Origin of the sequence: Listeria tempestatis (assembly GCF_963575625.1) — a bacterium.
Taxonomy (GTDB): Bacteria; Bacillota; Bacilli; order Lactobacillales; family Listeriaceae; genus Listeria; species Listeria tempestatis.
The window spans coordinates 1-57,671 of sequence record NZ_CAUYTK010000011.1 but is presented as its reverse complement, the minus strand read 5'-3'; the positions used below and the strand labels follow the sequence as shown (position 1 = coordinate 57,671).

The 57,671-nt window shown below is 37.7% G+C and carries 51 protein-coding genes, 1 tRNA gene, 1 pseudogene and 1 riboswitch (1 of these 54 running past the window's edge); of the genes and pseudogenes, 29 read left to right on the top strand and 24 right to left on the bottom strand.

All coding sequences use genetic code 11. The features are described 5' to 3' along the window. Together R8923_RS11975 and R8923_RS11970 are read left to right on the top strand one after the other, a co-directional pair. Window positions 1-1,395, top strand: the 3' portion of a protein-coding gene (locus R8923_RS11975; protein WP_485872988.1) for a glycosyl hydrolase family 28-related protein. 942 nt of this gene lie to the left of the window's left edge; the window shows 1,395 of its 2,337 coding nt (coding positions 943-2,337); its start codon lies off the left edge, out of view; the stop codon is at window positions 1,393-1,395. Between the two features lie 8 nt (window positions 1,396-1,403). Beyond that, complete coding sequence (locus R8923_RS11970) at window positions 1,404-2,780, top strand: lipopolysaccharide biosynthesis protein (protein ID WP_485872987.1); 1,377 nt, start codon at window positions 1,404-1,406, stop codon at window positions 2,778-2,780. Window positions 2,781-3,437: 657 nt separating this feature from the next. On the opposite strand, the gene R8923_RS11965 is transcribed toward R8923_RS11970, so the two are convergent. Beyond that, complete coding sequence (locus tag R8923_RS11965; protein WP_485872986.1) at window positions 3,438-3,857, bottom strand: effector binding domain-containing protein; 420 nt, start codon at window positions 3,855-3,857, stop codon at window positions 3,438-3,440. 100 nt (window positions 3,858-3,957) lie between these two features. Here R8923_RS11965 and R8923_RS11960 point away from each other — a divergent pair, with 100 nt between their 5' ends. Then, window positions 3,958-4,878, top strand: coding sequence for a helix-turn-helix transcriptional regulator (locus R8923_RS11960; RefSeq protein ID WP_485872985.1), 921 nt, complete (start codon window positions 3,958-3,960; stop codon window positions 4,876-4,878). Between the two features lie 254 nt (window positions 4,879-5,132). Here R8923_RS11960 and R8923_RS11955 read toward each other — a convergent pair whose 3' ends face one another. The 4 genes from R8923_RS11955 to R8923_RS11940 are packed head-to-tail and all read right to left on the bottom strand — an operon-like array spanning window position 5,133 to window position 8,439. Next, window positions 5,133-5,915: a carbon-nitrogen family hydrolase gene (locus tag R8923_RS11955; RefSeq protein ID WP_485872984.1), complete on the bottom strand. Its 783-nt coding sequence runs from the start codon at window positions 5,913-5,915 to the stop codon at window positions 5,133-5,135. An 18-nt stretch (window positions 5,916-5,933) separates the two neighbouring features. Next, complete coding sequence (locus R8923_RS11950) at window positions 5,934-6,596, bottom strand: methionine ABC transporter permease (protein WP_485872983.1); 663 nt, start codon at window positions 6,594-6,596, stop codon at window positions 5,934-5,936. After that, window positions 6,589-7,608, bottom strand: a complete 1,020-nt coding sequence (locus R8923_RS11945; protein WP_485872982.1) for a methionine ABC transporter ATP-binding protein — start codon at window positions 7,606-7,608, stop codon at window positions 6,589-6,591. The genes R8923_RS11950 and R8923_RS11945 overlap by 8 nt, the downstream gene beginning before the upstream one ends. 12 nt (window positions 7,609-7,620) lie before the next feature. Next, entirely contained in the window at window positions 7,621-8,439 is an 819-nt protein-coding gene (locus tag R8923_RS11940) for a MetQ/NlpA family ABC transporter substrate-binding protein (RefSeq protein WP_485872981.1), read from the bottom strand. Window positions 8,440-8,582: 143 nt separating this feature from the next. Continuing rightward, window positions 8,583-8,694, bottom strand: a riboswitch (SAM riboswitch). 152 nt (window positions 8,695-8,846) lie between these two features. On the opposite strand from R8923_RS11940, the gene R8923_RS11935 reads away from it, so the two are divergent. The 14 genes from R8923_RS11935 to R8923_RS11870 all read left to right on the top strand — a co-directional run bounded on the left by R8923_RS11935 (window position 8,847) and on the right by R8923_RS11870 (window position 22,755). Next, window positions 8,847-10,028: an aminotransferase class I/II-fold pyridoxal phosphate-dependent enzyme gene (locus tag R8923_RS11935; RefSeq protein ID WP_485872980.1), complete on the top strand. Its 1,182-nt coding sequence runs from the start codon at window positions 8,847-8,849 to the stop codon at window positions 10,026-10,028. A 64-nt stretch (window positions 10,029-10,092) separates the two neighbouring features. After that, window positions 10,093-10,165: transfer RNA gene (locus R8923_RS11930), tRNA-Asp, on the top strand. Between the two features lie 110 nt (window positions 10,166-10,275). Further along, window positions 10,276-10,710: a GyrI-like domain-containing protein gene (locus tag R8923_RS11925; RefSeq protein ID WP_485872979.1), complete on the top strand. Its 435-nt coding sequence runs from the start codon at window positions 10,276-10,278 to the stop codon at window positions 10,708-10,710. A 34-nt stretch (window positions 10,711-10,744) separates the two neighbouring features. Beyond that, window positions 10,745-11,683: a helix-turn-helix transcriptional regulator gene (locus R8923_RS11920; RefSeq protein WP_485872978.1), complete on the top strand. Its 939-nt coding sequence runs from the start codon at window positions 10,745-10,747 to the stop codon at window positions 11,681-11,683. Next, window positions 11,664-12,200 (top strand): ClbS/DfsB family four-helix bundle protein, encoded by a 537-nt coding sequence (locus R8923_RS11915; protein WP_485872977.1) that lies wholly within the window; start codon window positions 11,664-11,666, stop codon window positions 12,198-12,200. The genes R8923_RS11920 and R8923_RS11915 overlap by 20 nt, the downstream gene beginning before the upstream one ends. Window positions 12,201-12,524: 324 nt before the next feature. Then, the gene (gene yycF / locus R8923_RS11910) at window positions 12,525-13,238 is read left to right on the top strand and encodes a response regulator YycF (protein ID WP_485872976.1); all 714 of its coding nucleotides are present in this window, start codon (window positions 12,525-12,527) and stop codon (window positions 13,236-13,238) included. A 339-nt stretch (window positions 13,239-13,577) separates the two neighbouring features. After that, window positions 13,578-14,069, top strand: coding sequence for a DUF5626 family protein (locus R8923_RS11905; protein ID WP_485872975.1), 492 nt, complete (start codon window positions 13,578-13,580; stop codon window positions 14,067-14,069). 390 nt (window positions 14,070-14,459) lie between these two features. After that, a complete protein-coding gene (walK, locus tag R8923_RS11900; RefSeq protein WP_485872974.1) occupies window positions 14,460-16,286 on the top strand; it encodes a cell wall metabolism sensor histidine kinase WalK in 1,827 nt (608 codons plus the stop codon). Beyond that, window positions 16,283-17,593 (top strand): YycH family regulatory protein, encoded by a 1,311-nt coding sequence (locus R8923_RS11895; protein WP_485872973.1) that lies wholly within the window; start codon window positions 16,283-16,285, stop codon window positions 17,591-17,593. The genes walK and R8923_RS11895 overlap by 4 nt, the downstream gene beginning before the upstream one ends. A gap of 2 nt (window positions 17,594-17,595) precedes the next feature. Next, a complete protein-coding gene (locus R8923_RS11890; protein ID WP_485872972.1) occupies window positions 17,596-18,456 on the top strand; it encodes a two-component system regulatory protein YycI in 861 nt (286 codons plus the stop codon). Between the two features lie 100 nt (window positions 18,457-18,556). Continuing rightward, window positions 18,557-19,387, top strand: a complete 831-nt coding sequence (locus tag R8923_RS11885; protein WP_485872971.1) for an MBL fold metallo-hydrolase — start codon at window positions 18,557-18,559, stop codon at window positions 19,385-19,387. 138 nt (window positions 19,388-19,525) lie between these two features. Continuing rightward, entirely contained in the window at window positions 19,526-21,022 is a 1,497-nt protein-coding gene (locus R8923_RS11880; protein ID WP_485872970.1) for a S1C family serine protease, read from the top strand. 618 nt (window positions 21,023-21,640) lie between these two features. Next, complete coding sequence (rlmH, locus tag R8923_RS11875) at window positions 21,641-22,120, top strand: 23S rRNA (pseudouridine(1915)-N(3))-methyltransferase RlmH (protein WP_485872969.1); 480 nt, start codon at window positions 21,641-21,643, stop codon at window positions 22,118-22,120. Window positions 22,121-22,137: 17 nt separating this feature from the next. After that, window positions 22,138-22,755 carry a hypothetical protein gene (locus tag R8923_RS11870; RefSeq protein ID WP_485872968.1) on the top strand — a complete coding sequence of 206 codons (618 nt, stop codon included), beginning with the start codon at window positions 22,138-22,140 and terminating at the stop codon, window positions 22,753-22,755. 32 nt (window positions 22,756-22,787) lie between these two features. Here R8923_RS11870 and R8923_RS11865 read toward each other — a convergent pair whose 3' ends face one another. From R8923_RS11865 to R8923_RS11855, 3 genes are read right to left on the bottom strand one after another with little or no spacing between them, the layout of a single operon-like run. Continuing rightward, entirely contained in the window at window positions 22,788-24,311 is a 1,524-nt protein-coding gene (locus R8923_RS11865; RefSeq protein ID WP_485872967.1) for a glycine betaine uptake BCCT transporter, read from the bottom strand. Window positions 24,312-24,368: 57 nt separating this feature from the next. Continuing rightward, on the bottom strand, window positions 24,369-25,313 hold the full coding sequence (locus R8923_RS11860) for a WYL domain-containing protein (RefSeq protein ID WP_485872966.1): 945 nt from the start codon (window positions 25,311-25,313) through the stop codon (window positions 24,369-24,371). 2 nt (window positions 25,314-25,315) lie between these two features. After that, the gene (locus R8923_RS11855; RefSeq protein ID WP_485872965.1) at window positions 25,316-26,524 is read right to left on the bottom strand and encodes a WYL domain-containing transcriptional factor; all 1,209 of its coding nucleotides are present in this window, start codon (window positions 26,522-26,524) and stop codon (window positions 25,316-25,318) included. Between the two features lie 112 nt (window positions 26,525-26,636). On the opposite strand from R8923_RS11855, the gene R8923_RS11850 reads away from it, so the two are divergent. The 4 genes from R8923_RS11850 to R8923_RS11835 all read left to right on the top strand — a co-directional run bounded on the left by R8923_RS11850 (window position 26,637) and on the right by R8923_RS11835 (window position 33,942). Beyond that, on the top strand, window positions 26,637-27,848 hold the full coding sequence (locus tag R8923_RS11850; RefSeq protein WP_485872964.1) for an RtcB family protein: 1,212 nt from the start codon (window positions 26,637-26,639) through the stop codon (window positions 27,846-27,848). A 151-nt stretch (window positions 27,849-27,999) separates the two neighbouring features. Beyond that, window positions 28,000-30,048: a TerD family protein gene (locus tag R8923_RS11845; RefSeq protein ID WP_485872963.1), complete on the top strand. Its 2,049-nt coding sequence runs from the start codon at window positions 28,000-28,002 to the stop codon at window positions 30,046-30,048. 66 nt (window positions 30,049-30,114) lie between these two features. Continuing rightward, entirely contained in the window at window positions 30,115-31,395 is a 1,281-nt protein-coding gene (locus R8923_RS11840; RefSeq protein WP_485872962.1) for a methyltransferase domain-containing protein, read from the top strand. Next, complete coding sequence (locus R8923_RS11835; protein WP_485872961.1) at window positions 31,396-33,942, top strand: metallophosphoesterase; 2,547 nt, start codon at window positions 31,396-31,398, stop codon at window positions 33,940-33,942. A 152-nt stretch (window positions 33,943-34,094) separates the two neighbouring features. On the opposite strand, the gene R8923_RS11830 is transcribed toward R8923_RS11835, so the two are convergent. After that, on the bottom strand, window positions 34,095-34,970 hold the full coding sequence (locus R8923_RS11830) for an NgoPII family restriction endonuclease (protein ID WP_485872960.1): 876 nt from the start codon (window positions 34,968-34,970) through the stop codon (window positions 34,095-34,097). Between the two features lie 115 nt (window positions 34,971-35,085). Between R8923_RS11830 and R8923_RS11825 the strand changes: the two genes are divergently transcribed. Next, window positions 35,086-36,327, top strand: coding sequence for a DNA cytosine methyltransferase (locus R8923_RS11825; protein WP_485872959.1), 1,242 nt, complete (start codon window positions 35,086-35,088; stop codon window positions 36,325-36,327). A 53-nt stretch (window positions 36,328-36,380) separates the two neighbouring features. On the opposite strand, the gene R8923_RS11820 is transcribed toward R8923_RS11825, so the two are convergent. Further along, window positions 36,381-36,728, bottom strand: a complete 348-nt coding sequence (locus R8923_RS11820; protein WP_485872958.1) for a nuclear transport factor 2 family protein — start codon at window positions 36,726-36,728, stop codon at window positions 36,381-36,383. 138 nt (window positions 36,729-36,866) lie between these two features. On the opposite strand from R8923_RS11820, the gene R8923_RS11815 reads away from it, so the two are divergent. Further along, window positions 36,867-37,880, top strand: coding sequence for an ABC transporter ATP-binding protein (locus tag R8923_RS11815; RefSeq protein ID WP_485872957.1), 1,014 nt, complete (start codon window positions 36,867-36,869; stop codon window positions 37,878-37,880). Window positions 37,881-38,069: 189 nt separating this feature from the next. Here the strand turns inward: R8923_RS11815 and R8923_RS11810 are convergent, their stop codons facing one another. The 7 genes from R8923_RS11810 to R8923_RS11780 form a co-directional block, all read right to left on the bottom strand. Next, window positions 38,070-39,593, bottom strand: a complete 1,524-nt coding sequence (locus tag R8923_RS11810; RefSeq protein WP_485872956.1) for an AMP-binding protein — start codon at window positions 39,591-39,593, stop codon at window positions 38,070-38,072. A gap of 47 nt (window positions 39,594-39,640) precedes the next feature. Beyond that, window positions 39,641-40,987 (bottom strand): PTS sugar transporter subunit IIA, encoded by a 1,347-nt coding sequence (locus tag R8923_RS11805; RefSeq protein ID WP_485872955.1) that lies wholly within the window; start codon window positions 40,985-40,987, stop codon window positions 39,641-39,643. Next, window positions 40,980-41,387: an HTH domain-containing protein gene (locus tag R8923_RS11800; RefSeq protein ID WP_485872954.1), complete on the bottom strand. Its 408-nt coding sequence runs from the start codon at window positions 41,385-41,387 to the stop codon at window positions 40,980-40,982. The genes R8923_RS11805 and R8923_RS11800 overlap by 8 nt, the downstream gene beginning before the upstream one ends. A 13-nt stretch (window positions 41,388-41,400) precedes the next feature. Next, window positions 41,401-42,555: a MalY/PatB family protein gene (locus R8923_RS11795; protein WP_485872953.1), complete on the bottom strand. Its 1,155-nt coding sequence runs from the start codon at window positions 42,553-42,555 to the stop codon at window positions 41,401-41,403. 218 nt (window positions 42,556-42,773) lie between these two features. Beyond that, a complete protein-coding gene (locus tag R8923_RS11790; RefSeq protein ID WP_485872952.1) occupies window positions 42,774-43,832 on the bottom strand; it encodes a zinc-binding metallopeptidase family protein in 1,059 nt (352 codons plus the stop codon). Continuing rightward, window positions 43,792-45,249, bottom strand: coding sequence for a PTS fructose-like transporter subunit IIBC (locus R8923_RS11785; RefSeq protein WP_485872951.1), 1,458 nt, complete (start codon window positions 45,247-45,249; stop codon window positions 43,792-43,794). Before R8923_RS11785 ends, R8923_RS11790 begins: the two co-directional genes overlap by 41 nt. 18 nt (window positions 45,250-45,267) lie before the next feature. Beyond that, window positions 45,268-45,711, bottom strand: coding sequence for a PTS fructose transporter subunit IIA (locus tag R8923_RS11780; protein WP_485872950.1), 444 nt, complete (start codon window positions 45,709-45,711; stop codon window positions 45,268-45,270). Between the two features lie 152 nt (window positions 45,712-45,863). Here R8923_RS11780 and R8923_RS11775 point away from each other — a divergent pair, with 152 nt between their 5' ends. Together R8923_RS11775 and R8923_RS11770 are read left to right on the top strand one after the other, a co-directional pair. After that, window positions 45,864-46,736, top strand: coding sequence for an alpha/beta hydrolase (locus R8923_RS11775; RefSeq protein ID WP_485872949.1), 873 nt, complete (start codon window positions 45,864-45,866; stop codon window positions 46,734-46,736). Window positions 46,737-46,885: 149 nt separating this feature from the next. After that, window positions 46,886-47,524 carry a Vat family streptogramin A O-acetyltransferase gene (locus R8923_RS11770; RefSeq protein ID WP_485872948.1) on the top strand — a complete coding sequence of 213 codons (639 nt, stop codon included), beginning with the start codon at window positions 46,886-46,888 and terminating at the stop codon, window positions 47,522-47,524. 60 nt (window positions 47,525-47,584) lie between these two features. Here R8923_RS11770 and R8923_RS11765 read toward each other — a convergent pair whose 3' ends face one another. After that, the gene (locus R8923_RS11765) at window positions 47,585-48,109 is read right to left on the bottom strand and encodes a hypothetical protein (protein WP_485872947.1); all 525 of its coding nucleotides are present in this window, start codon (window positions 48,107-48,109) and stop codon (window positions 47,585-47,587) included. 19 nt (window positions 48,110-48,128) lie between these two features. Continuing rightward, complete coding sequence (locus tag R8923_RS11760; RefSeq protein ID WP_485872946.1) at window positions 48,129-49,118, bottom strand: hypothetical protein; 990 nt, start codon at window positions 49,116-49,118, stop codon at window positions 48,129-48,131. A gap of 152 nt (window positions 49,119-49,270) precedes the next feature. On the opposite strand from R8923_RS11760, the gene R8923_RS11755 reads away from it, so the two are divergent. Together R8923_RS11755 and R8923_RS11750 are read left to right on the top strand one after the other, a co-directional pair. Beyond that, window positions 49,271-50,239, top strand: coding sequence for a S8 family serine peptidase (locus R8923_RS11755; protein WP_485872945.1), 969 nt, complete (start codon window positions 49,271-49,273; stop codon window positions 50,237-50,239). A 144-nt stretch (window positions 50,240-50,383) separates the two neighbouring features. Beyond that, on the top strand, window positions 50,384-50,929 hold the full coding sequence (locus R8923_RS11750; RefSeq protein WP_485872944.1) for a class I SAM-dependent methyltransferase: 546 nt from the start codon (window positions 50,384-50,386) through the stop codon (window positions 50,927-50,929). Between the two features lie 48 nt (window positions 50,930-50,977). Here the strand turns inward: R8923_RS11750 and R8923_RS11745 are convergent, their stop codons facing one another. Beyond that, window positions 50,978-51,694: a YebC/PmpR family DNA-binding transcriptional regulator gene (locus R8923_RS11745; protein ID WP_485872943.1), complete on the bottom strand. Its 717-nt coding sequence runs from the start codon at window positions 51,692-51,694 to the stop codon at window positions 50,978-50,980. Window positions 51,695-51,844: 150 nt separating this feature from the next. Between R8923_RS11745 and R8923_RS11740 the strand changes: the two genes are divergently transcribed. Then, window positions 51,845-52,183 (top strand): zinc ribbon domain-containing protein YjdM, encoded by a 339-nt coding sequence (locus R8923_RS11740; RefSeq protein ID WP_485872942.1) that lies wholly within the window; start codon window positions 51,845-51,847, stop codon window positions 52,181-52,183. Between the two features lie 44 nt (window positions 52,184-52,227). On the opposite strand, the gene R8923_RS11735 is transcribed toward R8923_RS11740, so the two are convergent. After that, window positions 52,228-52,824, bottom strand: a complete 597-nt coding sequence (locus R8923_RS11735) for a class I SAM-dependent methyltransferase (RefSeq protein WP_485872941.1) — start codon at window positions 52,822-52,824, stop codon at window positions 52,228-52,230. 172 nt (window positions 52,825-52,996) lie between these two features. Here R8923_RS11735 and ppsA point away from each other — a divergent pair, with 172 nt between their 5' ends. Then, window positions 52,997-55,600: a phosphoenolpyruvate synthase gene (ppsA, locus tag R8923_RS11730; RefSeq protein WP_485872940.1), complete on the top strand. Its 2,604-nt coding sequence runs from the start codon at window positions 52,997-52,999 to the stop codon at window positions 55,598-55,600. A gap of 446 nt (window positions 55,601-56,046) precedes the next feature. Here the strand turns inward: ppsA and R8923_RS11725 are convergent, their stop codons facing one another. The 3 genes and pseudogenes from R8923_RS11725 to R8923_RS11715 all read right to left on the bottom strand — a co-directional run. Further along, a complete protein-coding gene (locus R8923_RS11725; RefSeq protein WP_485872939.1) occupies window positions 56,047-56,463 on the bottom strand; it encodes an immunity 70 family protein in 417 nt (138 codons plus the stop codon). A gap of 174 nt (window positions 56,464-56,637) precedes the next feature. Continuing rightward, window positions 56,638-57,012, bottom strand: coding sequence for a hypothetical protein (locus R8923_RS11720; protein ID WP_485872938.1), 375 nt, complete (start codon window positions 57,010-57,012; stop codon window positions 56,638-56,640). 23 nt (window positions 57,013-57,035) lie between these two features. Further along, a pseudogene (locus R8923_RS11715) lies at window positions 57,036-57,671 on the bottom strand (LXG domain-containing protein); the annotation flags it as partial.

The following is a 57,671-nucleotide window of genomic DNA, read 5'->3' as shown; positions in this document are numbered from 1 at the left end:
CAAAGTAATACTTTTGAAGAAGTTATAGATACTGGTGTTAAAATTGATGGTGGTGCAGGAGGAGTTGCAGAAGATGGAAGAGCTGGGGTGAGTCAAATTACAATCTCTGAAAATCGATTTCTTGGTATTAATCCACCACAATATGGATATTGGATAGATAACTGTAATTTGGTTGTTATCAAGGATCGTGCTAAAGTATACGTTGGCTATAATGCAACTAATTCAACTATCCAAGCTGTTGATTTAAATAACTCTAGTACTGAGAGACAAATAATTGATTACGGGATACGTACAACTATTATGGGTAAGGAGTATGAGTATGAAGGGGAAAATCTTATGAACTATGATGCCTACACATTTCATACGCGATTAAAAGCGGACCGCTTAACAATACCCATCATTCATAAAGAGGACTTATATCAAAGTAACCGGAAAATAATGGAAGGGGATATTGCACTAGTTAAAGTGGAGGAGAGTTTGGAGAAGAAAGTAGCAGTACTTAGAAGTACCCCTAATGGAACGTTAAAATGGACGTATATAGATGGTGGAGATATTTTTTCTGGGGGAATTAGAAATATAAATGAATATTGGCCGGGAGACGGGAAAATAACTGGCAGCATTGAGGGAGATGTGGATTTATTCAGAGTTATTGCAAGTTTTTCAGATAAACCAGATTTAATTGAAACGGGGGGACGAGTTCTTGAGAATAATGCGTATGAAATTAATTTCACCGCTCCTGATTTTTCAAAATGTACTAAAATTGTGATTCAAGGATTAGATATTGGAAAAAATATACTCAATGAACTTGAAGTGCCTATTGTTTCTAGGAAACCAGGACAAATTACAGAAGTCAGTAATCACTATTTACGGAATAACTTTATCTACGGTGCTTTACTTGGAGAAATCAAGAAATTTCGCTTACTGGCAGAGAGTGCAACAGGGAATATTACTGAAATATCTCTTGGTGGAACTATTGATGTCGGAAAAGGAACTTTCCAGTTCTACTTAAATCAACCAGTTTCTTTTTATGAAGCTCATACTTCGATTTTTATAGAGCCATTAGATGAATATGGTGTGTTATCAGGAGAACGCGTCAGAGTGCCAGTTGTTTCTGAAGGGGTACTTTCAGTTTCACTGTTTAAAAAAGGAGATACTAGCCTAACTGGTACATTTGAAAATATTCATGCTTTAGAGTTATTTGTTGCAAGTACAGGAAAAATCACACGTGGAGGTACATTAGTTGTCGATGAGAAGTTACCTAATAAAGGTACATTTAGTTTTTATGCTATCAGTGCAATTCCATATATTGATAAAGGTAATGAATATTTCTTAAGAGGTTATGATTCTAAAAATAATAAAATTGCGGAAGTAGATTTATTCCTTAGAAAGGGATAGAAAGAAGAATGGCTAAAGTTAAAAACTACATGGTCCAAAATATCGGGATTGGAATCGGGATGCAAATATTATATCTTATTGTATCATTTGGGATTCGAACTATTTTCATCCAAATTTTGGGGAAAGAAATTTTAGGGTTGGATCGATTTTTCACAAATATTATTACACTAATTTCCTTTGCGGAGCTTGGTATAGGAGAAGCAATTATTTTTCAAATATATTCTCCTCTGGTAAAAAAGCAAAATCAAAAAGTGAGAGACTTTCTTCTTTTTTATCGCAAAATATATCGATATATTGGAAGTATAATTATTTTATTAGGTGTACTTCTCCTACCAATGATATGGAATTTATCATTGGTAGGAGTAGAAAATAATGTGAAAGTAGCTGTAATTTACTTGTTATATGTTGCTAATGCAGGAAGTAGTTACTTTTTCGTGTACCGAAAAGCACTATTTTTTGTTACTCAAAAAGAGTATATAAATGTGCTGTTTAAACAAGGTAGTTTTTGCGCTCAGTCTTTACTGCAAGGGATATATTTATACCAAACCCATGATTTAATCGGTTATTTAATTATTCAATTAGTTTGTATGCTTGTGTTTAATTGGATTCAATCCTACTATGCTTATAAAAATTATCCAGAATATTTAACAGGGGTCCCTGAAAAGTTAAAAGTATCGGAAATAAATTCAATTAAAAAAAACATGCAAGGAATAGTCCTTTATATGGCTGGAGGCTATCTTATTTCTGGAACAGAAAGTATCTTCATTACAACTTTCCTAGGTCTTGCTACAGCAGGTGTCTATGCAAATTATTCACTCATTATAAATGCAGTCGTGAGTATACTCGCTCGAGCGATGAGAGGGCTAATTGGTAGTATTGGGCAAATTACAGCGAAAGAGAATAAAGAGGCGGCATTTGAGCTTTTCAAAAAAATCTATAGAATAACCATTTTGGTGTATTTTTTAATTAGTCTAGGTCTTATTGTATTACTAAATCCATTTGTGAAAATTTGGCTTGGGCAGAATTATGTATTAGGACAACAAGTTGTTTTCATTATTGTATTACAATTTTTTATTACAGGGCTACAATACCCTTCGTATTTATTTCGAACAGCTCTTGGTCTATATAAAAAAGGGAAATGGTCACCAATTATTTTAATGGTAGTATACTCACTTGGTTCTTTGTTGCTTATACCTAAACTAGGACTAGTTGGGAGTGCGTTAAGTATTTCTATAGGAAGGTTAATGAGCACAACATGGGTAGATCCATTTCTTGCTTTTAGACTTTATTTCAAAAAAAATTATTTTCGCTTTATTATTAGACATTACACTATAATTGTTTGTTTTATAGGTTTGGAAGTCTTTTTATACTTTGTTTTTTATTAAGGGATACTAAACAAATTAAGGGTGAAATAGAAAAAACGAAAATTAAACTGATTCTATGCGAAACTTCTAATGTAGTTGATTTGATATGTTAGACAGTAATTCATTTTCGTTCGTGCCATGCATTTTGATCCATTCATATTAGTCTCCTACACAATAAAATGTGTAATTCATACAAAAAAACAAAAAAGTGCTTGGGGCTTATTTTTTAGGCATAGCAATGATTTCCTTGTTTTTATGAAATGAAATAGCCATAAAATATCCACAGATTTACATGAGAAGTCGTAGTATACTTAAAACATCATGCTGTAGTATTCTCGTTCACAAATGAAAAAGCGATAACGAAACCTTAGCCATTTAGCATGAGTGGCTCGTGAAGTTAGCGGAAACTAATTTTACGCAAGATGACCTTTAGTGAAATCACTAAAGGTTATTTTATATATATAGAAACAGCCACTTAAAAAATTAAGTGGCTGTTTCTATATGGTTCTATACAAGCTAAAGAGATTACTATTAGTATAGTGGAATTTTTCCGCTTTGTCTGTGGACAAAATAAGGCAAATGACAAATTTTAGTAATTTTAAATGGGTGTTTTACACATTGTAAACTCTTGTGTAGATAAAAAAGAAGCAAAATATCTCTTCTGCTTCTTTTTAAATCTTATTTTGCGTTCACAGGAATATAAATGGTAAATTTATCTTCGCGTAAATCTTCCAAGTTAAAGTTTCCAGCAAGATCATACTGTCCGCCTTGCATGACTTCTCCGTAAGTTTGACCGATAAAATTATCGATGGCAGTGCGTTCAGTTTCTTCAGTCACAAATTTTGCATAGTCGCCTTCAGGAATTTCAAAAGAAATTACACCATTGCCATCACCAGACTTCGCTACGATGTAGTTTTGTTTGCCGTCAATTGCAGCGTTAATCCCCACATAATTATTAGCATCATCCGCATACTTCTCAAATGCCGCCGTTTTAATTTCGCTCATTTTCCCAAAACCTTCTTGTGGATTAAAATTAGGAATTTCAACTTTTTCTCCAGAAAATACTTCTTTTTCTAAGTGTACAATTTCAAATGACATAACTTTTCCCTCCAAAAATAAATTTAATTTTGTTATGATGTAACTATAGCATGCTAATGTTGACAACTATCTGTCATCATTTAAAAAAGGAGTAAAAAAAATGAAAATTGAGCGGTTAATTGGCATCATTATGTTGCTTTTACAGCGTGAAATTGTTAGCGCAAATGAAATGGCAAAAATGTTTGAAGTATCAAAACGTACAATTTATCGTGACATGGAGACACTTTCTATGGCGAAAATTCCGATTTATACAATGCCAGGCGTGAACGGCGGAATTGGGATTATGCCAACATATAAAGTAGATAAACGGTTGCTTACAACAGAAGACTTAACGACAATTGTCACGAGTTTAAATGGATTTGAACAATTATTTTCTTCAACAGATATCAAACGAACGCTTTTAAAAATGAAAAATATGTTGAAGTCAGATAATGAAGTGGATGAACATCTTATTTCGCTTGATTTCTCAAATGTAACGACGAAAAAGGAGATTAATGAACACGTTGAGGAACTTCATTTGGCGATAAAAAAACACCAATATGTAGCGGTAACCTATAGCGACCGGGACGGGAATGAAACAAAGCGGAAAATAGAGCCTTATCATTTGTTGTTTCGAAATCGCTATTGGTATTTACAAGGGTATAGTATCGAACGAGAAGATTTCCGTACTTTTAAATTATCACGGATGATTCACCTTGAAACACTAGCAGAAACTTTCGTACCTCGGGAATTTGTGGTTAAACCCTTTAACCCGAAACCGCAATTTTCGTCATTTGAAATGGAAGAGGTGGAGTTGCTTCTTGACCGGGCTGGGCGCGAGCAAATTGTGGAGCGCGCAAATGTATTAGAAATAAAAGCTCTCGATGAAACCTATTTTCTCGCTAAAGTCATTTTACCAAATCATGAAGTTGGTTACCGTTTTCTTTTAAACTTAGGGATACATGCGGAAATAAAGAGTCAAAATGAATTTTATGATAACTTTATCTCTTATTTAGAAGCGATTCAACTGAAATACCAATAAAAATCCCCTATCAAAAATGTGATAGGGGATTTTTGGGTCTTTCAAGGAAGAATATATAAAATAGGTTTGGAACCTATGGCTTAGTTGATGTTTTTATTTTATCTTTTTAAAATGAAAAAATAATGAAAATAAAGGAAGAAATCATAAAAAAAATTACGGGTGAGTGGGGCTAAGCTAGGGAGGTTTAAGAAACTTTTATTTCGAATAAAAAACCACGCATTTTTCAAAATAGAAAAATGCGTGGTTATTTTCACTTAAAAATATAATTCTGGGCGGCGATCTTCGAAAATGGAAATCGATTGACGCGCCGCACTGATTTCAGCTAAATCAATGGTGCCATAAAAATTGTTTTCTGCGTCACCTGCCGCGAGAATAATTTCGCCATGTGGATTAATAATCATCGAATGACCGTTAAATTGATTGTTTGGGTCGCTCCCAACACGATTTACTGCCACGACAAACGCTTGGTTCTCAATTGCCCGGGCGATGAGCAGTTTTTCCCACTGGGAAATGCGCGCATCGGGCCACTGGGCAACCACAAAAATGACTTCTGCACCTCTTGACGTATGATGCCGCACCCATTCAGGAAAGCGAATATCATAACAGATGAAGCCAGCTGTTTTTATGCCACCTAACATGAACAAGTTGGCATCATTCCCGGGCTCCAAATAGAGATGTTCGTCCATTAACTTAAAAGGGTGGACTTTTTTATAAGAAGAAAGAAAGTCCCCATGGTTGTCAAACGCATACATAATATTGGTAAATTTCCCGTCTGTTTTTATGGCAACAGAGCCACCGATAATGGTAATATTTTGCTCTTTCGCAAGCTCTGATAAAAACTTTTTCGTCCTTTCGCCGTTACGGTCTGCGTACATTTCAAGTTCACTCAAACAATAGCCTGTATTCCACATTTCGGGTAAAACGGCAATCTCAGCACCGCTTCTTGCCGCCTCAGTTACCGCTTGCCGGACCCGTTTGAAATTCGCATCTGGATCCTTAAACGTTACGTCAATTTGGCAAAGCGCAAGCTTCCACATATTTTATTCCCCCAGTTTTCAGTCTTTCTTTAGTCGTCTTGCTAGGAAATTTCCAAGTGATTGCAAAGATTGTACGATGATAATCAAAATAATAATGGTCGCGTACATGATGGTTGGTTCGAAGCGCTGAAACCCGTATTGATAAGCAATAGTTCCAAGACCGCCCGCGCCAACTAAACCTGCCATCGCCGTGGCTCCAATTAGCCCAATTGTAGCGATTGTTAGACCGAGCACGATACCAGAACGCGCTTCCCGAAGCACCACATGTAAAATGATCTTTGTCGTAGAAATTCCCATCGCCTGATAGGCTTCAATAACGCCGCGGTCCACTTCTAGTAAGGCAGATTCCATTAGTCTCGCGATATACGGCGCTGTGAAAACAACAAGCGGCAAAATAACTCCCTTAACGCCAATTGTAGTGCCCACGACAAGTTTTGTAAATGGTAAAATTAAAAAAAGTAGAATAATAAATGGCAATGAGCGCAAAATATTAATAATCCAGTTTAAAATTGTGTAAGCTGTTTTATTTTCAGCTTGTCCATCTTTTCGTGTTAAAACGAGTAAAATACCAAGGGGTAGACCGACCAAAATAGAAATAACAAGTGTGATGCTTGTCATAGTAAGAGTTTCTAAAAATCCAGTCCAAAGCGTGTCGCCCCATTCATTAAAAAAATCAACCATTTTGTTGCACCTCCGAAACGACTACGCCTTGTTCACGTAAGTATTCAATTGCTTTGTTGTATTCAGTCGCATCACCTTTTAGATGAACTAAAAGTTTACCAAGCGTGTCATTTTTTAGGTGATCAATGCCGCCTGCCAAAATACTAGGTAGACAATCGAATTTCCGCGATACAAGCGCGAGAGCGGGCTCATCGGAACCTTCACCAATGAAATGGAGGGAAACCAGTTTGCCAGTTTGTTTATATTTTTCCAAAACATCAGCTGGAATTTCAAAACTCGCTTCCGAGCCAACAAAACGTTTGGTAGTGGCGTGTTTTGGCTTTGTGAACACATCTAAAACGGTACCTTCTTCTACAATTTGCCCGTTTTCCATTACGGCGACACGGTCGCATATGCGCTGGATAACATCTAGTTCATGTGTAATAAGGAAAATCGTAATACCTAGTTCGCGGTTAATTTTAAGAAGTAAATTTAAAATGGCTTCGGTTGTTTCTGGATCGAGCGCACTTGTTGCTTCATCGCTCAGTAAAATTTCAGGCTCATGGGCAAGAGCTCGTGCAATGGCGACACGCTGTTTTTGTCCGCCAGAAAGTTGGGCTGGGAAATTTTCTTTTTTATCCGTAAGCCCAACAATTTCCAAATATTTTTCAACACGCGCTGTAATTTCCTCGTTTTTTAAGCCTTCAAGTTTGAGCGGAAGCGCAATATTTTCATAAACAGTGGCCGTTTTAAGTAGATTGTATCCTTGGAAAATCATACCTATTTTACGTCTCGCTAAACGCAAGCTTTTAGTTGAAAGCTCTGCAAGATTGTCATTTGCGATATGAACCGTACCTTTTGTCGGCTGTTCTAAAAAATTAATACAACGGACAAGCGTACTTTTTCCGGCGCCGCTATAACCCACAACCCCGTAAATCTCACCTTTTTGGACGGAAAGCGAAACGTCCTTTACCGCCTGAACGATTCGCCCGTTAACATTAAAAGTCTTGCTAACATGTTCTAGTTTAATCATGATTACAACTCCCTAAAATGCAGGTACAACAGACCCTTTAAATTCTTTTTCAATGAAGCTTCTTAGTTCATCGGAATGGTAATATTTTTTTAGTGTGTCGACTACTTCATCGTCTTTGTTTTCAGTGCGTACAACGAACACATTTGGATACGGATTGTCTTTTGTTGGTTCATGGAAAATTGAATCGTCATTAATTGTAAGTCCAGCGCCCATTGCAAAATTGGTGTTAATGGCAGCGGCTTTTACTTCACCGAGTTGAGCTGGGATTTGTGAAGCTTCAAGTTCAATGATTTCTAAATCAAGCGGATTTTCCGCGATATCTTTTTTCGTTGCTTTTTCTTCCACGCCGTCTTTCAACTTAATGACACCAGCGTCTTCAAAAAGTTTTAAGCCGCGATACTCGTTCGAAGGATCATTTGGAACCGCAATTTTATCCCCCTTCTTAAGCTCTTTAATATCTTTAATGTCATCGGAGTAAATCCCCATTGGAAAAGCAACCGTCTTAAAGACTTGGTCGATTTTATAGCCCTTATCTTTTTTCTGTGCGTCTAAAAATGGAATGGTTTGGTAGTTATTCGCGTCTAAATCCCCATCATTTAGTGCAGTATTTGGCGTGTTGTAATCATCAAAGGTTTTAATGGTGATGTCAAGTCCGTCTTTTTTGGCTAATTTTTTCACTTCCTGCGCAATTTGTTGATGCGGGCCACCTGTTACGCCAATTGTAATTTTTTCCGTACTTAGCGCTTCGGATTTACCTCCGCCACAAGCAGAAAGTGCCAGTAATGCTACTCCAGTAAGTGCAATCAAAATACCTTTAGTTCTCTTTTTCATAAAAAATTCCTCCCCATATGTCTCTGAATTTAAATTTTTATAAACATTCTAGTTTGAGAGAAGGATACAACTGCCTTTAGAACATAAATAAAACCCCTCTACCATCAGAATAGAGAAGTTGAATGTCTTGCGTATTCGAACTCCTCTCATCTGCCAAAATGGCGATGCCATTTTGCTGGAATTAGCACCTTCACTTTAAAAAAGTTAGGTTGCCGGGCGTCATCGGGCCAGTCCCTCAGCCTCTCTCGATAAGAGAACTACATTATAAAAACTTGTTACGTAAAAATATACCGATTTTTATGACCGTTGTCAATGCTTTTTTAATGTTTTTTATTTCTAGACTAGACAAAATTGCAAGAAAACTTTAAGATATTTAACAATGAAACATAAAACGGGAGGCGTACGAAATGAGATTTTCTAAAAAGCTTGAAAACTTGCCAGAGCAGTTTTTTTCAAAGCTCGTACAAAATGTAAATCGCAAAATTGCAGAAGGGCATGATGTCATCAATTTGGGGCAAGGAAATCCTGATCAGCCTACGCCGCAAAATATCGTAGAAGCATTAAAAAATGCCGCAAGTGATGTGCAAAATCACAAGTATTCTTTGTTTCGCGGCAAGGCAGAACTGAAAAAGGCAGCTGCCGATTTTTATGAAAGAGAGTACGGAGTGTCTTTAGATCCTGAAAAAGAAGTGGCGATTTTATTTGGGACAAAAACAGGGCTTGTGGAGTTGCCAATGTGTCTTCTTGACCCAGGGGAGAAAATGCTTTTACCAGACCCAGGCTACCCAGATTACTTGTCCGGGGCGGTTTTAGCGGATGTCGTGTACAAGTTAATGCCTCTTTTGGAAGAAAATCAATTTCTACCAGATTATGCACAAATAGATGCGGAGACACGGTCTGATGCGAAGTTAATGTATTTAAATTATCCGAACAATCCAACGGGCGCTATCGCCACGGAAACGTTTTTCGAAGACACCGTTTCATTTGCTAAGGAAAACGAGATTGCAGTCGTGCACGATTTCGCTTACGGGGCTATCGGTTTTGGCGCTAAACCAATTAGTTTTCTCCAAACAAAAGGGGCAAAGGACGTCGGAATTGAGCTGTATACGCTATCCAAAACATACAATATGGCCGGCTGGCGAATTGGTTTTGCTGTCGGAAACGAAACAATGATTGAAGCCATCAATTTAATCCAAGATCATCTGTATGTGAGTCTTTTCCCTGCAATTCAGGACGCGGGGATTGAAGCGCTTAGTGGCTCTCAGGAAGCTGTCAGAAAGCAAAATGAGCGTTATGAAAGTCGGAGAAATGCCTTTTTAGACGCGTGTTCGGAAATTGGCTGGGAAGCGGTTATTCCAAGGGGTTCGTTTTTCGCCTGGATGAGAGTTCCTAATGGCTTTAATAGTACAAGTTTTACAGAGTATTTGCTTGAGCACGCTAATGTGGCGGTAGCGGACGGAAGTGGTTTTGGTGAGTGCGGCGAGGGCTACGTCCGAGTCGGTCTTCTCATGAATGAGGAGCGGCTAAGGGAAGCTGTGAATCGTGTTGGGCGATTAAATATTTTTCAAACGACAACGGTTAGTCTCTAAAAAGAGTTGACGATTTTTGGCAATCGTGGTTTAATGATGAAGTGCCCTTTTTATGGGGTTACTTGGTTCCGTGGTGTAGGGGTTAACATGCCTGCCTGTCACGCAGGAGATCGCGGGTTCAAATCCCGTCGGAACCGTTCAAATTTAAGAAGTTTGTAGATATTAATCTACAAACTTTTTTTATTACCCTGACAAACTGTTGTCAAAGCATGATGCTATACTAACGTTGAAAGGGAGGTAATAAAAAATGAACTATCAAATTAGCCGTTTTGAAGAATTAAAAGTAGCAGGAGAACGTATACATATTAGCAACAACGACCCTAATATGAGCGAGAGATTTACGGAACTTTGGCAAAAATTTTATCAAAACCATGCTACAATGGATATGAAAGAAAGAGTGTACGGGGTGTATTTTAATTTTGAAGGTGAACATGAAAATCCAGCTACGTTATCGTATGATGTACTAGCAGGTGTAGCTTCGAAAGATGGGGAAATAACAATCCAAAGTGGGAAGTATGCTCGTTTTGAAGCAGTCGGCAATCCGATGACTGTACCGGGGGAGCTTTGGCAGGAAATTTGGCAAACAGAATTGGAATGCACCTGTTTGACAGATTTTGAGTTGTATTATCCAAATCCAGATATCGAAAAAACGCGGATTGAAATTTATATTGGAATAAAATAATGGCCTTATTTTAAGAGAGAGGAGAAAGCGATTTATGCGTTTTAATCGAATGCTAGCTATTGTATTACTTTTAGTCAGTAAGCGGAAAGTAACCGTCCAAACTTTAGCGGATTTTTTTGAGGTATCAGAGCGCACTATTTATCGTGATTTAGAAGCGCTCGATTATGCAGGTATCCCCATCATTTCTACGCCAGGATTTAACGGTGGGATTAGCATAATGGAAAACTACTATCTGGATAAACAATTGTTTTCCTCCCTTGATTTTAAATCCGTGTTGCTTTCGCTTTATCGGTTAAATATTGAAAATGATAACGATAAAAAAGAGCTGATTGAAAAGCTACAATTGCTTTTTGATGCCGAGGAATTGCAACAAATTGAACAACACGCACATCAAGTTGTCGTAGATTTTTCATCTTGGCAAGGGACTAAAACGGATGACGCAAAATTTATGCAAATTCATGAAGCCACCAAAACCTACCAGCAAATCATTTTCACATACACGAAATTAGATGGTAATCAAAAAAAGCGCAAGCTGTTTCCTTATCAATTACTGTTTAAAAGTGGCCGCTGGTATTTAAAAGGGATCGAAGAAGGTGCCTCCAAATTGTTTCTCTTAGACCGAATGACACAAATTGAGTTTGGAGAGCCATTTATTCCAGATGCTACATACTATGAACGCGATTTTATTTGGAAAGAGCAAAATATAATTGAATTTGTATTACGAATTAATCGTTCGATTTTTCATATTTTTGAAAGTTGGCACCAAGTGGAAATTATAGAAGAGCATGAGGATTTTTTACGCTTGAAAATTATTGCTGAACATAATGCTTGGTTAGAAACGTTTATTTTAGGTCTTGGCAGTGCCTGCATTGTTGAGAGTCCAGAGTCATTACGTGCTCTAGTGTATACGCAAATTGTAAACATGTATGAAAATTATAAAGGAGATGGTGCGAATGGCAAGACCAGCAACTAAGGAAGATCTTATCCGAGCTTCAAATGAGAAGTACGAGCAACTCACGCATCTGTTAAATGAAGCGCCAGACGAAGTGAAAGAAGCCCCCTTTCAGTTTGATATTTCAAAGAAAAAAGAGGCCCACTGGGAAAGGGATAAAAATATTCGCGATGTTCTCATTCATTTATATGAATGGCAAAAATTATTATTAGATTGGGTAGAGGCCAATCTTAAGGGCGAGAAAAGGTCGTTTTTACTGGAAGGCTATAACTGGAAAAACTACGGTGCGATGAACATGGTTTTCTTTGAAAAGCATCAAAAAACATCATATCCGGTGGCTCTACGACTATTGCAGGAAAGCCATGGCCAAGTTATGCAACTTCTTGAGCAATTTTCTAATGATGAGTTGTTTAAAAAAGGGGTTTTTACTTGGAGCGGAGGGAGCACGTTAGGAAGTTACTTCATCTCGGCAACCGCAAGTCACTATGAGTGGGCGTTAAAAAAAATAAAAATGCACGACCGATATAAAAAGCAGTGATAAACGAATTGTTTGTCACCGTTTTTTTTTTGAGAAATAGTAGTTTGGAGTGTAACGGCTAAAAAGAACATTTAAAGCTAAAGAATTTATTAGAATGAAATTTCGTCTTTTTAAATGGCATGCTAGCTGTAATAATTCAGATAATTTCCGAGTTGTGCTATAATAGAATTGCGAACTTCTGTGTGTGTAGAAGTCCATAAGATTAGACGCCGTCGAAAACGTTCAGGGAGAAGAACTTTCGTACCGCAGTCTAAGTGATAAACAATTTTCAAAAGAGTGCCGGCAGAACCGGAAAAATCCAATTATGGGAGGACTGTTTGAAAAATGGCAGAAAAGAAAATTTTAGTAGTAGACGACGAAAAACCAATTGCAGACATTGTTAAATTTAATTTAAATAAAGAAGGTTTTGATGTATATTGTGCGTATGACGGGGACGAAGCAATTGAACTTGTTGAGGAAGTACAACCAGATTTAATATTGCTTGACATTATGCTTCCAGGACGTGACGGCATTGAGGTTTGCCGTGAAGTACGCAAAAAATATGATATGCCAATCATCATGGTTACAGCAAAAGATTCAGAAATCGATAAAGTGCTAGGCCTCGAGCTTGGCGCCGATGACTATGTAACGAAACCGTTTAGTAATCGTGAGCTTATTGCACGGGTTAAAGCCAATTTGCGCCGTCATAGCCAAATTAGTTCGCAATCCGCTGAAGAAGAAGAAAATAGCGAAATCGAAATTGGATCCCTCATCATCCATCCAGATGCATACGTGGCATCCAAACGCGGTGACACCATCGAGTTAACGCACCGCGAATTTGAGTTGCTTCACTATTTGGCGAAACACATGGGCCAAGTAATGACACGCGAACATTTGCTTCAAACTGTGTGGGGTTATGATTATTTTGGCGATGTCCGCACAGTTGACGTAACCGTAAGACGTCTCCGTGAAAAAATTGAAGACAATCCAAGCCACCCAGCCTGGCTCGTGACACGCCGCGGTGTTGGTTATTATTTACGAAACCCGGAACAGGAATAGGGCGGAATAAAGAGGCTAAGACAAAATTAAAAAAGAACTTAAAATCATTCAAAATCCATTTATTAAAATGGTTCTATTGCTTGATTTTGGTTCTTTTATTTTTCACTTGTTTGCTTGAAACTCATTTTTATCCCAGATTCTTTACTATATTTAAGTAACATTTTATTTAGTATACAAAAACGCTTAGGCAAGTACTTTTAACAGTTGTTTAGGATGAAAAATCAGGTTTTCAGGATATATTTTAATTTGTGAATAAGTTTCATGATATAATTATGTTGAAATACAAAACAACAAGAAAGGTGCGATGAATATGAAAAAAGAATTATTAGTGTTTGGTTTTTGGTTACTTTATTTATGGGATTTGGGGGCTTAGGTGCTTCAGCAAATGATGGTATAATAGATGAGTATCAAAATATTGAAACAGTTGGTGAGGAATTAGCCGCCTTCGACTTGAAAAGTCGAGGTATACAAGAAAAGGATGTTATTATGGCGAACGGAGAATTGGCAACCGTCGGCACTACACCTGTTATAGAGCCGAGTAATGGTTTGTTAAGAGCTAGTAACGGGAATTACAAAGCATATTGGTATACGGGAACATATAATTGCAGTTTTAAATTTACTGTGAAGAGTAATAAGATTACAAGAGTTTATGATAAATGGTACCGGATGTACGGGGTGTCTGTTAAGAGCAATAAGCTTAAGCTTGACAATAGTAAACAAGCAACATATTATTTTGAATTTGGCATGCCTATTTGGGATTTAGGAGGATGGAATGGGTGGCTACGAGCAAAAATTAATGGTAGTAATAAAATAGTGTATTCTATCAAATAAAGGTGAAGAGGTGTCTTAAATGGGTTTTACTGGTATTTTGATGGCATTATTTAGTCTAGGAATTACGGTTGCAATGTTTTACGGGATTTATAAATTGATTAAGAAATTGATTTGGGGATCAAGGTATTGGTAATAGTATATGGCACATCATTTGTAACTAACAAATGATGCACATTTTATGCATTATAATATACTTTGACTTGTTACAGGATAATAGGATTATAAAAGAATTAATTTATGGATAGTCGCATTAAGCACATCATTTGTAACTAATGATGTGTTTTTTTGTAAGCGTAAATTATGGTATAATACAAGAATTAAGAAGAAATGAATTGTCATTGATTAAAATAGAAATATCAATTTAACCCTGAACAGGAGTAGACGAGTTTTATGCATAAAATGAAATTTTTCCAATCGGTGCAATTCCGGTTGGTAATGATTTACTTGTTGCTTATTTTAGTTGCTATGCAAGTGATTGGCGCCTATTTTGTTCGCGAACTAGAGGGGCAGCTTGAAACGAATTTTCAAAACTCTATTAAAAATAGTATGTCTTTACTAGATTATAATGTGCGTGAGGAAATCTTGAAAAATGGAGATAATAGTGCGCAAATGCAAACCGATATTCGTGAACTTTTGGTCGATTATGCGCGAAACAATTCGAGTTTGCTCGAGGTGCGGATAGTGGATGAGCGTGGTAAAATTCTCGGGACGTCCAATATGGACAATCAGGGGATTGTAGGGCAAAAATCAACCACGCCTTTAGTCAAAAGAGCTTTATCACTTGGAACTTCGGAAGAAAAAATTTATATGGATGAGTCAAACGACAATAGGCGTGTTTGGGTCACGGTTTCTCCAATCAAAAATAAAAATACAGTGATTGGGGCTATTTATCTTGTCGCAAATATTGAGTCAGTCTATTCACAGGTGGACTCGATTACAAATATTTTTATTACCGGAACGCTGATTGCGATGGTCATAACCGCCGTTTTAGGTGTTCTCTTGTCGCGGACGATAACAAAGCCAATTATTGATATGAAGCGGCAAGCCTATGCCATGGCTAGAGGAAACTACACTCGAAAAGTAAAAGTATACGGACTTGATGAAATTGGTGAGCTTGCGCAAAGCTTTAACTCCCTAACAAAACGGGTCCAAGAAGCTCAAGCAATGACTGAAGGGGAAAGACGCAAATTGTCCTCCGTACTTTCGTATATGACAGATGGCGTTATCGCAACTGATCGCCGCGGAAAAGTCATTTTGATTAACTCACCAGCAGAAAAAATGCTTCGCGTTGCCCATGAAACTGCAAATGGTCAACCGCTAACCGAAGTGCTTGGCGTTCAAAATGAGTATAAATTTGAGGATTTAATGGAAATGACAGAGCCACTTACAATGGACCGCAGTACGACGGAGCGCTATATTCTCCGCGCCAATTTATCAGTTATTCAGCGTGAGACTGGTTTTGTAAATGGTGTAATTGCAGTTTTGCATGATATTACTGATCAAGAAAAAGTAGATCAAGAACGTCGCGACTTCGTATCAAATGTGTCACACGAACTTCGCACGCCTTTAACTAGTATGCATAGTTATCTTGAAGCACTTAGTGATGGGGCTTGGGAAGATAAAGAGGTTGCGCCGCATTTCCTCGAAGTGACGCAAAATGAAACAGAGCGAATGATTCGCCTCGTAAATGATCTTTTAAAACTGTCACGTATGGACGGTGGTAGGGAACAACTCGATAAAAGTTTCGTGAACTTTACAGACTTCTTTAATCATATTATTGACCGCTTTGAAATGATGAAAAAAGAAACCATCAAGTTTAAACGTTATATTCCGCGTACACCTGTCATTATCGAGATTGATGAAGACAAAGTGATGCAGGTGCTGGATAATATTATTTCTAATGCGAATAAATATTCTCCGGATGGCGGACAAATTTCATTCTTTTTGAAAAAGATGGATGACAAAATCGAAGTGAGTATTAGCGATGAGGGACTAGGAATTCCAGAAGAAGATTTAGACAAAGTATTTGATAGGTTCTTCCGGGTGGATAAAGCAAGATCCAGAGAAATGGGAGGAACAGGGTTAGGACTTGCCATTGCGCGCGAAGTAATTGAGGCGCATGGTGGTCGTATTTGGGCTGAGAGCAATAAGCGTAAAGGTACAACAGTCAAATTCACCTTGCCATATAGTGATTTGCCGGAGGATGATTGGGAATGAAGACAAATGCATTTATAAGAGGTACTATCCTTACAATACTCGTCATTTTTAGCATTGTGCTTAGCTATTTTATTTGGAAAGGTCAGCCAGATTATGAGACCATTGATGTGAAGGAAGTAGAAAAAACAACGATTGATAAACAAAAAACAGCCGCACAAGTTTTTCGCCCAATGCTGATTCAAGTCAATCAAAATGATACACATTTTCAAACGAACAACGGCACTTATGTGAATGGGCTAGCAGCAGATGGACGGAACTTTAGTTTTTCAGAGGTCGTTCTTTCAGGGAAAAAAAGAAGTGAGGAGTATGACCGCATTATTCATCAAAACGGAACGATTGAACTTATTTACCCGAATAACATCCCGTTCTCTATTTTTGCGCAAGTTTTCCAAGTCGAAGGAAAGAAACTTGATAGTGCCTCATTTAATCGAATCATATTCGACACAAATAAAACAGACACCGGTCTATACACGGTTTATTTTACAAATGACTATGAAGATACAATTTACCAAAGCTCGCTTCAAGAAAAAGATATTGAAAGTGTACAAAAAATAGTTGCAGAAGCAAATAAAGAAGATGTATTCGATGAAATTCCGGAAGTAAGACCTAGTAAACATTCCATCTTCCTTTCAAATGAACCAGTAAAAATGGATAGTGAGAAGTACATCATTGATTCCATGGATATCAATTTATTTACAAAAGCGCTTTTCCAAGATGTGGGTTCCGTTAAAAACGAAGGTAACTCGTATACAAATGGTTCAAGCAAAATTGTGCTTGATACAGCGAACAAAGTGTTAGAATATATTAACCCAGCTCAAGAAGTAACGACAAATACAGAAACAAACGCAACTCGAGATAGTCGTATTCAAGATAGTTTTAATTTTATTAATGAACATGCGGGTTGGTCAGATAACTACTACTATACGGGTTATTTTGCTCAGTCTGGAACTGTGGATTTTGGCTTATTTGTGAACAATCTACAGGTCTTAAATTCAGAAGGCATGTCGCAAATTTATGTGACGGAAGGGCAAGAGGCTGTATACAAATATAGCCGTCCATTTTTTAAATTAGATTATCCTATTCCGCGTGAAAGTGAAGAAATAACATTACCATCTTCAATGTCTGTTTATGAAAAACTGAAAGAAGACCCTAATATTGATATTCGCTCTTTGCAGATGATCACACTTGGCTATGAGATGTCATGGGCAGGCGATAACGGACTTAATCGTATTGTAGAACTAACACCAACCTGGATATTTAAATATAATGGGCAGTGGTTTGTTGCTGATATGAAGGAGAGTGAATAAAGTTGGATTGGAAAAAAACAGAAATTATTTTTATCATCGCCTTCTTATTACTCGATATTTTCTTAGTTGTCATGTTTTTAAATAAACAAGCCACAAATGATCCTGATAAGCTCGGCAATGACACACTTCAAGAACATTTAAAAACAGATAATATTAGTTATCCTAAACTATCTTCAAAACAAGTTATGGGAGAAATTTTTACGGCTGCTCAAGATGCATTTTCTGCGAAAGATATTGCGAGTTTAAAAGACCAAAATATTACGCTTGTGAATAATGCCAGCGAGATTACTTCCATATTAAAAACACCAATTCCCACTGACAAGCAAAAAGAAACGCCTGAACTTGCAAGCTTTGTTAGAGAAAAGGTATATAAGGGTTCTTCTTATAAATTTTGGAAATATGATAAAGAGGAAAATAGGCTCATTTACAATCAAGTAATTAAAGGAGATATGGTACTGTTTGATAGCGGCGGTCAACTTATTTTTAAATTGAATGGCGCAAATGAAGCGGTATCCTATACACAAACCTATCTTGGCAAACAAGATGATTTGCAGGAAAAATCCAATTTGATGTCTTCAATGGATGCCTTAGATGCCGTATACCAACATGGCGACTTAAAAACGGATAGTGAAGTTGTCAAAGCAACGTTTGGCTACTATACAACAGTAAAACTATCAAGTGGCAATGTATATTTCCCCGTTTGGTGTTTTGAGGTAAAACATAAAGATGAAACAACATATTTTTTAATTAATGCTAAGGATGAACAAGTTATCAATTTAAACGAATCACGCTCACAAGATGCAGAAACAGCATCGATGAAAGAATCTATTCGAATGATACCAAAATCGGTAGTTGATAACTAGAGGAAAACAAAATCAAGCCTAATATGGATTGATTTTGTTTTCTTTTATAAAAAATAAGGGTAAAATAATGATATGCCAAATGCTTGGGGGAAGAAATAAAATGATGAAAAGTCAACGGTTATCTGGAACTGATACAGCACAATTAAAGTTTAGCATTCTCGCAAGTGGGAGTTCTGGTAATGCAACACTTATTGAAACAGATGAAAAGAAAATATTAGTCGATTGTGGTTTAAGTGGCAAGAAAATGGAAGGTCTTTTTAAACAAATTGACCGAGATATTAGTGAAGTAGACGCGATTTTAGTCACGCATGAACACTCAGACCATATTAAAGGTTTAGGCGTTTTGGCGAGGAAATATAAACTGCCCATTTATGCGAATGAAAAAACTTGGCGAGCAATGGATAATATGATTGGTGAAATAAGCTTAGATCAGAAATTCCAATTTGATATGGAAACGGTAAAAGATTTTGGGCATTTACAAGTAGAATCATTTGGAGTCTCGCATGATGCGGCCGAGCCCATGTTTTACATATTTCATAACGGGAATAAAAAGTTTGTTATGATTACCGACACGGGATATGTGAGCGACCGAATGAAAGGGCATATTAAAAATGCGGATGCCTATTTATTTGAAAGTAATCATGATGTTGAAATGCTTCGAATGGGACGCTATCCGTGGAATGTGAAGCGCCGAATTTTAGGTGATGAGGGGCATGTTTCAAACGAAGATGCTGGAATCGCAATGAGTGAAGTCATTGGTGATAAAACGAAGCGAATTTATCTTGGACATTTGAGCAAAGATAATAATATGAAAGATTTAGCTAGAATGAGTGTGACACAAACGCTTGCAAGTGAAGGTATTGTGGTTGGAAATCAGATTGAATTATTTGATACTGATCCAGAAATTCCAACAAGCATTTTTACACTGTAAGGATAAACAGGGGCGTAAACTGCTAATTAGTACGTCTCTTTTTTTCTTAAAATTTTAAAGTAATTTCATGAATTTTTCATAATTCTCTTGTAAGATAAGTCTATAGATGAATTTTTATGTGGAAAGGGATGGTTAATTTTGGAAAACGAGAAAAATGAGTTTGACAAAAAAGTTGGCGATGACGCTAACCAAGCGCCAGAAACAACAAATGAGCAACAAACAGAAGAAACGTTACATACTCCGCACCAACAAGAGCCAGTTTCTAAACCGATTTCGGAAGGTGTAACTGACGAAGGGCAAGTTTTCGCGGGGGCGACGCGTGAACAAGCTGAAAGAAGCATGACGAATGCTTTTTTTGAAGAAGCTTCGGGTACTTCTGAAAAAAATAATGCTACTCCTCCAGTACCGCCGGCTATCCCACCAACACGCTCAAGCGGCGGTGATGACGGTAATGAGCCACCGAAGAAAAAAGGTGGCAAGCACTTTTTAGGTTATTTCTTAACGGGCTTAATTGGTGTTATTGTCGGTGGTCTTATTATCTTTTTTGTGGTAAGTGGTTTAGATGATACTTCTAATAACTCATCAACCAATTCAAGTTCAAATACTGGAAAAGTAGAAAAAGTTTCATATGAAAACACAACAAATATTACTAAAGCAGTAGAAAAAGTACAAGATGCTGTTGTGAGTGTTCTAAATTATCAAGCCGCAAGTTCGCTTGATGGTTCAACAACTTCTGAAGAGGAAGCATCTTCTGGCTCAGGTGTTGTTTATAAAAAGTCAAACGGCAAAGCATACGTGGTAACAAATAATCATGTAGTAGAAGGTGCAAATAAACTAGAGGTTACTTTCTCTAATGGGAAAAAATCATCAGCCAAGTTAATCGGAACTGACGAATGGAATGACCTTGCGGTACTAGAAATCAGCGATGAGAATGTGACAACTGTTGCTGAATTTGGCAATTCAGACTCCCTTAAAGTTGGAGAAACTGCCATCGCAATTGGTAGCCCACTAGGCACTGAGTTTTCTGGTTCTGTTACAGAAGGTATCATTTCCGGACTAAATCGTGCGGTTCCAGTTGATACAAATGGAGACGGTCAAGAAGACTGGGAAGCTGAAGTTATCCAAACTGATGCAGCAATTAATCCAGGTAATAGTGGTGGAGCTTTAATTAATTTAGAAGGTCAAGTAATTGGGATTAACTCTATGAAGATTTCCACAGAAAATGTGGAAGGAATTGGTTTTGCAATTCCAATTAACAGTGTTGAGCCTATTATTGAACAACTTGAAACAAAAGGTGAAGTTAGTCGTCCTTCACTAGGCGTAACACTTCGCGATGTGGATACCATTCCAGAACAACAACAAAAAAACATTTTGAAATTACCTGATGGTGTTGATTACGGGGCAATGGTCCAACAAGTAGTGAGTGGTTCTGCTGCAGATAAAGCTGGTTTGAAACAGTACGATGTAATTGTAGAAATGAACGGTAAAAAAGTAACTAACTCAATGACGTTGCGTCAAATTCTATACGGTAATGATGTTGAAATTGGTCAAAAAATGAATGTGAAATATTACCGTGATGGCAAAAAAGAATCAACAAATGTAACACTTGAATCAGCAACATCAACAAAACAATAAAAATTTAAAATGCGGCTTCTTGGAGCCGTATTTTTTTGTGGATAAGTTGTGGATTTCTAAAAGTCAAATAATCAATATTTAGGAGAGAACATATTTTCTTATACTAAATATAGGTTAGAGATGTGGATATGTGGATAAAATTTGTGGATAACCTGTTAGTAAACAGTGAATAAGCTGTGGGAAATCGAAAATACTGACAATTTTAGTGTAAAAGTTTATGATTTAAAACAAAAATTGAACCAAATTTCATTTTTGCCCAACATTCATAGTAAAATATGCCTTTTTGTGAAAAATGACAATAAAAAGGCATATTTATCCACAATTCCACTTGCTAATAAAATTGGAAACGTTGATGCACCAAGGTTTTTGCTCGCGAAATCGCCCTGTGGATAAACTGTGGATAGTGTGTTTTTGTAAAAGTATATCTTGTGGGGAATATTTGTTCTCACACTAAATATAGACTGACTTGTGGATATGTGGATACTTTTTGTGGATAAAACATGTGTATAAGTGATATTTTCTTGTGGAAAAGAAATTTGTGTGCGAATTTAGGTCAAAAGCAGGTATCGAATAAATTTTATGGTATGATAAATAAAGTAAATGTTTTTGAGGTGTTCCATGAAAATTCAAATTATCACAGTAGGAAAATTAAAAGAGAAATATTTAGTACAAGGGATTCAAGAATATTTAAAGCGTTTAGCACCATATGCGAATGTGAGTATTGTAGAGGTAATAGACGAGAAGGCACCAGAAGTACTAAGTAGTGCGGAAATGTTACAAGTGAAGGAAAAAGAGGCAGAACGAATTTTAGCAAAAATTTCTGCGGATACTTATGTTTTTGCCTTAGCCATTAACGGTAAGCAAAAAACAAGCGAGGAATTTGCAAACGGACTTAGTCACCTTATGACATATGGAAAAAGTAAAATGGCATTTGTCATTGGAGGGTCACTTGGTTTAAGTGAAAGTGTTCTAAAACGCGCAGATGAACAAATTTCATTTGGAAAATTGACGCTGCCACATCAGCTTATGCGTTTAGTTTTAGTAGAGCAAATTTATCGCGCTTTTAAAATTATGCGCGGGGAGCCGTATCATAAATAACAGCAAAGGAGAACAGTATGAAAAAAATGGGCATCATGATTATTGTAGGCGTTTTAATTGTTTGTGGGGGATTAGGCGCTCTTGCGTATTGGAATCTTTGGCCATTTCAAGGTGAAAAAATTGCGGGGGTACCGAACGGAGCTTTAGTCAAAAAAGAAGAAGAAACAATTGATACACTTGATCTTCTTTTGGCGGCTAGCGGAAAGGTCGCGTTTAATACGGAGGGGAAAAGTGTTCGTGTTTACCTTGATGTGTATGAAAAAGTGGAGCGTGTGAGCCACCAAAAAGTTGTGGAAATCTTGCATGATGAAAAAAGTTCGATAAACGGGGAACTTGTTTGGGGTGCAGTTGGGCTTGATATTGCCAAGCCAGAAGAGATTCGTGTTAAACTGCTCGCAAACGGGGCGGGAACACAAGAAACCGTGCCACTATCTGCAGAATTATTCCATAAATTTGAACATGCTGGTTATACTACAGAACCTTTTCAGAATGAAAAAATAGTGCCCGGCAAACGCTATGTTTTGCAGTACTGGGGTTTTTCAGAAAAAGGCTTACGAATTACGGATGACTTATTCCGTGAAGAGTCGCTTAGCAGTATAGATCAGTCGGTTATTTTATATATGACGTTTAAGTAAAAAGCACTGGGGCGCTGCCCCAGTGCTTTTTGTTATAAATTATCCCGCTGTGATTTTTTTGGTCTGATAAATAGGCCTAGTCGTTCTCGTTCTTTTGAAAGTGAAATATAAAGTGAAATCATCATGAGGATGATGATAATTGAAAACGGGAACGCGACAATAATCGCTGCGTTTTGTAGTCCTTGTAAGCCGCCAGAAAATAGAAGCGTACTTGCAATACCGGCTTGTAGAATGCCCCATACTAATTTAATTTGGAAACTTGGATTCAAAGAGCCATTTGTCGTTTGGATGCCAAGCACAAATGTTGCTGAATCCGCCGAAGTGACGAAGAAAACAGCGATGAGGATAATCGCGATAATGGATAAAATCGAACCAAGTGGCAACTCATGTAGAACCCCAAATAAAACTTGTTCTGTCGGTAATTTCTGCAAGTTGGGCACTACTGTCCGCTGAATATTAATTGCAGTTCCGCCAAATACTGCAAACCAAAGTGCGCTAACAATGGTTGGTAGCAAGATGACGCCCATTAGAAACTCGCGAATTGTACGCCCTTTTGAAATGCGAGCGATGAAAAAGCCAACAAAAGGTGACCAGGACATCCACCACGCCCAGTAAAAGATTGTCCAGCTATTAATCCACTCACGTCCTGCTGGATTGCCCGGCTCCGTGCGGAAACTCATTTGAACAAAATTTTGTAAATATTCCCCAAACCCATTCATAAACTCATTTAAAATCTTAACCGTCGGACCTAAAAAGAGCGTTAGCACAAGAAGTAGAGCCGCAATATAAAGATTGAGATTGCTTAAGATTTGGATGCCTTTGTTTAAACCGCTAGCCGCGGAAAGCATGAATAGGATAGTCACAATGATGATAATAATCATTTGAATGGTGAAATTAATCGGAATATCGAAAAGATAGGCAAGTCCGCCATTAATTTGTTGGGCGCCGAGACCAAGGGTAGTCGCCACCCCAATGACTGTCGCGAAAACGGCGATGATGTCTACGATATGCCCAATCGTTCCTGACGACCGGTTACCTAGGATAGGGTAGAGGGTTGCGCTAATCAAACCCGGTGCTTTCTTCCTGAATTTGAAATAAGCAAGTGCAAGTGCTACGACCGCATAGATGGCCCATGCAGAAATTCCCCAGTGGAAGAACGTATAGCGGAGCGACTGTTGCAAAGCGATTTGTGTTTCAACGTCGCCGCTTGGTGAGCTGATTGCAAAATGAGAAAGCGGTTCGGCTGCACCCCAGAAAACGAGACCAATTCCCATCCCTGCGCTAAAAAGCATGGCAAACCATGATAAATTACTGTAATCAGGTTTCTCGCCGGGCTTCCCTAAGCGGATAGCGCCAATTGGACTTAAAATCAAGAAAATACAAAACGCCACGATGATGGCAACAACAAGTAAGTAATACCAACCAAAAGTGCTCGTTAAAAATTGCTGAATATTGGCTGTTGCTTGTTCAAAACCTTGCGGAAAAAATACGCCGAGTAAAACAGCGAGAAGGATAATTATAACTGAACTCCAAAAAACCATCCCAATTTTTTTCATAAAATCCTCCTTTTCGTCTTACTATCCATTTATTATACCTTTTTTATGAGTGAAAAACTAATCTTCGAGAGTTGAAAGCTCCATTTGCCGTTGTAATCGATGTTTTAATAAGTGAATAAAAGCACTTGGTGCAGTCACTCGCAGCATAGGTCCAAAAGAAAGAATTTGAATGAGCAACTCACTTTCAACTTGTGCAGGATAAGAAATCGCGAGCTGATAAGTCTCATCGTCAAGTTGTTTTGTGACTTTTTGGTAGCTAGCAAAGTGGAGCATAGCTCGCTCTAATGCATTCCTCTGATTATAAAGTGTGCAATGAATCGTTTTTGTGGCAGGCTCTGAGGCAAATGGTTTACATGAACTCTCCTCTTTTAAAACAGCTGAAAGAATCTGCTGCATATTTAAAGTATAGTCTGTATTATTTTGAACCAATCGAGCTTGAAGGCGAAACCGATTATTTTTTTGAGAAAACTCTAGAATTTGTGGGTTAAAAACACCAGTTAAAAGTCTTTTTTGAGACTGCTCATATTCTAAATAAACGTGTTTATTCGTTTGAATAGCCTCTAAGATTACCTTAAAGCATTTAATATAATTCGAATCGGTGTAGATATCGCCATCAGCGAATTGATCAAAATAAAAAATATCGCTTCCAGAAAATAAAGGTGTTACGTCTTCCAAATGATTTTGCCACTTTGCTTGTTCTTCAGAGGATAAAAATAAAGCGATACGTGAATCATTTAAAATGGTTTTTAAAAATCGCCTTTCAAATTCCCGATAAACAGGCTGAATGGCAGGAATTATAGGTATAAAAGCGTCATTCTCTTTACGAAGCAAATCCCAATTTCCTTCAAGAAGCAATTGCGGTTCAAGATGGAGAAGCGTTTCTTTATAGCCTGAATTTTGTATTATCTCTCGGATTTCTTCAGCAGCAAGTGGTCGATTTTGGCTTAAGATTTGATTAACAATAAAATAATAGGTGCCATAAATTTCGCTGAAAATCGGCATTATTACTCCCCCTCCTCGTAAAAAGCATTCATTTCAGCCACTTCTTGAAAGAAGGCTTTCACGAAACCACGTGTGCTCGCTTCCATTTTTACAATTCGCCCGATAAAGGTTCGTAAAAAAGGTTTAATACTCGTCAAATCAAATAGTTCAATCTCAAATTCAAACAGATGAGGGGCAATTTTCTTGAGCTTTCCAGAACGCCCCTCTCGTCTTATCCGAGAAATGAGGTATTTATCACGATTTTCATCAATTTGAAGTTGCATCAACAATTTTTCCTTCTTGAAATTTCCCGTTGTGTTATTCCAAATATAGGGCCGGCAACTATCAAATTCAGCGATAAGATGATCAAATTCCTCTGAAACATCTAACTGTTTTATAGAAGCAATATGCTCTAAGCGAAAAGTAGTGAAAAAACGACTCTCCTGTATTCGCCCAATAACATAACGCCGCCCGGTTTGCGAGCTGACTAATAATTTTATTGGCAAAAAAGGTTTTGAAATAGCATTTTTATGACCGAAGCGGTGGACTTCAACATACTTTTTCAATTGAATGGCAGAAAGTAAATCAAATGCAATTTGTTCGTCCAAAGTATGAACGGGATAAAAATGTTTAAATTGAAACGGTGAGGCGGGGACAAATTGTTGCACGTTTAAAATATATGCGCCTAGTACCCCAATTGGTAATACTTCTTTGAAAAATTGAATCGCTGTTAAAAATTCATTTGAAAGCTTAGGAAAATCAGCAAGTGAATAATAGTTCACTTTTTTTTGCTTCGTTTGCTCGAAAATTCCTAGTGCAACATATTCAGATAGTTTTTTTCGTACAGTTCCTTCCTCAACTAGCTTTTCAGCATCAAGCACGCCTAAAATTTCTTGTAAGTTTTTGGCGCCGAGTGAGAGCGTGTGAATGAGCATGAAATGCAAGAAAATATCATTCTTCGTAAAGGATTTAGCTTTCCAAATAGAGAAAAAAGGGTTTTCGCTTAAAGAACTTGCATTAATTGCTAAGCGGACGACTTTTTTTGCACCATTAGTTTCGGTTTCGATATGATGATGGAGGTAGCTTTCGATGCGGCGACGTTCGGTGTCATAGCTACGAATACTTTTTTGTCCAAATTCTGCGCGAGTTTTAAACCCGTAGATGTAGAAATCACGTGCATAAGTTCGCACAGTATTCATGTTTTTGATTAGTTCTTGGAATTCTTTCGCCATAAAAATTTTCTCCTCTCTATATCAAGGGTAACATTGCGCACCTTTTTTTAAAAGATAAAATGATGACTTTTTTCTATACTAAAGATATCGATAAATAAAGGAGTGCAAGAATATGTTTGTCAACTATGAAAAAAATGCGGACAGAAAACCTATTAAAATATGGCTTGAAAGCACATCTGATATTGAGGTGGGCTGTTTAAAACAAGCGAAAGAAGTTGCAAGTTTGCCTTTTGTGTTTAAGTGGCTTGCGTTAATGCCAGATACGCATTTTGGGAAGGGAATGCCGATTGGCGGGGTTTTGGCAACTAAAGATGTGATTGTGCCCTATGCGGTTGGGATGGATATTGGTTGCGGGATGTGCTTTATTGAAACAAACATTTTGGCGCGTGATGCGCGTGAAATTATGCCACTGCTCGTTAAAAAAACGCTTGAAAAAATTCCAGTTGGTAAAGGAAAACATAGTGAGAAGCAAAATTCTATGCAACTAGACGGGGCTTTAGATATGGCGTATTACGGGGCACTGCCAAATGTGCAGGAAACTATTGAATATGCCTACTATCAAATTGGGACTCTTGGCGGTGGGAATCACTTTATTGAATTCCAGGAAGATGAGAAAGGCTATTTATGCATTATGCTTCATTCGGGGAGCCGACATTTAGGAGCCGCAATTTGCACGCATTTTGATAAAATTGCGCAAGCGGAAAATCAAAAATGGTACAGCAATTTACCAGCAGAAAATGCCCTTTCCTTCTTACCAATTGATTCCGAAGAGGGGCGTGCTTATATCGAATGGATGAATTTTGCGCTTGATTATGCGTATTTAAACCGTGAAACGATGTTAAACAGAACGATGGAAATCACACGTGAAATTGTGCAACAAGAATTAAATCAAACGATTGAATTTAATGGGCGCATTAATTGCCATCATAATTATGCCTCGCTTGAAACACATTACGGCGAAGAAGTTTACGTCCACCGTAAAGGTGCGACAAGTGCTAGAAAAGGAGAACTTGGCATTATTCCAGGCGCAATGGGTTCAAAAAGCTACATCACAATGGGTTTAGGTAATAAAGAAAGCTTCCACTCGTCTTCACACGGAGCAGGACGAAATTATTCCAGAACAAAAGCAAAAGAAAATTTCCCTGCAAAAGAAGTGCTTGCTGACCTTGAAAACCAACATGTTACGCTTGGAAAAAACAATTTGAAGGATGTAGCAGAAGAAAGCCGTTACGCCTATAAAGACATTGACCAAGTTATGGAAAATCAAAAAGACCTTGTTACAGTTGTGAAAACACTGCATACACTGGGTGTTGTAAAAGGTTAAACACATACTCATGCTGGCTCCGAATAGACTTCCTTCTTATCCAATTAGTCTAATCCATTTCCAGCAAGAAAATTTGGAGGCTCTTGGCAAACTTCCTTCTATCATTGGGATTAGTTTGCCTCTTTTCCTCCGTATAAAAAGGAGAAACACCATGTATGAATTAACCATTCGACGTCAAAACGGAATTTATTTACCGCAAATGAAAAATAAGGAAAGAACCACAAAAAGAATAGAGAAATTTTTAACGAAGGCGGCTCAATTAGGTTATTCTTTTTCAGTACCGCTTGTAGAACGCCTTTCTGATGCATACTTAGATGAGATTTTAGCGGCCATGTATGAACTAAAGGGCGTGAAAGATCACAAAGCATTTCATAAAAATTTTCCGAAACAAGTGAATGAGATGAGTCATTTTGAGCTATATGGGAAAGCAATTTTGCATTATGTTACGAAGGGCTCCTATTCGCCAAACGATGAAGCATTAAAACGAGCAGCTTTAAAAGGGGAATTTGAATTACAAGAAATTAAATGTTTAAGTGAATCAGATATGATTATGCTTACGAATCGATTAATTCACAGTAAAGAAGCATTTAGTGAGCATGACAAAGCTGATTTAGAAATTTTACTTAAAAATTTTGGTGACAAAGCTCAATTTAAAAATGTGACGCAAAAAGAAAATTTGGCTTTTTTAATTAAAATATGTTTTGAATATCAGCTAGAAGTGGCAGAATTGTTAGTAGAAATAAAAACTGCGACAGATGTTCTTCGTTTGGCGGTAAGCTTTTCAGGTGGAGATACTTCACTTGCTGAGACAACGCGCTTTGTTACCTTCAAAAGACCAGTTCGCCGTTTAATGTTAGAAAAGCTCAATCAAATGGCGAATTTAAAAGAGGATATGCGTCGCCATAAACGCGCATTTATTCGTCTTGGTGAAAAATTGCATCCGTCTGAATATCGAAATGCCTATCCAGATGCCGCTATAGGATTTGACGCCATCCGAAATAATGAAAAAATCATCACATTTAATCGTCAAGTGGAGTGCGCTATTTCTGAATCTAATTTAGGAGAAGTCATAACGCTTTTAAAATCACGCCCAGGTGAATTTGCGCGGCGCCTTGATTATTTGCTTAGAAATTTTCCGGGAGAAGTAGAACAAAAACAATTATTCCATGCGTTTAGACAAGTGGCCGTCCAAGTTTCTACGCCCATTTTACTCAATATGCAAAGCCATTTTGAAAGTCGTATGAATAATCAAACGGCGCGAATTTTTTTCCCAAAAGGTCAAAAAGCAAAAGTTTTTGTAACAGCGGAAACGCGTGCGAAAATCGAAGTGCAAACGGCGGAGAGGGCCATTCAAATTTGTGACGAGGCTTTAACTGCGCAATTTGCGCAAAAAGAATATTTAGGAAAAGTGTTTGTTGATGAGGAGTTAAAAAACTATACAGTCCCATTTGCGAATCGCTCTGTGAACAAAAGTTTGCAACAGTTTGCTCGTGGCTCAAGAATCAAACTGAATTTTCAGGATCACCCCATTTTGAGACTCTTTATCTACTGGAAAGGTGACATGGTAGATATCGATTCGTCAGTGATGCTTTTTGATGAAAACTATAATCAAGTGTCTTATTGCTCTTATTATATGTTGCGAGATGAAGCGCTAACGATGACGCATAGCGGCGATATTACTTCTGCACCAAATGGCGCATCGGAGTTCATTGATATTCAGTTGAAAAAGGCACTTGGAATTGAAGCGAGATACGCGGCTATATCGATTAATAGCTATTCAGGAATTCCGTATTCTGAACTGGAAGAATGTTTTGTTGGTTTGATGAACCGAGCGGATAGTCAGTCGGGTGAAATTTTCGAACCTAAAACGGTGTCGCAAAAATTTGACTTAGCATCTACACAAAAGATAGTGATGCCGTTTATTGTTGATTTGAAAGAGCAAGAACTCATTTGGTGTGATCTAGGCATGGGGCATGAAGCGGGTGCACCGAACAATATCCATATGCATTTAACGGGCATTGAGGCAATCACTTATGCGATGACGACACTTAAAAAACCCACACTCTATAGTTTGTTTTGCTTGCATGGTAAAGCACGGGGCGAACTCGTTTTAAACCGAAATGAAGCCGACTTTATTTTTGGAGCTCGCGGAGATGTGGAAGCAAATGATATGGAAAAAATTACGGGAGAATATATCTAGTAGTGGCAAAATGTCTAGTTGATGCTAGATTAATTTTGCTATACTAAAAAGAAAAAGGAGACTATCATGGCGATAATTCAATTGGGAAGTGCGAACCCGGCGTTTTCATTTTTGATTAAAAAAAATCCCGCTTCTGGAATGGTTTTTCGAGGCATTCGAAAAGGCGTTGCAACTGGCTGGTTTAGCGCGGAAGGGAAATATCAAGTTTTTTTTCAAGATGCACAAAACACGATTTCTTTTAAAGGTAAAAATGAACCGGACTTTGATTACTTAAATTTATCCAAATATACAAGCCCATTTGCTTACTTGCAGATGATAAATGAGTTTTTTAAAAGTGTCTATACGAAAGAAAATGTTCAAGATGAATTTGGCTTTAAAAATCAAATTGTATTTTCAATGATTTTTGTACAAAAAGAACATTATTTACGATTTTTCAGCCAGCATTTTGGAAATTATAATTTTACGATGAAGAAAAAAGCGGAAAAATATTATGAGGTGGCAATTGAAACTGAGGAGCCGCTTGTGAACTTGTTAAAACTCGCTAATATGTTTTGCTTGTTCCTAGCTATGAATAGTAAAGAAGTTATCCAAGTAGAGGATGATTTGATTCAAAAATATCTTCAATTTCTCATCGATTTGGATGTACCGTATTTTATTCGTTACTTATTTGCGCAAAATTTCCTGTTTCGCCCAAAAACGTTTCAAAAGTTTAAAAAGCAATTGGAGCAAACAGAGAAATATGATATTCAGTTACAATTTGGTGGCACACACTTGCAGCGCCGTAATGCCATTTTAGCACAGCTTGATTTCTCCAATTCTATTGTGGATATTGGTTGCGGGGAAGGCTTTTATGCGATTCCTTTTGCTAAAAAAATTCCGGATACAAAATTTTATTATGCTATTGATATTGGCGAGAAATTACTTCTGCATGTTGAAAAAAGGGCTGTTCGTGAGGAAATTAAAAATATTGGAACATATAGCTCATTTGAACATTTTTTGGAAAATGCTCCGTCTGAAAAAGTGGATGTTTTGCTTACGGAAGTAATTGAGCATATGCCGTTACATCAGGCAACGCAATTGGTGAAGCGCATTTTAGACACGACGGATTTCGGGCGATTTATTGTGACAACGCCTAATCGGGATTTTAATTCGTTTTATGAACTGGAGGATGCGTTTCGCCATACGGATCATAAATTCGAAAGTTCAGCTGAAGAGTTTCAAGATTGGCTTAGCGAAATTGTTGGGCGATCAAACCGTTTTGGCGTAGATTTTTTCCAAATAGGGGATAAAGTGGACGGGATTAGTACGTCCTGCGGTGCGATTATTTACAGAAAAGAGGTGGAATAGATGAATTTTACAACGAATTTACACACGATTTTTTTAATGATTGGACCGAGCGAGTGCGGTAAAACAACCTTTGCAAAGGAATTTTTAATACCGGCTCTCCGCAAGAATGCGCCTGAAAAAAACTATTTTATGAACATTTGCTATCTATCTTCGGATGAAATTCGCCAAGATTTGCTAGGGCATGCGCATGACAAATATGCGAAAGTAATGCTTGAGAGCAGTGAACAAGCTTTTTCTCTTTTGGCTGAAAAGCTGAAACTTGCGACATCATTTCCGATTCAATCCGATTTTGTTGTTATTGATTCAACGGGACTTGCCGATATATTTCGTGAGCAAATTCGAAAAATTGCCGCTGAAAATCATTACAATGTGGAAGTAATCCTTTTTGATTATAAGGATCGAGCGGATTATTTTCGAACGGAGCGGAGTAAGGCAATTATTTCGAATCATATTACGCGTTTGCGGCGTGAGGTGCTGCCTGTTTTACGGCGTGAAAATTATTGTGCGGTTCACCGGGTGAGGTTTCCGGTGCGCGAACTAGATGTAGCGATTTCAAATTATGAGGAAATGCTTGGCACGCTTCTTCCACCAGATGAGACATACACGTTTATTGGGGATGTTCACGAGTGTAAAGCAAGTCTTATTGCGCTGTTAAAAAAATATAATTTTATGTTTGATGCGGATGAATTGGTAGTCCAAAAACCAAGTCACGAATTTATTTTGCTTGGAGATTTTATTGATAAGGGGAAGAATACACGTGAAATGGTTGAATTTCTTTATAAAAATAAAACACATTTTCGTTTTGTTTTAGGCAATCATGAAAATTTTGTTCACAAATATATTGAAAAGAAAATTCAAGGTGCGGATGAAACGCTTGTAAGAGACTATTTTGATTCGATTCCAGTGCTTTCTTCAGATGCGACGCTTTACGCGAAGTTTGTTGAACTTGTTTCACAGGCACAGCCGTTTTACCGCGTCATTGGGAAAGGACAACCGAGCTTTTATGCCACTCATGCGCCTTGTAAAACGAAATTTCTTGGAAAGCTCGATGACGAATCAAAACGGCAGATGAGAAACTTCCGTTTATTCCGAGATGAAGATATTGAAAAGCAGTTGTCGTTTTTGGCAGGTGAAGCAAAATCGATTTATCCGTATCACTTTTTTGGGCATATTGCTGCAAATCAAGCTTTTCGTGTGAAAAATAATATTCATGTTGATACGGGGTGTGTACAGGGCGGACTTCTGACAGGGGTAACGCTGAACCATCGCTTATCGTATCAATCGGTGCAAAGTGATAACGCTACGGGAGAAAAGCTACCTACTTTATTTAAACGCAAAAAACAAGTGGTGGAAGCTGAATTATCTACGGCGGATGCGAAGCGTTTAGCGTACGTGATTGAGGAAAAGATCAACTTTATTTCAGGGACGATTGCGCCTGCCGAAAGTGATGTGGAGAAAAATGAACTTGAATCTTTAGACAAAGCGCTTGATTATTTCCGTGCTAAAAACTGTTATGAACTTACATTACAGCCCAAATATATGGGCTCCCGTTGTAATATTTATTTGCATAAAAATAGCAAAAAAAGCTATGCAGTTAGTCGTAATGGTTTTAAAATTCGCGATGAACGTCTAAACGATTTGTTCGCTACACTAAAGGCGCGTTTTAATGACATTTTCACAAAAAACGATTTAGCTTGGCTCATTTTAGATGGCGAACTCATGCCGTGGCACATTCTTGGTCAAGGCTTGATTGATGAAAAATATACACCAATTAGTGTTGCACAACATACTGAGCTAGATATTTTGACTGAAACGGGCTACGATGCGGCATTCCAGATGATGATGCAAAAAATGGATGCCACTGATTTTGAACATGACCAAGTAAAAATGAGTAAAAAAAATCTCATTGAAAAATACGGAAGTAATGATTATCAAACGTTCAAACATGCCTTAATTTTAAAAAATAATTATGTAGCAACTGATAAATTAAAAAAAGCTGCAGAAAAATTTGATGAGCAATTAAATTTATATGGCTCACCTGAAGAAATGACTTTCAAGCCATTTTCTATTTTAAAGATGGTCCAAAATGATGGTACCGAAAAACGATGGACAGGAAAAACATCCGAAATGTATGCCTTACTATCAGACGACGATTTTGTCACCATTGATCTTCGAAGTGAGGACGCCTCACAAATGGCAAGAAACTACTTTAAAACCATTACTTTTGACCAAAAAATGGAAGGTATTGTCATAAAGCCAGAAAAACCAGTGAAAAATGTCGCCCCTGCAGTGAAAGTGCGAAATGAAGACTATTTACACTTAATCTACGGCTACGACTACCATTTTGAAAGGAAATATGAGAAACTAATCCGCAACAAAAAAGTGAGGCAGAAACTTCGAGCATCCATTTCGGAATATGAGTATGGAGAGCAAATGCTCGACGTACCACTCGCAGAAATTTCGAGTCAAAATGATACGTATAAAACAGCAGCAATTAACATGCTGTTTGAAACGATGAAAGAAGCGGAGATTGATCCGCGGTTGTAGGTTGGATTTTTCGAAATCTTGATGGAAGAGATATAATTTTATCCAGTAAAAATAAAAAATATAAATCAAGTAATATCACTATCCAAAAAGTGGTTTTACTAGATTTATATTTTTTGGTTTGTTTAAAAGTTCTTCTGTAGTAAATATAATTATTAATCAGTCCATCCTTCAAATAAAAATGCTTCTAACGTATTTGAGGGGTTATTGGGATCAGGAATAAATACAGTGTTTACTATTAGATGTCCATTTTTAAAATATGGAGTCAAGTCTGGGCGGTTATGCATCTTATAAAAATCAGATGCAAGTAAAATCAAGAAAATTCTAGTTGCACCATCGGGAATATCTGTTCTAGTTATGTGTTTTTTGAAATATTCTTGCGGGTGTTTAAGCTCATACATCCCACGAATTCGCAAATTAGTATTTTTCAATGGATCAGTTCCTATTGCTCTAGCTAATTCCTTAGATTTATTATTTAAAGTTGCGTTTGTTGATTTTATTGCTAGTCTTAGCTCATCGATTAAGTTTAAATAATTTTGTCTATCAGCTACCATAGTATTTCCATAGGCAAACCATAAAGTTATGAGCTTATTATTCTTATCATTTAGGTTTCCTGCAACATAAATTACTTCTTTTTTTGACCAACCAGTTTCAGTTATATCCTTAGGAAGATTTTGACTATCAGGGTATATATAATCTTTAGGATAAGAACTATTTAGAGCTAAAGTCGAGTAGCTGAGATTATTGAGCTTCTTCGGTTCTACGCCAACTCCCCCCTTCACAATAAAGTCAGGAAAATTAGTTGGATTTCCTTTCCAACTTAAATATTCATCATATATTCGCTCTTTCTCAGCCTCATATTGATATTGTGATGCTCCTGTACAAAACATATCTTTGACAAAATACTCTAAGCTATCTCCAGCGGCATTTGCCGTTCCGTTTGACCGAAAAATAGGTGTTAGGATGCTAGAATTCCTGTCCAATAAATTTTTTAAGGCAACTAGTACATTAGTCTTCGATTCTGTATACATTTGTGAGTTCTCCTTAATTTTCCATTTACTCTATTCTCTCATAAAATAAAATACTGGCCAAATAAATTTGTATGTGCTATGATAAAATTAAGAAACTAAGGAGATAATTGAAACAATGAAAAAAGAATTAAAAAAACCTTTTGTCTCTTCATTGGATTTAAATGCTGAAGAAATACAATTAGTTTTGAAAGAAAAAATTCAAGAAGAGAACGAGTATGTCGTGAAAAATATTACTAAAAAAGATGTCATTTCGGAAGAAAAAATTTTAAAAAATTTAAAGTATGAGGAAAATAAAATTAATATAGTTTCATTGTTCTCTGGCGCAGGTGGTTTAGACCTAGGCATTGAACTTGCTGGATTATCTGTTAAATATGGTGAGGATAAGGCATACAAGTTTATTAAAGATAGAAGTAGTTATGAAAAAATCAGAGAAAATGGTTTGGTGAACTTTTTATATTCAAATGATATATTTGAATCTTCAAACCAAACATATAAAGCTAATTTTCCTGATACTGTTGCAAAGATAGAAAAAGATATAAAAAAAATAGCTAGCTTTCCTAAAAGCGATTTAATGCTTGGAGGCTTTCCTTGTCCGGGTTTTAGCTCAGCAGGTCCTAGATTGCTTGATGATCCTCGGAATTTTTTGTATATACACTATATTAGAGCGCTTATTCAATCTAAACCAGCATTCTTTATTGCTGAGAATGTTAAGGGGTTAATGACTATTGGTAAAGGAGAGACATTAAAACAGATAAAGGAAGATTTTGAATCAGCAGGGTATGATGTTAGTGTTAATCTAGTTAACTCGAGAGATTATGGAGTGCCCCAATTAAGAGAAAGAGTATTTATAATCGGTGTAAGGAATGATATTCAAAAAAAATATGGTTTCGAATATGTATTACCTAATCCAACTCATGATGGGAAAATAAAACCTTTTGTCACATTGAAAGAAGCAATTGGGGATTTACCTCTCAAAGCAGTTGATGTTTTTGAAAGCTCCTATTCATCCATTTACATGAGTAGAAATCGGAAAAAAACTTGGGAAGACCAAAGCTTCACAATTCAAGCAAGTGGGCGACAAGCGCCTATGCATCCTCATGGATTGCCTATGAAAAAAATTAGTAAAGATAAATGGACTTTTGAAGGAGAATTTAATAGAAGGCTTTCTGTTAGAGAGTGCGCACGTATTCAAACTTTTCCTGATTGGTTTGAGTTCTCAGGAGGGGAAAAAGACAGTGTTTCTTTGTCTCATAAACTTAATGAACAATACAAACAAATTGGGAATGCAGTGCCTGTATATTTAGCTGAGAAAATTTCAAGACCTATTATTGAATTTATGTCGAAAAAAATGTTGTAGAGCTATTTAAAACATGTCGATTTTAATAACTAAATTTATGTCTTGTCGTTAGTTTAATTAACGGGTGTTCCTTGATGAAAATATAGTTTCCAGCTGCTGTTTTGATATTTCCAAACACTACTACGCAAACTTTTTTCATCGGTTGTATGGTTCCATAATGTATAAGTCGTCAATTGACTTTTTTTCCCTAAAGAATGCGACTCGAATTCTAAAATTTCATATTGGTCGGCAGGCAATGAGGCGCTCAAATAATCTTTTTTCTGCGTCTTCTTTCCTGATTTACCAAATTCCAGATAGTTTTCATCCAACAAATTTAAGATTTTAGTCATAGTTGAACGATTTTCTGCGTTTAGATGTATCATTTCAAGTTCATAAAAATTGCAACTCTGCTTTGGCATCATTATTTTTCTCCTTAAAACCTAGATTTTAAGCCCATTATAGCACTCTTTAAATGAATCTCCCTAGACTTTCACCTTTACTTTAGGTAAAATAGGAATGTCAGTTTATAAAAAAGTAAATTACCGGATGGTGAAATAAAAATGACAGATAAACCTGTTAAAATCAGACTGAAACATGTCACAAAACAATATGATTTACTTAAAAACAAAACAGAAAAGATTACGGCAGCACTTTTAAATAAAAAAACCGATAGTTTTTGGGCCCTCCGCGATGTAAGTATCGAAATTCGTGACGGCGAAACAGTTGGGCTTATTGGGATTAATGGATCTGGTAAGTCAACAATTTCAAGCATCATCTCTGGTGTCATCGTGCCAACATCTGGTGAAGTAGAAATAAACGGGGAGGCTTCTTTAATTGCGATACAAGTCGGACTTAAAGGACCACTTACTGGCATTGAAAATATTCGTTTGAAACTGCTTATGCACGGATTGACGAATAAAGAAATTGAAGCACAAATTCCATCGATTATTGATTTTGCGGATATTGGTGATTTTATCAACCAACCAATTAAGAACTATTCGAGTGGAATGAAGTCGCGTCTTGGTTTTGCGATTTCGGTTCATTTAGACCCTGATATTCTTGTTATTGATGAAGCACTATCAGTTGGAGACCAGACGTTTTATCAAAAATGTGTGGATAAAATTAATGAGTTTAAAGCGCGCGGGAAAACAATTATTTTCGTTAGCCATTCCATCACACAAATTAAAAATTTATGTGACCGTATTGTATGGATGCATTATGGGCGAATTCGCGAAGATGGTGATAAAGAAACCGTTTCAGAGTCGTATATTAATTTTGTAAATTGGTATAATAGCATTACGAAAGAAGCGAAGAAAAAATACATTGCGGATCGCCGTGAGGAACAGAAAATCGGGCTCGGACTTTCTGAAGAACGTAAGAAGCCGAATCAAAAAACGATTTCAAAAACGAATGTATTTATCGCTTGTTTTATTGCCGCATTAACCATTTTCTTCGGTTACTTAGTTGCAAGTGGTACATCATTTATGGGCTTATTCGCTGATGACTCGCCCCAAGAGCAAATCATTAGCCAAGCACAGTCAAATGAAAAAGTACCGATAAAAAAGTTTGAATAAATTTCAAATTGAAGAAGAAAGCAAAACTCATTTGGAATGACATCATTTTATCTAGTAAAAGTGTTTTAAAAGACTTGCCAAATGATGTAGGAGTATTTAACACGAGAGAATTAAATAAGCATAAATCAAGTAATGACCGTTTTTCAAGGTGGTATTATTACAAGATTTATGCTTTTTTGTTGTCCTAATTTATTTTTCCTTTAGTTCTTCCTCAAGGCGCAGTCGTTGTACTTTCATTGTAGCAGTGCGAGGAATGTCTTCGTAAGCCATGATGATAGGTTCATTGATATGTGGGAGATCGGTTAGTTCGTTAAACCAGGTGTCCCAATTCATTTCATAGCCGTCGCATACGGAGATAATGGGTTGCGGACTGCCGTCTTTGCCGCGAATAATCACGACTTCATCAAGAAATTCGAGGGAATCTAGCAGTTTGTCCTCAATGGCTAGGGTGCTTTCGATATTTTCAACAAGGTCGACTTGGCGATCAAGCAGGAATAGGGCGCCGGCCGCATTTTTCACGCCGTAGTCGCCACTGTCCCACCACAAATCATATGTATTTGAAGCGAAGCGTGCGTCTTCTTTGAAATAGGTGAGGGCTCTTCCTTTTGAAAGCATGTGGATATTACCAGGCGTGCCGTTTGAAACGGGCTCGCCTTTATCATTTACGATTCGAACTTCAGTAAGACCTTTCATTCCGTAACCCATGTTACGGGCGTCAAGGTTTTGAAGGCTCTTTTTAGTGTGAAAACGTAAAATCATTGGCCCGCACTCGCTTTGACCGTAAACTTGCATGAAAACTGGCCGTTTTTCGGAAGAAGTATTTAAAAAAGTGGCCATGGTTTCTTTGTTGATGGCATCAAATGTGGAGTGATAATATTTGACGGACTTGAAGGTTTGCGGCTTTTCGCGAGCGAGCGATACCCACTGAACAAAATTATTTGGGTGCGTTTCGACAATTTTCGGCTGGAATTTGCTAAAGATTTCCGCCACATGCTCTTTATTCGGGTTGGCAATTGGAAGTAGCGGGAAACCTTGTGACATTAGGGATGAAATGCCAATGTTAAAACGTGAATGAACGGGCGAAATATGAAAAGCAGCTAATTCTTTTTCACGAATGAGGCTTAAAATATTGCGCTGCCATTTGACGCGCCAGCCCATGGAGTTTGCGCTATGGGCGATTAATTTGGGAATCCCAGTAGTGCCAGATGTGTGTGTCATATAGGAAATCATATCTTTTGGGAGCTCTTCTTGTTGCGCGACTTTTTCTACGGAGAGGTTTGTAAGTTCTTCCACGCAAATTAATTGGTCAGCGGTTAAATTGGAGATGGCGCGTGCTTTATCTGCCGTTACTTCGTCAAAAAGTAAGAAAGGCAAATCTAAGCGTTCAGCTAAAATTTCCATCGTGGAAGTAGGTAGGTGTGGTGAAATCATTGCGGGGACCGCCCCGAGGTAACTTGCGGCCACGGCGAATAAATAGGTGTCAAATTTGGCGGATTTATAAATAATGATTTTGTCGGCTTTTTTGACACCAATTTTTTTTAACTTTGTGGCCTTTTGCACAATTGACTCTAAACAGTCAGCATAAGTCGTTTCTAGACCAAGATCTGGAAATCCGGCGAGCGTTTCATCAAAGAAAATAGGGGTGTTTGGGAAACGCTCTGCGGATTCTTTGAAATTAGTAAACAAATTTAACGGGACATAGGGATTATTCATACAAGTAACTCCTTTAATTAAGATGAGTTTATTATAACATCAAATGCTCAATCTTTTTGGTTTAAACTTTGCATGAATTCACTGTGAGTTTTCCAACTTAGAATTACACTACTGTCGATTTTATTTAAAGCATCATACAAGTAGCTGAAAATTTTCAATTCGTTCCGAACGTTTGGGTTGATGCATGATATGAGAACATTTTGAATGACTTCACCTTCAATTTGGACGGTGTGTTTTAAATGGACAAAGATGCCTAGAAATGGTGTACCGCGATTTGTTGTGCAGTGTGGAACGGCCAAATGGTTAATAACCAAATTGTTTTCTTTTGATTCCCGACTTACAATTTTTTCCCGTTCGAAGGTCGACAAAATCTCTTTTTGAACAAGAAAAGCCGTTAAATCTTGAATCACAGTTTGCCAACTCGCATCTTTTTCGTTGTGGAATTCGGTGGCAAATGCTTCCGGGAAATAATCGTCTAGATGCCTTTCAATATCGATTTTTTCAAGCAATTCGCGAATCGTCCGTAAATCTGTTTCTGTCAAAATTTGCCTAATTGTGAAGCATTCAGTTGTCAGTTGTGGCGCGGCGCTGTCTTGGTTGTTTAAGACCAGTTTAATAGCGCGATTTTGAACCAAATCTTGCAGTTCTAAGACATTCATCGCTAGTTTAACGTTCACATCTGGAATGGCGCGCTCAATTGTTTGTTTATTAATGCTTGCAATCGCATATTGGTTGGAGAAAAGCACAAGCTCTGTAGGCGCCGTCTTGATGCGGTCCATCGCACAAGAGAAATACAAGCCAATTAAATCAATATCATAAATTTGAATAGAGAAAGTTTGTTTAACTAGACTAATAAAATGAATGCTAAGATCAAAAGCAAGCGGATAAAGTGCCTTAATATTTGCGATATTGTGGAGTTTCCTATCCGCTAAAATAACCGGATAGGAAACACTTCGCTTTAGATGTCCAGCAAGGCTCGTCGCCAGTTCCATATCATAAACCGGTGTCTGATGCTCTTTACAAGTAAGTTGCAATAATTCTAAAATCTTTTTGGTTGAAAGCGATGCAATCATTTTATTTTGTTCCAAGAGAAAAGTTTGTACCATACTACCGATATTACTCGCACAAGGAATGCCCGATTGTTCTAAAATATCGTTAATTTTTGAATTAGGAAAATCGGTTTTATAATGTAGCGCATAAATTGCTAGACAAATACTGGCAATTTGAGCTGAATGGGCGTGTTCATAAGCGAACGCGTGACGTTCATGGCGTATGTTTTCTGTCAAGCTGTCAAAAACAGTAGGCGCCAACCCGAGTTTTGTTAAAAAGAAAGCGGGTTTTTGCAAAATCAAATTGGCAAGCAGTATAATTTTGCGGGATTTAGGCTCATCCAAAAAATGACCGTAATTTTTTTTTCGATAGGATTGAAAGCCGTTTAGCGTAACTTTGTTTTAATGACGTCATTTTATCGCTTAAAATCGGTTTTGATAAAAATAAGGTTTCAGATAAGTCATCGAGCGTGACAAAATCACGTGTTGCTAACTCAAATAAAAGGAGTTCTGCATCGCTTGCTGTGCGTTTTATAAGCTGATTAAAACTATTTTCGTTTGAAATTGTAAGCGAATAGCCGTTTCCAACCGAAGTGATTTGCGCAACTAAAATGAGTTCATCATTTAGCGCTTGAATATCTCGTAAAATGGTTCTTTTTGAGGCAGACAATTGCTTGGCAAGCTCTGGACCAGTTTGGTTCTGGTGGAGCAGTAGTTGAATCAAGTTCATTTGTCGCTCGTTCAAAGTTGTTCACCTCCTAATTTAAAGCTTTTTTCATACGATGAAGTCCATCTATTAGTTTACTTTCTGGGCAGGCTATATTTAGGCGAAGGAAGCCCTTGGCTCCGTACACGGCACCTGACATGACGGCTACTTTTCCTTTTTTGACTAGCGCTTCTTGCACGGCGTCATCCGTCAAATTTAAGCCGCGCACATCGAGCCAAGCGAGATATGTGGCTTCTGGTTTCGAAAATGCGATGTCTGGTAACTCGGTCGAAAAGAAATCGCGCACGAGGTTCATGTTTTTATCCAAGTAAAGAAGAAGTTCATCAACGTAGCTTGCTCCCTCATTATACCCCGCGATTAGCGCGTGCATCCCTAGAATACTAACCGATGAGAGTGCGTCCCGACCTTTTAATATGCGCAAAAAATCTTCCCGAAGTGCCTCGTCTGGAACGAGCAGATAGGAGCCGATGAGCCCCGGTGTATTCATCGTTTTACTCGCAGATGAGCAAATTGCAACTCGCTCTATCCCAAGGCTAAGAACCGGTGTGTAAGTAGAACCAGGATAAACAATATCCATATGAATATCATCTGAAATCAGAAAAACATCATTCGCTTTACAAAGGGCCATAATTTTTAAAAGCTCTTCTTTAGTAAAAACACGCCCAGTAGGGTTGTGCGGATTTGTTAGTAATAAAATTTTAGCCGTTTGAAGTTCCCTTTCAAGTGTGTGAAAGTCAATTGTATAACGTCCATTTTCAAGAAGCAATGGATTTAAGACGAGTTCACGTTTTTGTTCCTTAATGATATTAAAAAAAGCATCATAAAGTGGGGAGAAGACGACAATTTTATCATCTGGACGACTATTCAGCTCGATTAATACAGAAATTGCATAACAGACGGTGGGACTATAAAGGACCCATTCTTCCTTGAAATCTACATTAAACCGATTTTTATACCAGTTAGTGATACTTGATTTAAAGGCGTGATGATTCCATCTTGAATAGCCAAAAATACCGTGTGAAACGCGTTCACTAACGGCTCGAATAACAGGTTCTGGCGCTTTGAAATCTGTATCTGAAATAGAAAATGGTAATAAACCTTCCTCCGAAAATCGGTCCTGAATATAATCCCACTGCGTACAAAACGTATTTCTTCTGTCAATAACTTGGTCGAAATGATAGGTCATTAAAAAGCCCCTTTCTACTAGGCAAGGAAGCTTAAATTTAAGCTTCCTTCATACTGCTGACAAACTGCCATTTTCGTCACCGGCACCACCGCTCCGATGCGCTCCACTTCGGCACTCGGCTTTGCCTAGAATCTCACCATTTGTCAGCCGTCTGATTTTGCGTGGATCGTTTTGTTTTGTGTAAACTTTAAGTTTTTCTTCAAGCTTCCTTGTTTGTATTAAAACTGACTAATTTCCGTATGAATGGACGAGTTATATGTGTTGATAAATGAGGAAATGAGTTGCATGGTTACGTCATAATCATACCTAGAAATCATGCTTGAATTGGCATGTAAATAGCGTGTTGCTAATGTGAAGGCAATGACCGGACGCCCGGCTGCCATTACGTTGTAGCGTCCACCATCTGTTGCGCCGGTTTTCAGCGTACAAAATTGCAACGGGACATCCAGTTTTCCTGCCAAAGTTTTAAAAGCTTTTGTCAGTTTTTTGTGTGCGAGATAGCGTTTATCGAAGAGCGGAATGCCAGCACCACCGCCAAGTTTTAGCGGAAAGTGAATGGGATTAATGTTTGGCGTATCGCCAGCCACAAGTGTATCTAAAATAATCGCAATATCAGGTTCGATTTTTTGAACCGAAGTTTGCGCGCCCCGAAGTCCGACTTCTTCTTGTACCGTGGCAACACCGTAAAGAGTTGCATCAACATTGTCAAACGCTTTAAAAATTTCAACCATAAGCGCGCACCCCGCTCGGTTATCGAGTGATTTTCCAAGTATTTTATCATCCGAAAGCAGAGCGAAATTAGCTTCTGGGGTCACAAAATCCCCGATATTAACCCCTTTTTTTAATACGGCTTCATAAGAATCTGCGCCAATATCAATAAACATCTCTCTAACTTCAGCAGGTTTTTGCTTTTCCGTTTCAGAAAGTGCGTGCGGGGCAACCGACCCAATAATTCCTAGAACTTTTTCCCCGTCCGCCGTGCGAATTTGAACGCGGTGATTTAATAGACTTTGGCTCCAAAATGAACCTACTGTGTCAAAATAAATAAAACCGTTTGCTGTAATATGTTTAACAATGAAGCCGACTTCATCCATATGTGCCACAATGGCAATTTTTGGTCCACTAGAGCCTTTTTGTGCAATAAAACTACCTAAACCATCGTAACTAATAGTGTCTGCTGCACTTTCCAATTCTTCCTTTAAAATTTGTCTTACTTCTTCTTCGTCACCGCTGACGCTAGATGCTGTCACCAGTCGTTTCAGTAAGTTTGTCTTCATCTTTTAGTTTCGCCTCTTTCCGTTTCAACCAAATCGATTTTAACGTAATAATCAAGAAAATATTTAACGCAAGCCCAATGAAGAGCGCCAAATAGAACCAGTACCACGGCGACATAAGTCCGATTAACGGATCAAAAATCCCAATTCCTGGTGCCAAACGTTCCACACCAAACATAATCGTTAGAACGCCTGCAATTCCGCCACTAATTGTATTCGCTGTAATCATTGGCAGTGGTGCGGCAAGTGCATATGGAATCGCGGGCTCTGTTGCAACGGTAGCCCCAACAATGATGGAGCTTATGGCAGCACCTTTTTCTTGTTTAGTAAACAGGCGCGGCGCAATAAACGTAGCAATACCAGCGGCCATTGGTGGCATAAGTGCCACAACGCCAACAATTGCATACCAATCGTAAATCCCTTTATCCAAAAGAGCAAAGCAGAAGAACCATGCTGTTTTATTAATCGGTCCGCCCATATCAAAGGCAAGCATGGCACCGACTAGGAAGGCCGCAGCAAATTTCATCGATGCTGGAATCGTATTTAGGAAGTGAAGCATGCCGTCCATCATACCACCCATCAAAGGCCCAAGAACGTAGTAGGTTAAAATACCAAAAACAAATAAAGTGACGAAAGGAATAATCATCGAACCGAGGAGCGGCTGAAGTGCCTTGCCTAGTTTCACTTTACGGAAGTATTTGACAAAGTAGCCGACACCAAGACCGAGTACGACTGCACCGAGAAAACCCGCGCCTGATTGTGTACCAAGCATCGTATTATCATTGGCTAAATAAGTGACCAAAAAAGCAGGTGCAAATGCTGGCTTATCGCCAATGGAACTTGCAATATAAGCACCCATAATCGGAATCATAAATTTAAATCCTAAGTAACCAATGGATTCAACAATCCAAGTAAATGACGGATCACCGTTTGTCATATCCGTATAAGGCATACCAAATTGAACAAGCATATTGGCAATGGCAACAAGCAAACCGCCCCCAATAACGAACGGAAGTGCCGCTGAAACACCCGCCATAAGATGTCCCATGACAGAACCAGATGGTGTCTCCTGTTTGCCCATTTTAACGGCTTGGTCACTGCCAAAAGTTGTGGCTTTGCCATCTAAATCATCAAAAAGAGTTTCAATTTGCTTTAGCGCCTCAGAAACCTTTATCTCCACTACTTTTTTTCCAGCAAAACGGAAATAATCATCTTCGCTAATTGTGCGCCCTAGCGCTAAAATGACGTAATCCGCCGCTTTAATTTCTGCTGGTGTTAAGTGATTTTCAACACCACTTGCACCTTGCGTTTCTACCTTAATCGTGTGTCCAAGCGATATGGCTTTTTGCTCCAATGCCTCAGCCACCATATACGTGTGGGCGATGCCAGCGGGACAATTCGTGATTGCTACAATTTTCAAACTAAACCTCTCCCTTTTTTAAGAAATTACTGATCGAATGAGACTTGAAATTTGATTCTCCTCACTCGTTTTTAATGCGCTTACAAAATTGGTGTCGATGAGTTTTCTGCTAAGTTTTGCTAGCAGTTTTAAATGTTCTTCCCCACCGTTTGATGGAACCATTAAACAAATAAAACAAAATACAGGTTCTCCGTCCAGCGCTTGCCACTCAATTTGTTCCTTGCTTCTGAAAAACAACACGCCAACTTCCTTTACAGCATCTGACTTGGCGTGGGGGATAGCAATGCCTCCGCCAAATCCGGTAGTGGATTCTTGTTCACGCTTACATAAATCTTCAAAAAATAATTTTGTATCGTTTACTTTTCCCGTTTGGTAAGCTACTTCAGTAATGTTGCTTAAAATTTCCTCTTTCGTTTTTCCTTCTAATTGTAAATTAATACCATTTTCTACCATGATTGTCATCATTATCACTCCAATTTCTATCAATCAGGATCCTGATTTCATTATAGGAAAGAATCCATTTTAGAAACAGCACGTTTTTGTCACTGGGAGGGTGACATTTTGTGAAAGAATCGGTATAATAGCTTCCGAACGAGTAGAAAGAAGGGGCAAACATGAAAAAAAGCATGATGCTAAGAGCGATTGAAACTGTCACGAAAGTCGCGCATGTAAGGAAAATCTGGGATACAGAAGGGGAGGCTCTTCGAAAAAGTATTCTTAAAAAACAACAAAAAGCTGCATTACCAACTAAACTTGAAAAGAAATATGCTGTTTCAAAATATGAAATAGGCAAACATTCTTTTTTTGAAATAACACCTCCAAAAAAGACGGCACAAACGATTATCTATTTGGCTGGTGGTGGTTTTGTTCTGCCCATTACATCACTACACTACGAATTTATTGCGCAAATTGTCGAAGAAACCGGTGCCCGCCTAGTGGTACCAAATTATCCGCTAGCACCTCATTATCATGTAGATGATGTTATGGCGTTTTTAAAGGAAGTCTATTTGAAGTATCAAGATGGGCATGTGTCGCTCGTAGGTGATTCAGCTGGCGGAGCCGTTGCCATGTCATTTGTCCAGTTTTTGAAGCAAGAAAAACTCACTTTACCCCAAAAAGTGGTTGGAATTTCTCCGTTTATGAATTTTTGCCTAGATAATCCCGCTATTTATGAAGTTGAAAAACGTGATAATGTTGTGGGGACGACAGCGCTAAAGGAGATTCGTTCATGGTACGCGAACGGACGAGACTATACAGATAGCCTTGTGAGCCCATTTTTTGGTGACTACACGGGTATCGCAGAAATACTCATTGTATCGAGCACGCGCGACATTACAAACCCGGACACACACCTTTTTGCGGAAAAGGGACTGCCAAATGTGACCTATTACGAGGCAGGTGAGCTCCCCCATATTTATCCGCTTTTCGAAATCCCAGAAGCGGCAGAAGCCCGGGAGCTGATTTTTAGTTTTCTGGCGAGGATTTAAATGGGTGTCAGATTATTTGAAAAAGATAAGGCCGAGATGCTATACAAATCTGAGGAATAAATAAGGACAAAACGCGTTTAGAGTAGCGCGTTTTGTTTGTGTCTAGTAAGATAGAATAAATAAAAGTTTTTTGAAATGAGGAGATAAAAATGATTGGACCAAATCCAAATGTGCTTTATCCAAATCCCGCTATTCGTTCGGTTGCGTTTATTAAAAATTGCGTGACAAATCCAAATATTATAGTGGGGGATTATACGTACTATGACGACCCAGACGGACCAGAGAAATTTGAGGAGCATGTGGAGCATTTATATGATTTTCTTGGGGATAAATTGATTATCGGAAAATTTTGTGCGATTGCCAAAGGTATTACATTTATTATGAACGGGGCGAACCATCGTATGGCTTCTGCGACAACCTATCCTTTTAATATTATGGGTGGTGGCTTTGAAAAGGTGACGCCGCAATTGTCTGATTTACCGTTTAAGGGCGACACAATTGTTGGAAATGATGTCTGGATTGGACAAAATGTAACGGTGATGCCAGGTGTTCAAATTGGGGACGGGGCCATTATTGCTGCGAATTCTGTGGTCACTAAAAACGTGGGAGCGTATGAAATCTACGGCGGGAATCCTGCACGGAAAATAAAAGACCGCTTTTCTAAAGAGATAACGCTTTGTTTAAAAGAACTCGCCTGGTGGGACTTCCCAAACGACAAGCTGGCTGGAAATTTAGAAATATTGTGTGATACGGATTTGACGCTTGGAAAATTGCAGGGGATAAAATAGTAAAGACTAACCCCCTTAGTATAAAATGCCTTTTAAAGCTTCTAAACTAAGGGGATTAGTTTACATATCTTTTTCGCTAGAAATATCTGTTGTTTGAGTACTTATATAATCTAAATTTGAAAAGACACTATTATTAAGTTTTACATATCTAAAAGCTAATAAGTGGCCTTTTTTGTCACTAACATTAGTAAAAGCAAACTCTTTTTCATTTATTTGAAATTTAAAATATAAATCTAAGTCTGTGTAATAGAGGGTGACATAATACTTGTCATTTATTTTTTCTTTATCCACAATACTGTAGAATCCTGTAACGGTGTTCCCGTCCCAATTGGATATTTTTAGGGAGAAAACTATGCCAAATAGAACTACAAAAGTTGCGATAAATGCTCTGATGAAAAAACGCTTTTTAAACAGCTTGATTATGAGCAATATACCTAAACAAAGTAGTGCAACATTGCTGATGATAATACTAATCAAAAATAAGGTTGAAAAATCTTCTTCAGAGTATAGGAATACAAAAGCTGAAGATATGGCTATTGTTATTGTTAATAAGAGAGTTAACAAGAAGTAAATTATCGTTTTCATAAAATTATTCTCCTGAATTTTAATTCGTGATATTTTTTGTTTTCTCAGCACTGTGATCATTATAGGCTCCTATAACAACTGAAACACCAGATCCAGAAATAGATACACTCTTTGCCCCCGGTTTAGCATGTGCATATTGTGTTACTACTTTACGAGAAGTTCCTCTTTTCTTAGTTTGGAATAATTGCGTCTTTACTGTGCCACTTTTAACTCTCCAAAAACTACCTGATTTATTTTTGCTTTGTGAAAAGCTGAAAATTAATCCTTTATTCGGGCTAGTTTTAGTAGATGCAGTTTGTTTGCTTAATTTATTATTGAACCAACCACCTGTCCTAGCATCTCTAATACCATAAGTCAGATTTGAATAGTTGTATCTATTATTAAAATCACCAGACCAAGCCATTCCAATTTTATCAGAATTACCAAATGACAAAAAAGACTTTTTCCAAGTAAAAGAATTAGAAATATCATATACGGGCTGTGTTTTCGTTGATTTATTAACTACTGTTAAACTGAAACTCATTTTTGAAGTAGATATTGTTCCAGAAGATGTAACTGTATCGTTTTCTTCCAATTTTTCAGGTGCATTTTCTGGAGTGCACTCTAGTGCTTCTTGAAGAACTGCGTATTCAACATTTGAAACATGTAAATCTTCTTTAGACATTTCTTTAAGGTCTTCAAGTTCCTTTTGTACTTCTTCTATTTCTGCTTTATCCATCCCAGAGTCTATTAATTCTGTTTCGGGTGTAGTGAGAAATTCTTCTATAAATTCAATATTATCCGTAGTAACGTTACCATTTTCAATTTCTATACTTTCTGGATTTTCTAAAATGGTTTGCGCGTAATCATTTAACTCTGTTTCTGATAAACTAGCAACTACATCAGGATTATAGCCAAATTTAATTAAAGTTTGCTGTGCGGCAACACTGTCAATATTGTTTGCATATACAGTATTGCTCATCCCTGAGCTTATAACTATAATAAGTAGTACAGCCACTATTTTTTTCATCTCCTCATCTCCTTTTTCGTCAGTATATAATAATTATTTAAAAAAGTAAATAGACCTAAGCCAAAAGATGTGACATTGAAGACCTTTAAATTTAATTTATATCATGATATGATTTAGTTTATCAGTCGATTTAAACAGAAAGGGAAGGTTTTATGGGGAAAAAGGCTTATATAATAGTTGTTAGTTTGTTTATTTTTACTTTTATTGTGTCAAACTTATTTGCTACGACTAAAGATTCAGTTATAAATAGAGAACAATGGGCATTACAAAATATCGGGGAGAAAATACAAAATCAGATAGGTGTTAAAGATGTAGATTTAAAAGCAGAATTTTTATGGGATATTACATTAGGGAGTCCAGAAGTTGTTGTAGGTGTTTTAGATACAGGAATTAATGTAGAATTGGCAGCAATTTCAGATAGTATTTTAGATAAGGGTTATAATTTTTACTCAGGTAATAAAGACTTATATTCTGACTTCACAAAGGATTATCACGGGACAGCGATAAGTTCGATTATTGTCGGCGCACATAAAAGTGAAAATCCTGTTTGGGGAATCGCCCCTAAAACACGTATACTTCCATTAAAGTTTATGGAGGGGAGAAAAGGAAGCATAAAAAAAGCAATTAAAGCTATTGAATATGCTGGAAGAAATGGGGTAGATATCATAAATTGTAGTTGGGATACTGAGCAGTATAATCAGGAATTATATGAAACTATTAAAGAACATAGTGACATCCTTTTTGTTGTCTCAGCTGGAAAGAAGGCTGAAAATTTGAATGAGGTTCCAGTATATCCGGCTTGTTATAATTTAGATAACGTTATTTGTGTTGGTGGCGTCGAGAATAATGGAAAAATATCCGAATTATCTGGTTTTGGAAAAGAAAATATGGTTTTCGCACCAGGAGGGAATATACTAGCTTTAGATCCAAATAATGAAAAAATTTATGTTGATGGAGCTTCTTTTGCAACGGCTTATATTTCAGGTGTTTGTGCTTTAATAGAGGCAGAATATCCAAACATTACAACGCAACAATTAGCTAGTATTCTTAAAAAGAACAATAACGAATCGATAATAGATGTAAAAAAACTTGTTAATGATGTGAAACAAATAACGAACTGAATTTTATTAAAATTAGAAAGGGGGGATTATAGGTATTAAAAAAAGGAAGACAAAAAATAGAATTGAATTTTTGAATAACTTGATTTGGAAAATAAAAAAGCATAAGTCCATCATAAAAACATAATATAAAATGAGGTGATTAGTTTGTCGAAGATTATAATTGGTGCTGGTGAGACGAAACACGTGGGCTGGATTGTAACACAGGAAGCCGATTTTAACTTGCTTAGTGAGAGAGACTGGGAGAAACATGCTGAGCATGGTATAGATGCTATATTGATGGAACATGTGTTGGAGCATTTAACATTAGAGGAAGGGAAGCGCGCGATGAAATTTGCTTATCAGTATTTAAATGATGGCGGATATATTCGCGCAGCCGTTCCAGATGCTTTTTTTCAGAATGAAGCTTACCAAAATTTAGTCCAAATTGGTGGCCCAGGTCCCAAAAATCACCCAGCAGCAAGCCATAAAATTGTGTATGATTACTGCACATTTTCTTCTGTTTTTACGGAAAACGGCTTTTCAGTAACACTCTACGAATACTGTGATGAAAAAGGGAATTTTCATTATCGCTACTGGAATCCAGATGATGGCATGGTTGGGCGCTCGTTCCGTTTTGATACACGAAATAGCCCGGATAAACTTGGTATGGTATCTATCATTTTAGATGCACATAAGGAATTTGTAGTGTAAATCTTTGAATTACATAAAGCCACCCCTCTAAATGGGGGTGGCTTTATATTAATCTAAGTCTACATTATGATACACTTTCTGTACGTCTTCCAAATCTTCTAGCGCATCAATTAGTTTTTCAAATTTTTCTAAATCGTCGCCTTCTAAAGTGACCTCGCTTTGTGGGAGCATTTCGATTTCTGCCACTGTGAATTCTTCAATTCCAGAAGCTTTAAGCGCTTCTTGTACGTTGTGGAATTCAGTTGGTTCTGCATAGATAATCGCTTGACCATCTTCATCGATAATGTCACGCACGTCAACATCTTGTTCCATCAATAATTCAAGTAGTTCTTCAGAATCTTTGTTTGCCACGCCGAAAACGGCTGTGTTGTCGAACATGTAAGCAACAGCACCACTCACACCCATGTTTCCACCGTTTTTATTGTATGCCGCGCGGACATCACTCGCGGTACGGTTGACGTTATTGGTGAGTGCATCCACGATGACCATGGATCCGTTTGGTCCAAAGCCTTCGTACCTTAGTTCGGAATAGGTTTCATCGCCTGTTCCTTTTGCTTTTTCAATCGCACGGTCAATGATGTGTTTTGGCACGTTGTAAGTTTTCGCACGCTCGATAACAAAACGTAACTTTTGGTTGGCGTGAGGATCAGGTTCACCTTGTTTTGCAGCAACATATATTTCAATCCCAAACTTTGCATAAATTCGACTGTTATTTGTATCTTTTGAAGCTTTTTTTTCTTTAATATTTGCCCATTTACGGCCCATAAGAACACTCTCTTTCCATATTTACGTTAAAAACACTAATTTTATTATATCGGGTTAAAAGCGATTTGTTAAGCAGAAAATAAAAAAGCATTGTGAAATTGTGAGTATTTGGGCTATAATGAAGGAAATGAATGGAGGAATGTGTTTAAAATGTCAAATTTGCCAAATTGCCCAGAATGTAAATCAGAATATACTTACGAGGACCGTGGACTTTTTATTTGCCCAGAATGCGGTCATGAGTGGAGCGCGGAAGCGACAGCAACAGATGAGACAGAACTTGTTGTGCGTGATGCCAACGGGAATGAGCTAACAGACGGCGACACGGTTTCAGTCATTAAAGATTTAAAAGTAAAAGGAAGCTCCTCTGCTTTAAAAATTGGGACAAAAGTTAAAAACATTCGATTAGTCGAAGGCGACCACAATATCGACTGTAAAATTGATGGCTTTGGTGCCATGAAATTAAAATCTGAATTTGTGAAGAAAATATAAAAAAAGTGGAAATTCAATTCGAATTTCCACTTTTTTTAGTCGGACTATTTCTTACAAACCGCCATAAAAAGATCCGCATCTTGCTTCATAAATACATTTTCACCATGATGGAAAATATTAATTTCAGTAGACGAAAAACCCACTTCCTGTAGCAAATTGCGTAGCTCGGAAGCAACGAAACCATTATGAACTTTTGGATGGTAAACGGCTTCGTTTTTATCAAAATCGACGATAATTAAGCGTCCAGAAGCATTTAAACTGTTGTAAAATTGTTGCAAAATCAATTTTGTATCGGGAATGTGGAGTAAAACTAATGAAACAACGATAATATCTACTTTTTTTGCCAAAAGTTCTTTCGTTAAATCTGCAACCTCTGCTTTAGCATTTGAAATGGAATTTTTTGCAATTTTTTCTTGAATTATTTCCACCATGTTTGGAGAAGAATCAACGAGTAAAATATCTTTTACCAAATCCGCAAGCGCTAAACCAACGAGACCCGTTCCACTGCCATAATCTAACAACGTTTTTTCCTGTGCATCTAACAACTCCGAACGAATTTGTGTAGAAATCACTTGTGCAAGGCTAATTCGGTCAGAAGAATCATATTTTCTCGCCATTTCTTGAAAAACATTCTTTTCCATAGAATACCTCCTAAAAAAACAAAAACATGGTTTACTTACCCCAAATTAGGGCAAACCATGAGTATTCCTTGTCTATACTTATATTATACCAAATAAAAAATTAGAATTATAGACTGTTTATTATCTTTTTTGATTGCTATAATAAATCTACTTTGAAAGAGGAGGAAATCAGATGGGTACATTTGTTTATGATTTTCAGGAGATTGATCAGACGAAATTTCCTTTAGTTGGAGGAAAAGCAGCGAATTTAGGTGAGCTTAGAAAAATTCAAAATATCCGCGTCCCAGCAGGTTTTTGTATTACAACAGAGGCTTTCCAAAAAATGATGCAAAACTCAAGTGAGATACAAGACGCGCTCATCCAATTAAATTCCTTAAAAATCGACCAACAAAAAGCGATTCGTGAAACTTCCCAATTGATTCGTCAGGCCATCTTAAATCAAGCGATACCAAATGAAGTAGCGGATGAAATTAAATCCTTCCTTAGAAGTTACGGGACTGATTTTGCCTACGCAGTGCGTTCAAGCGCGACGGCAGAAGATCTTTTGGGCGCATCATTTGCGGGGCAGCAAGATACATTTTTGAATATCACAGGAGAATCTGCCATTTTAGAACACGTACGCAAATGCTGGGCGTCACTTTACAATGAACGCGCCATTATTTACAGGATGCAAAATGGATTTTTAGATGAGCCGAAACTTGCCGTCGTGATTCAAAAACTCGTGCCAGCTACGGCAGCGGGCGTGCTATTTACAGCGGATCCGCTTTCTGGGAATCGCCTAGTCACAACGATAGACGCGAGTTATGGCTTAGGCGAGGGCCTCGTTTCTGGGCAAGTTCAGGCGGACGTTTATAAAACAAAAAACGGCAAGGTTACGTCTCGGCTGGTGGCGCAAAAAGAGGTCGCTTTTTTTACTCAGGGAGAAAATGGGGTTCAAAAACAAGCGCTTAGTGAAAAGTGGCGCGCCCAACAAGTGCTTTCAAATGAACAAATTTTGGAGCTTACTACCTTGGGTGAGAAAATTGAGCAAAGTTTTGGCTATCCGGTCGATGTGGAGTGGTGCTTATTTGACGACAAGTTTTATGTGGTGCAAGCTCGTCCGATTACGACGCTTTACCCGCTGCCGAAAAATGAAGATGCCGTCAAGCGAATTTATTTGTCAGTTGGGCACCAGCAAATGATGACCGAACCGCTCTTACCGCTTGGCATGTCCGTATATGTTGCAACGTCCTTTGGCGAGCGGTTTCAAGCAGGCGGACGTCTATTCGTTGACGTATTGCCGCAACTTATTCCACCTGAAAGGCGCTATGCAATTTTAGAAACACTTGGCTCAGAACCGCTAACAAAAGATGCGCTCGTTACGATTTTAAAACGAGATGATTTTGCCGAATTGACAGACGAATTTGATGAGGCAAAAATTGTCGCAAACAAAGAGAAAAAGCTAGCTTCTGTGCCAGAAACGGTAAATCTCGACCCGCAAATTGTACCTGCAATTGTGAAAAAGCGTGAAAATGTGCTACATGAATTGAAACAAAAGATTAAGACGTTAACTGGCGTCGAACTCATTCAGTTCATTCAAAATGATATTGCTGAAGTAAAAGGCTTTTTGTCGAGCAAACAGACGATTAGCGCCATCATGGCTTCCATGGATTCTGCCGCATGGCTAAATGAGAAAATGCAGGAGTGGCTGGGCGAAATAAACGCAGCAGATGTGCTCTCACAGTCACTTCCAGACAACATTACTTCCGAGATGGGTCTCGCCTTGCTTGACGTTGCTGACACGCTCCGCCCGTATCCCGAAATCATCGCCTTCTTGGCACAGGTACAAGATAAACATTTCTTAAAAGACCTCCCTCGTTTTAAAGGAGGAGAAGAAGTGCGCGCTACCATACTCGACTACCTTGAGGCGTATGGTATGCGCTGTGTCGGCGAAATTGATTTAACAAAACCGCGCTGGAGTGAAGAACCAGAAATACTTGTCCCAATGATTTTAAGCAACATTAAAAATTTCGAGCAAGGTGCCCGTAAAGAAAAATTTGATGTTGGATTAAATGAGGCATTAGACAAGCGTAATGAGCTATTAAACCGTCTTTTGGAACTTCCAAATGGTGAAGCGAAAGTGGCAGAAACAAGTCAGGTGATTGAGACGCTTCGAATGTTCAGCGGCTTCCGTGAGTATCCAAAATACGTTATGGTTACGCATTATTTTGTGTATAAGCAAGCGCTTTTAAAAGAAGCAGAAACTTTACAAAGTGCTGGACTTATCAAGCAAGTAGAAGATATTTATTACCTCACGCTTTCCGAGCTAGAAGACGTATTTCAAACGCAAACCATCGACTACGAGAAGATTCAAAAACGAAAAGCCGAATACGCCTTATACCAAACGCTAACACCGCCTAGAGTGATGACTTCAGACGGGGAAATTGTGAGAGGGGCGTATAAAACGGAAGACATTCCTAACGACGCTATCCCAGGGCTTGCCGTTTCTTCTGGTGTTGCCGAAGGACGCGCCCGAGTGATTACTAAAATCGAGGACGCCGCACTTGAACCGGGAGACATTCTCGTAACCACTTTTACCGACCCAAGCTTTACGCCTTTATTTCTTGGGATTAAAGGATTGGTCACAGAAGTCGGCGGTTTGATGACGCACGGCGCCGTCATTGCACGAGAATACGGCCTCCCGGCAGTTGTAGGCGTAGACGGCGTAACAAGCCAAATCAAAGACGGCCAAATGATTCGCATAAACGGCACAAAAGGGTATATTGAAATTTTGTGAAGTGTATGTTGCTGTTAAAAAGATTCAAAAAATAAAGTAAGGCTAGGTACTGGTTTTCTTATTTTTACCATGTAACAAGATTGCTAAAAAAGCCCCCTATCCCGCGAAACGGAGTAGGGGGGAAAGGTACTTCGATTGTTTTAACTTGGTTAGCAGTCTCGTGATAAAGGGTCTTTTTTATTTTATGAATTTTCTATATACTCAAACCTAGATTTTTAATATATCTAAGATGCTATCATTCTGCTCTAACTTTCATATGTTTTTTCATTCGCTAGCATCTTTAAGTGATTCTTCGACTAAAGTGCTTTTCCCTTCATAATACGCCGCCGTTTACTTTGGCATTTTTAAATCTTTTCTACCTCCTCAGTCTCAGAATCTAGCAAGATAGAATTCTAAGGCCTTGATTTCGTTGTCATAATAACTGCTTTCTCAGGTCTCTTCTTAATTTATAAGTCTTTTACTTCTAAACCTACGTTTTCATTAACCGCTTCACACATTGCTTCTTCTAATACATTGATTAAATTTCCCCCATTTGTTGTCACAAAGTACTGAGCTAAATTAGTTATATCACTACTGATATTCTCCCCCCAAGGCGGAGTTTCACTTAAATTCTCTACATCCCAAACAATCTTGTTTGAAGGGATTTTACTCAACTCTATTTTAATTTCTTGTAATTCTTTTTGAGCAAATTTAATTTTTTCTTTTGACCAATCACCTGCATACATCTCCTTCATAATGACTGGAAACTTGCTCCCCCAATTCATGTTTTCTAAATTCACACATATAGTTGAAAAAAATGAATGAAAGAAATCTCCTGTTCCAATAGGAAACCATAAAAAATCTACTTTGATGCCTACAGCCATATTACTCACCTCTTAAATATTATTTCTACATTTACACCAGATTTTTCTAGAATTTTACTTCTTTCTGCGAAATGAAGGAGGAGGAAATTTCACTTTGCTCGTGTTATTTACTGGTAGCTTGATTAGTAAGATTTGGCTTGCTATTCGAGGATTATCAGACAGTAAAGCACCTTTTTATAATGTTTTTAAATATTCTATCTCTTCTTCCGTCCATTTTTGATGAACTAGCTCAAAAATCTGTGTTGAAAGAGCAATTATTTTTCTCCACTCTGAACTTTCTGCTATAGAAGAACTATCCCAATTTTTCATTTGATCTATTGAAAGGTACATTTTTTGTAAAGTCTTTCCTTTTCCTAAAATATTGGCATCTATGATGCCTTCATTCAATAATCTATTTAATGTAAATTCACTTAAATAAGCAGGGGCTTCTATAGCAAATTCTTCAAGCAGATAATATTCAATCATTTCATCTGATAGATTCAATACTTCCGAATTAGAATGCTTCAATGTTTCTAGAAACAAGCCAAATGATTCTCCAACTCTTAACATAGTATTCTTACCTCTCTTCCAATTTAGTCCATTTGTATTACTGTTCCTCCATCATCAGGAGTTGGAATATATCCGTCTTCAACTTTATATATTTTTACTTTTTTTGTTTTTCCAGTTGAAAATCCGTAATATGAACCTTTATGAATACCTCCTCCACCATGATAGAAAACACTACCATTTGGATGAGTGAACTTCCAACCTGAACCATTCCGTCCATATACTCCCTCAGTCCACTCAGGTCCTAAAATTGATTTGATTTCTATTTTTGTACTTCCATACAATCGTTCTGGATTTGCTACTATACCATAAAAGGAGCTTGGTTTCCATTGAACATTTCCAGCACCATACTTATCTTTAAAATAATTATTCCAATCTTTTCCGAATTTAGGAGTCTCTGCACCAAACTCTGTTTTAGGCGGGTTAGCCCCATTGGCTTTCTCAAAACTAACACTCCCCCGCATCGCAGCCACACTCAACCCTAATCCCATCACTGCATCCGTAAGCCCCGATTCATCTAACGTTCCCTTCACCGATTGCACGTAAGCCGATGCTCGAAGCGTACCGCCAACTACCCCTGAATACTTCGAGCCATCCATGTAATAAATGCCTTTTTTCCAAGATTGATTGATTTTTTCATTTAGGTCTTCATTCGTTATAAT

Coding starts and splice junctions, on each gene's coding strand:
- R8923_RS11765 (WP_485872947.1), bottom strand. CDS start 48,109: ATGAAAACGATAATTTACTTCTTGTTAACTCTCTTATTAACAATAACA.
- R8923_RS11790 (WP_485872952.1), bottom strand. CDS start 43,832: ATGAAGACAAACTTACTGAAACGACTGGTGACAGCATCTAGCGTCAGC.
- rlmH (WP_485872969.1), top strand. CDS start 21,641: ATGAAAATTCAAATTATCACAGTAGGAAAATTAAAAGAGAAATATTTA.
- R8923_RS11770 (WP_485872948.1), top strand. CDS start 46,886: ATGATTGGACCAAATCCAAATGTGCTTTATCCAAATCCCGCTATTCGT.
- R8923_RS11955 (WP_485872984.1), bottom strand. CDS start 5,915: ATGTGGAAGCTTGCGCTTTGCCAAATTGACGTAACGTTTAAGGATCCA.
- R8923_RS11965 (WP_485872986.1), bottom strand. CDS start 3,857: ATGTCATTTGAAATTGTACACTTAGAAAAAGAAGTATTTTCTGGAGAA.
- R8923_RS11755 (WP_485872945.1), top strand. CDS start 49,271: ATGGGGAAAAAGGCTTATATAATAGTTGTTAGTTTGTTTATTTTTACT.
- R8923_RS11815 (WP_485872957.1), top strand. CDS start 36,867: ATGACAGATAAACCTGTTAAAATCAGACTGAAACATGTCACAAAACAA.
- ppsA (WP_485872940.1), top strand. CDS start 52,997: ATGGGTACATTTGTTTATGATTTTCAGGAGATTGATCAGACGAAATTT.
- R8923_RS11935 (WP_485872980.1), top strand. CDS start 8,847: ATGAGATTTTCTAAAAAGCTTGAAAACTTGCCAGAGCAGTTTTTTTCA.
- R8923_RS11760 (WP_485872946.1), bottom strand. CDS start 49,118: ATGAAAAAAATAGTGGCTGTACTACTTATTATAGTTATAAGCTCAGGG.
- R8923_RS11735 (WP_485872941.1), bottom strand. CDS start 52,824: ATGGAAAAGAATGTTTTTCAAGAAATGGCGAGAAAATATGATTCTTCT.
- R8923_RS11895 (WP_485872973.1), top strand. CDS start 16,283: ATGAAGACAAATGCATTTATAAGAGGTACTATCCTTACAATACTCGTC.
- R8923_RS11885 (WP_485872971.1), top strand. CDS start 18,557: ATGATGAAAAGTCAACGGTTATCTGGAACTGATACAGCACAATTAAAG.
- R8923_RS11940 (WP_485872981.1), bottom strand. CDS start 8,439: ATGAAAAAGAGAACTAAAGGTATTTTGATTGCACTTACTGGAGTAGCA.
- R8923_RS11780 (WP_485872950.1), bottom strand. CDS start 45,711: ATGACAATCATGGTAGAAAATGGTATTAATTTACAATTAGAAGGAAAA.
- R8923_RS11920 (WP_485872978.1), top strand. CDS start 10,745: ATGCGTTTTAATCGAATGCTAGCTATTGTATTACTTTTAGTCAGTAAG.
- R8923_RS11970 (WP_485872987.1), top strand. CDS start 1,404: ATGGCTAAAGTTAAAAACTACATGGTCCAAAATATCGGGATTGGAATC.
- R8923_RS11850 (WP_485872964.1), top strand. CDS start 26,637: ATGTTTGTCAACTATGAAAAAAATGCGGACAGAAAACCTATTAAAATA.
- R8923_RS11795 (WP_485872953.1), bottom strand. CDS start 42,555: ATGACCTATCATTTCGACCAAGTTATTGACAGAAGAAATACGTTTTGT.
- R8923_RS11740 (WP_485872942.1), top strand. CDS start 51,845: ATGTCAAATTTGCCAAATTGCCCAGAATGTAAATCAGAATATACTTAC.
- R8923_RS11925 (WP_485872979.1), top strand. CDS start 10,276: ATGAACTATCAAATTAGCCGTTTTGAAGAATTAAAAGTAGCAGGAGAA.
- R8923_RS11725 (WP_485872939.1), bottom strand. CDS start 56,463: ATGGCTGTAGGCATCAAAGTAGATTTTTTATGGTTTCCTATTGGAACA.
- R8923_RS11915 (WP_485872977.1), top strand. CDS start 11,664: ATGGCAAGACCAGCAACTAAGGAAGATCTTATCCGAGCTTCAAATGAG.
- R8923_RS11950 (WP_485872983.1), bottom strand. CDS start 6,596: ATGGTTGATTTTTTTAATGAATGGGGCGACACGCTTTGGACTGGATTT.
- R8923_RS11845 (WP_485872963.1), top strand. CDS start 28,000: ATGTATGAATTAACCATTCGACGTCAAAACGGAATTTATTTACCGCAA.
- yycF (WP_485872976.1), top strand. CDS start 12,525: ATGGCAGAAAAGAAAATTTTAGTAGTAGACGACGAAAAACCAATTGCA.
- R8923_RS11810 (WP_485872956.1), bottom strand. CDS start 39,593: ATGAATAATCCCTATGTCCCGTTAAATTTGTTTACTAATTTCAAAGAA.
- R8923_RS11835 (WP_485872961.1), top strand. CDS start 31,396: ATGAATTTTACAACGAATTTACACACGATTTTTTTAATGATTGGACCG.
- R8923_RS11825 (WP_485872959.1), top strand. CDS start 35,086: ATGAAAAAAGAATTAAAAAAACCTTTTGTCTCTTCATTGGATTTAAAT.
- R8923_RS11860 (WP_485872966.1), bottom strand. CDS start 25,313: ATGCCGATTTTCAGCGAAATTTATGGCACCTATTATTTTATTGTTAAT.
- R8923_RS11865 (WP_485872967.1), bottom strand. CDS start 24,311: ATGAAAAAAATTGGGATGGTTTTTTGGAGTTCAGTTATAATTATCCTT.
- R8923_RS11745 (WP_485872943.1), bottom strand. CDS start 51,694: ATGGGCCGTAAATGGGCAAATATTAAAGAAAAAAAAGCTTCAAAAGAT.
- R8923_RS11820 (WP_485872958.1), bottom strand. CDS start 36,728: ATGATGCCAAAGCAGAGTTGCAATTTTTATGAACTTGAAATGATACAT.
- R8923_RS11945 (WP_485872982.1), bottom strand. CDS start 7,608: ATGATTAAACTAGAACATGTTAGCAAGACTTTTAATGTTAACGGGCGA.
- R8923_RS11720 (WP_485872938.1), bottom strand. CDS start 57,012: ATGTTAAGAGTTGGAGAATCATTTGGCTTGTTTCTAGAAACATTGAAG.
- R8923_RS11870 (WP_485872968.1), top strand. CDS start 22,138: ATGAAAAAAATGGGCATCATGATTATTGTAGGCGTTTTAATTGTTTGT.
- R8923_RS11840 (WP_485872962.1), top strand. CDS start 30,115: ATGGCGATAATTCAATTGGGAAGTGCGAACCCGGCGTTTTCATTTTTG.
- R8923_RS11855 (WP_485872965.1), bottom strand. CDS start 26,524: ATGGCGAAAGAATTCCAAGAACTAATCAAAAACATGAATACTGTGCGA.
- walK (WP_485872974.1), top strand. CDS start 14,460: ATGCATAAAATGAAATTTTTCCAATCGGTGCAATTCCGGTTGGTAATG.
- R8923_RS11830 (WP_485872960.1), bottom strand. CDS start 34,970: ATGTATACAGAATCGAAGACTAATGTACTAGTTGCCTTAAAAAATTTA.
- R8923_RS11960 (WP_485872985.1), top strand. CDS start 3,958: ATGAAAATTGAGCGGTTAATTGGCATCATTATGTTGCTTTTACAGCGT.
- R8923_RS11775 (WP_485872949.1), top strand. CDS start 45,864: ATGAAAAAAAGCATGATGCTAAGAGCGATTGAAACTGTCACGAAAGTC.